Annotated in this window: 50 protein-coding genes and 1 pseudogene (2 of these 51 only partly in view); 39 read left to right on the top strand and 12 right to left on the bottom strand. The window is 64.4% G+C overall.

Going from position 1 to position 56,267, the window contains the following annotated elements:
- From AC0Z35_RS13310 to AC0Z35_RS13295, 4 genes are all read right to left on the bottom strand, one after another.
- A protein-coding gene (locus AC0Z35_RS13310) for an HlyD/EmrA/EmrK family protein (RefSeq protein ID WP_046803730.1) crosses the window boundary here: on the bottom strand, positions 1-1,064 show its 5' portion. It extends 130 nt beyond the left edge of the window; the window shows 1,064 of its 1,194 coding nt (coding positions 1-1,064); the start codon lies at positions 1,062-1,064; the stop codon falls past the left edge of the window.
- 22 nt (positions 1,065-1,086) lie between these two features.
- Positions 1,087-2,532 (bottom strand): efflux transporter outer membrane subunit, encoded by a 1,446-nt coding sequence (locus tag AC0Z35_RS13305; protein WP_485132120.1) that lies wholly within the window; start codon positions 2,530-2,532, stop codon positions 1,087-1,089.
- Positions 2,533-2,638: 106 nt separating this feature from the next.
- The gene (locus AC0Z35_RS13300; protein WP_082134389.1) at positions 2,639-3,145 is read right to left on the bottom strand and encodes a MarR family winged helix-turn-helix transcriptional regulator; all 507 of its coding nucleotides are present in this window, start codon (positions 3,143-3,145) and stop codon (positions 2,639-2,641) included.
- A 31-nt stretch (positions 3,146-3,176) separates the two neighbouring features.
- Entirely contained in the window at positions 3,177-4,064 is an 888-nt protein-coding gene (locus AC0Z35_RS13295) for a DMT family transporter (RefSeq protein ID WP_104145731.1), read from the bottom strand.
- A gap of 72 nt (positions 4,065-4,136) precedes the next feature.
- Between AC0Z35_RS13295 and AC0Z35_RS13290 the strand changes: the two genes are divergently transcribed.
- From AC0Z35_RS13290 to AC0Z35_RS13245, 10 genes and pseudogenes are all read left to right on the top strand, one after another.
- On the top strand, positions 4,137-5,120 hold the full coding sequence (locus AC0Z35_RS13290) for a DMT family transporter (protein ID WP_485132119.1): 984 nt from the start codon (positions 4,137-4,139) through the stop codon (positions 5,118-5,120).
- 51 nt (positions 5,121-5,171) lie between these two features.
- Positions 5,172-6,161 carry a quinone oxidoreductase family protein gene (locus AC0Z35_RS13285; RefSeq protein WP_046803725.1) on the top strand — a complete coding sequence of 330 codons (990 nt, stop codon included), beginning with the start codon at positions 5,172-5,174 and terminating at the stop codon, positions 6,159-6,161.
- Positions 6,162-6,368: 207 nt separating this feature from the next.
- A pseudogene (styD, locus tag AC0Z35_RS13280) lies at positions 6,369-7,879 on the top strand (phenylacetaldehyde dehydrogenase StyD).
- Positions 7,864-8,082, top strand: coding sequence for a hypothetical protein (locus tag AC0Z35_RS13275; protein ID WP_485132118.1), 219 nt, complete (start codon positions 7,864-7,866; stop codon positions 8,080-8,082). The pseudogene styD and the gene AC0Z35_RS13275 overlap by 16 nt, the downstream one beginning before the upstream one ends.
- 16 nt (positions 8,083-8,098) lie before the next feature.
- On the top strand, positions 8,099-9,292 hold the full coding sequence (locus tag AC0Z35_RS13270; RefSeq protein ID WP_485132117.1) for an amine dehydrogenase large subunit: 1,194 nt from the start codon (positions 8,099-8,101) through the stop codon (positions 9,290-9,292).
- The gene (locus AC0Z35_RS13265) at positions 9,289-9,840 is read left to right on the top strand and encodes a MauE/DoxX family redox-associated membrane protein (protein ID WP_219992027.1); all 552 of its coding nucleotides are present in this window, start codon (positions 9,289-9,291) and stop codon (positions 9,838-9,840) included. Before AC0Z35_RS13270 ends, AC0Z35_RS13265 begins: the two co-directional genes overlap by 4 nt.
- Positions 9,841-9,851: 11 nt before the next feature.
- Positions 9,852-10,490 carry a methylamine dehydrogenase accessory protein MauD gene (mauD, locus tag AC0Z35_RS13260; protein WP_485132116.1) on the top strand — a complete coding sequence of 213 codons (639 nt, stop codon included), beginning with the start codon at positions 9,852-9,854 and terminating at the stop codon, positions 10,488-10,490.
- Positions 10,474-11,007 (top strand): methylamine dehydrogenase light chain, encoded by a 534-nt coding sequence (locus AC0Z35_RS13255; protein WP_104145725.1) that lies wholly within the window; start codon positions 10,474-10,476, stop codon positions 11,005-11,007. The genes mauD and AC0Z35_RS13255 overlap by 17 nt, the downstream gene beginning before the upstream one ends.
- Before the next feature lie 35 nt (positions 11,008-11,042).
- Entirely contained in the window at positions 11,043-11,516 is a 474-nt protein-coding gene (locus AC0Z35_RS13250) for a c-type cytochrome (RefSeq protein WP_485133312.1), read from the top strand.
- A gap of 152 nt (positions 11,517-11,668) precedes the next feature.
- A complete protein-coding gene (locus tag AC0Z35_RS13245; RefSeq protein WP_485132114.1) occupies positions 11,669-12,622 on the top strand; it encodes an AraC-like ligand-binding domain-containing protein in 954 nt (317 codons plus the stop codon).
- Between the two features lie 55 nt (positions 12,623-12,677).
- Here AC0Z35_RS13245 and AC0Z35_RS13240 read toward each other — a convergent pair whose 3' ends face one another.
- Together AC0Z35_RS13240 and glnE are read right to left on the bottom strand one after the other, a co-directional pair.
- The gene (locus AC0Z35_RS13240) at positions 12,678-13,352 is read right to left on the bottom strand and encodes an epoxyqueuosine reductase QueH (RefSeq protein WP_006218530.1); all 675 of its coding nucleotides are present in this window, start codon (positions 13,350-13,352) and stop codon (positions 12,678-12,680) included.
- 108 nt (positions 13,353-13,460) lie between these two features.
- Entirely contained in the window at positions 13,461-16,280 is a 2,820-nt protein-coding gene (gene glnE / locus AC0Z35_RS13235) for a bifunctional [glutamate--ammonia ligase]-adenylyl-L-tyrosine phosphorylase/[glutamate--ammonia-ligase] adenylyltransferase (RefSeq protein WP_485132113.1), read from the bottom strand.
- Between the two features lie 108 nt (positions 16,281-16,388).
- On the opposite strand from glnE, the gene AC0Z35_RS13230 reads away from it, so the two are divergent.
- Positions 16,389-20,102, top strand: a complete 3,714-nt coding sequence (locus AC0Z35_RS13230; RefSeq protein ID WP_485132112.1) for a YhdP family protein — start codon at positions 16,389-16,391, stop codon at positions 20,100-20,102.
- 110 nt (positions 20,103-20,212) lie between these two features.
- Here the strand turns inward: AC0Z35_RS13230 and rho are convergent, their stop codons facing one another.
- Positions 20,213-21,472: a transcription termination factor Rho gene (gene rho / locus AC0Z35_RS13225; RefSeq protein WP_006218533.1), complete on the bottom strand. Its 1,260-nt coding sequence runs from the start codon at positions 21,470-21,472 to the stop codon at positions 20,213-20,215.
- 116 nt (positions 21,473-21,588) lie between these two features.
- Positions 21,589-21,915 (bottom strand): thioredoxin TrxA, encoded by a 327-nt coding sequence (trxA, locus tag AC0Z35_RS13220; protein WP_006218534.1) that lies wholly within the window; start codon positions 21,913-21,915, stop codon positions 21,589-21,591.
- Positions 21,916-22,243: 328 nt separating this feature from the next.
- On the opposite strand from trxA, the gene parE reads away from it, so the two are divergent.
- The 4 genes from parE to AC0Z35_RS13200 are packed head-to-tail and all read left to right on the top strand — an operon-like array spanning position 22,244 to position 28,430.
- The gene (gene parE, locus AC0Z35_RS13215; protein WP_046803714.1) at positions 22,244-24,205 is read left to right on the top strand and encodes a DNA topoisomerase IV subunit B; all 1,962 of its coding nucleotides are present in this window, start codon (positions 22,244-22,246) and stop codon (positions 24,203-24,205) included.
- A complete protein-coding gene (locus tag AC0Z35_RS13210; protein ID WP_485132111.1) occupies positions 24,205-24,813 on the top strand; it encodes a YcxB family protein in 609 nt (202 codons plus the stop codon). The genes parE and AC0Z35_RS13210 overlap by 1 nt, the downstream gene beginning before the upstream one ends.
- Positions 24,814-24,858: 45 nt before the next feature.
- Positions 24,859-27,189, top strand: a complete 2,331-nt coding sequence (gene parC / locus AC0Z35_RS13205; RefSeq protein ID WP_046803712.1) for a DNA topoisomerase IV subunit A — start codon at positions 24,859-24,861, stop codon at positions 27,187-27,189.
- 29 nt (positions 27,190-27,218) lie between these two features.
- Complete coding sequence (locus AC0Z35_RS13200) at positions 27,219-28,430, top strand: DUF418 domain-containing protein (RefSeq protein ID WP_485132110.1); 1,212 nt, start codon at positions 27,219-27,221, stop codon at positions 28,428-28,430.
- 13 nt (positions 28,431-28,443) lie between these two features.
- Here AC0Z35_RS13200 and AC0Z35_RS13195 read toward each other — a convergent pair whose 3' ends face one another.
- Together AC0Z35_RS13195 and AC0Z35_RS13190 are read right to left on the bottom strand one after the other, a co-directional pair.
- Entirely contained in the window at positions 28,444-29,790 is a 1,347-nt protein-coding gene (locus tag AC0Z35_RS13195; protein ID WP_485132109.1) for an aspartate aminotransferase family protein, read from the bottom strand.
- A 32-nt stretch (positions 29,791-29,822) separates the two neighbouring features.
- The gene (locus AC0Z35_RS13190) at positions 29,823-30,764 is read right to left on the bottom strand and encodes a MurR/RpiR family transcriptional regulator (RefSeq protein WP_485132108.1); all 942 of its coding nucleotides are present in this window, start codon (positions 30,762-30,764) and stop codon (positions 29,823-29,825) included.
- 288 nt (positions 30,765-31,052) lie between these two features.
- Between AC0Z35_RS13190 and AC0Z35_RS13185 the strand changes: the two genes are divergently transcribed.
- From AC0Z35_RS13185 to AC0Z35_RS13160, 6 genes are all read left to right on the top strand, one after another.
- Positions 31,053-31,604, top strand: a complete 552-nt coding sequence (locus AC0Z35_RS13185) for a MarR family winged helix-turn-helix transcriptional regulator (RefSeq protein WP_046803710.1) — start codon at positions 31,053-31,055, stop codon at positions 31,602-31,604.
- Entirely contained in the window at positions 31,601-32,161 is a 561-nt protein-coding gene (ectA, locus tag AC0Z35_RS13180; RefSeq protein ID WP_046803709.1) for a diaminobutyrate acetyltransferase, read from the top strand. Before AC0Z35_RS13185 ends, ectA begins: the two co-directional genes overlap by 4 nt.
- 128 nt (positions 32,162-32,289) lie before the next feature.
- A complete protein-coding gene (gene ectB, locus AC0Z35_RS13175; protein WP_104145719.1) occupies positions 32,290-33,597 on the top strand; it encodes a diaminobutyrate--2-oxoglutarate transaminase in 1,308 nt (435 codons plus the stop codon).
- Positions 33,594-33,998, top strand: coding sequence for an ectoine synthase (locus tag AC0Z35_RS13170; RefSeq protein WP_006218546.1), 405 nt, complete (start codon positions 33,594-33,596; stop codon positions 33,996-33,998). Before ectB ends, AC0Z35_RS13170 begins: the two co-directional genes overlap by 4 nt.
- 15 nt (positions 33,999-34,013) lie before the next feature.
- Positions 34,014-34,940: an ectoine hydroxylase gene (thpD, locus tag AC0Z35_RS13165; RefSeq protein ID WP_046803707.1), complete on the top strand. Its 927-nt coding sequence runs from the start codon at positions 34,014-34,016 to the stop codon at positions 34,938-34,940.
- A gap of 173 nt (positions 34,941-35,113) precedes the next feature.
- Positions 35,114-35,986, top strand: a complete 873-nt coding sequence (locus AC0Z35_RS13160) for an MOSC domain-containing protein (RefSeq protein ID WP_485132107.1) — start codon at positions 35,114-35,116, stop codon at positions 35,984-35,986.
- 52 nt (positions 35,987-36,038) lie between these two features.
- On the opposite strand, the gene sugE is transcribed toward AC0Z35_RS13160, so the two are convergent.
- Positions 36,039-36,356: a quaternary ammonium compound efflux SMR transporter SugE gene (gene sugE / locus AC0Z35_RS13155; RefSeq protein WP_046803706.1), complete on the bottom strand. Its 318-nt coding sequence runs from the start codon at positions 36,354-36,356 to the stop codon at positions 36,039-36,041.
- A gap of 212 nt (positions 36,357-36,568) precedes the next feature.
- Here sugE and panD point away from each other — a divergent pair, with 212 nt between their 5' ends.
- The 14 genes from panD (at position 36,569) to AC0Z35_RS13085 (ending at position 53,121) form a co-directional block, all read left to right on the top strand.
- Positions 36,569-36,937 (top strand): aspartate 1-decarboxylase, encoded by a 369-nt coding sequence (gene panD, locus AC0Z35_RS13150; RefSeq protein WP_039883066.1) that lies wholly within the window; start codon positions 36,569-36,571, stop codon positions 36,935-36,937.
- Between the two features lie 70 nt (positions 36,938-37,007).
- On the top strand, positions 37,008-38,054 hold the full coding sequence (locus AC0Z35_RS13145) for a CDP-6-deoxy-delta-3,4-glucoseen reductase (RefSeq protein ID WP_120157421.1): 1,047 nt from the start codon (positions 37,008-37,010) through the stop codon (positions 38,052-38,054).
- Positions 38,055-38,231: 177 nt separating this feature from the next.
- Complete coding sequence (locus AC0Z35_RS13140) at positions 38,232-39,488, top strand: D-amino acid dehydrogenase (protein ID WP_120154622.1); 1,257 nt, start codon at positions 38,232-38,234, stop codon at positions 39,486-39,488.
- 4 nt (positions 39,489-39,492) lie between these two features.
- Positions 39,493-40,833 carry an extracellular solute-binding protein gene (locus AC0Z35_RS13135; protein ID WP_314359988.1) on the top strand — a complete coding sequence of 447 codons (1,341 nt, stop codon included), beginning with the start codon at positions 39,493-39,495 and terminating at the stop codon, positions 40,831-40,833.
- A gap of 211 nt (positions 40,834-41,044) precedes the next feature.
- Positions 41,045-42,007, top strand: coding sequence for a TrbG/VirB9 family P-type conjugative transfer protein (locus AC0Z35_RS13130; protein WP_485132106.1), 963 nt, complete (start codon positions 41,045-41,047; stop codon positions 42,005-42,007).
- A complete protein-coding gene (locus AC0Z35_RS13125; RefSeq protein WP_485132105.1) occupies positions 42,004-43,593 on the top strand; it encodes a type II secretion system protein GspD in 1,590 nt (529 codons plus the stop codon). The genes AC0Z35_RS13130 and AC0Z35_RS13125 overlap by 4 nt, the downstream gene beginning before the upstream one ends.
- Before the next feature lie 6 nt (positions 43,594-43,599).
- Positions 43,600-45,015, top strand: coding sequence for a hypothetical protein (locus AC0Z35_RS13120; protein ID WP_485132104.1), 1,416 nt, complete (start codon positions 43,600-43,602; stop codon positions 45,013-45,015).
- Positions 45,002-45,466 carry a hypothetical protein gene (locus AC0Z35_RS13115; RefSeq protein WP_485132103.1) on the top strand — a complete coding sequence of 155 codons (465 nt, stop codon included), beginning with the start codon at positions 45,002-45,004 and terminating at the stop codon, positions 45,464-45,466. Before AC0Z35_RS13120 ends, AC0Z35_RS13115 begins: the two co-directional genes overlap by 14 nt.
- A complete protein-coding gene (locus tag AC0Z35_RS13110; protein WP_485132102.1) occupies positions 45,463-47,235 on the top strand; it encodes an ATPase, T2SS/T4P/T4SS family in 1,773 nt (590 codons plus the stop codon). Before AC0Z35_RS13115 ends, AC0Z35_RS13110 begins: the two co-directional genes overlap by 4 nt.
- Positions 47,236-47,285: 50 nt before the next feature.
- Entirely contained in the window at positions 47,286-48,368 is a 1,083-nt protein-coding gene (locus tag AC0Z35_RS13105; protein WP_046803700.1) for a hypothetical protein, read from the top strand.
- A gap of 77 nt (positions 48,369-48,445) precedes the next feature.
- Positions 48,446-49,063 carry a type 4 pilus major pilin gene (locus tag AC0Z35_RS13100; protein ID WP_120154634.1) on the top strand — a complete coding sequence of 206 codons (618 nt, stop codon included), beginning with the start codon at positions 48,446-48,448 and terminating at the stop codon, positions 49,061-49,063.
- Positions 49,060-50,148 carry a PulJ/GspJ family protein gene (locus tag AC0Z35_RS13095; protein WP_485132101.1) on the top strand — a complete coding sequence of 363 codons (1,089 nt, stop codon included), beginning with the start codon at positions 49,060-49,062 and terminating at the stop codon, positions 50,146-50,148. The genes AC0Z35_RS13100 and AC0Z35_RS13095 overlap by 4 nt, the downstream gene beginning before the upstream one ends.
- A gap of 79 nt (positions 50,149-50,227) precedes the next feature.
- A complete protein-coding gene (gene alaS, locus AC0Z35_RS13090; RefSeq protein WP_046803697.1) occupies positions 50,228-52,852 on the top strand; it encodes an alanine--tRNA ligase in 2,625 nt (874 codons plus the stop codon).
- The gene (locus AC0Z35_RS13085; RefSeq protein WP_046803696.1) at positions 52,852-53,121 is read left to right on the top strand and encodes a sulfurtransferase TusA family protein; all 270 of its coding nucleotides are present in this window, start codon (positions 52,852-52,854) and stop codon (positions 53,119-53,121) included. The genes alaS and AC0Z35_RS13085 overlap by 1 nt, the downstream gene beginning before the upstream one ends.
- A 150-nt stretch (positions 53,122-53,271) precedes the next feature.
- Here the strand turns inward: AC0Z35_RS13085 and AC0Z35_RS13080 are convergent, their stop codons facing one another.
- Positions 53,272-53,853, bottom strand: a complete 582-nt coding sequence (locus AC0Z35_RS13080; protein WP_104145710.1) for a hypothetical protein — start codon at positions 53,851-53,853, stop codon at positions 53,272-53,274.
- A 426-nt stretch (positions 53,854-54,279) separates the two neighbouring features.
- Between AC0Z35_RS13080 and rpsP the strand changes: the two genes are divergently transcribed.
- The 4 genes from rpsP to AC0Z35_RS13060 form a co-directional block, all read left to right on the top strand.
- On the top strand, positions 54,280-54,540 hold the full coding sequence (gene rpsP / locus AC0Z35_RS13075; protein ID WP_006218566.1) for a 30S ribosomal protein S16: 261 nt from the start codon (positions 54,280-54,282) through the stop codon (positions 54,538-54,540).
- An 84-nt stretch (positions 54,541-54,624) separates the two neighbouring features.
- Complete coding sequence (gene rimM / locus AC0Z35_RS13070; protein WP_046803694.1) at positions 54,625-55,242, top strand: ribosome maturation factor RimM; 618 nt, start codon at positions 54,625-54,627, stop codon at positions 55,240-55,242.
- Positions 55,242-56,090 (top strand): tRNA (guanosine(37)-N1)-methyltransferase TrmD, encoded by an 849-nt coding sequence (trmD, locus tag AC0Z35_RS13065; RefSeq protein WP_485132100.1) that lies wholly within the window; start codon positions 55,242-55,244, stop codon positions 56,088-56,090. Before rimM ends, trmD begins: the two co-directional genes overlap by 1 nt.
- 154 nt (positions 56,091-56,244) lie before the next feature.
- Positions 56,245-56,267, top strand: the 5' end (the start) of a protein-coding gene (locus tag AC0Z35_RS13060; RefSeq protein ID WP_046803692.1) for a helix-turn-helix domain-containing protein. Its footprint extends 682 nt past the window's final position; the window shows 23 of its 705 coding nt (coding positions 1-23); it begins with the start codon at positions 56,245-56,247; its stop codon lies beyond the right edge, outside the window.

Below are 56,267 nucleotides of genomic sequence, written 5' to 3'. Positions count from 1 at the left end.
TGGCCGACGTCCACTTCCACGTCCATCGACAGGCCGACGCGCAACGGGTGCGTCTTCAGGTCTTCGGGGTCGAGCAGGATGCGCACGGGCACGCGCTGCACGACCTTGATCCAGTTGCCCGTGGCGTTCTGCGCGGGCAAGAGCGCGAAGGCGCTGCCGGTGCCGGCATCCAGGCCGGCTACCTTGCCGTGATAAACGACCGAGCTGCCGTAAAGGTCGGCCACCATCTTGACCGGCTGGCCGATGCGCATCTTGCGCAGCTGGCCTTCCTTGAAGTTGGCTTCCACCCAGACCTGGTCCAGCGGCACCACGGTCATCAGCGCGGTGCCCGGGGCCACGCGCTGCCCCACTTGCGCGCTGCGGCGGGCGATGACGCCACCCACCGGCGCGGGCAGCACCGTACGCGACTGGGCCAGCCACGCGTTGCGCAAGCCCGCGGCGGCTTGCAGCACGTCGGGGTGATTGGCAACGGTCGTGCCTTGCGTCAGCGCCTGGTTGGTGGCCAGCTTGGCGCGCGAGGCGGCCAGCGCGGCGCGGGCCTGTGCCAGACCGGACTGCGCTGACTTCAGCGCGGCTTCGGCGTGCAGGATTTCTTCACCGCTGACGCCGCCCGACTTGGCCAGTTGCTGGCGGCGGGTGACGTCGCTTTGCGCGCGGGTCAGCTCGGCCTGGGCGCGCAGGATGTCGGCATTGCGCAGATCGACGTCGGCGGCCAGCGCATCGTTCTGCACGTAGTAGGTGCGAACCTGGCGCACCATCTGCGCCAGCTTGGCCTGCGCCTGTTGCAGGGCCACGTCGGTGTCGGCCGGGTCCAGGCGCACCAGCGGCTGGCCGGCGGCGACGGTTTCGGTATCGTCGGCCTCGATGGCGATCACGGTGCCGGGCACTTGCGGCGTAATCTGCACCAGGTTGCCGTGCACGTAGGCGTCGTCGGTGCTTTCAAAGTGGGCGCCAAACAGGAACCACCAGATGGCGTAGGCGATGGCGATAAGAATGAAGACGCCGGAGGCCAGCAGCAAGAGGCGTTTGCGGGCGGGATTGGCGGTGGGGGTGGCAGCGTTCATGACGTCTGAATCCGAGGATCGTTCACTGAATGGGGTTCGTGGCCGGGGCGGCCTGCGCGGCTTGCGCGGTGTCCGTGGGGGCGGGCGGGGTGTAGCCGCCGCCCAGCGCGTTGGCAAGATTGGCGTCAAGCTGGTAGGCGCGGATACGCAGATCGGTATCCATGCGCGCCTGTGTCAGCACGCCGGTTTGCGCGATCAGCACGGTGATGTAGTTGCCCAGCCCCGCCTTGTAGCGGTTAACGGCCAGGTCGTACGCGGCCTCGATGGCCTCGCGGGCCTGGCGCTGTTGGGTGCGTTCCTGTTCCAACAGGCGCAGCCCGTCCAGCGCGTCGGCCACTTGATGCACGGCGTCCAGCACGGCCTGGTTGTAGTCGGACACGGCAAGGTCCGCGTCGGCGCGGCGGCCGGCCAGGTTGGCGTTTAATTCGCCACCGTGGAAGATCGGCAACGTGACGGCCGGGCCGAAGCCGGCAGTGCGGGCGGCAGCGCCAAGCAGGTTGCCCGTGCCCAATGCCTGGAAGCCGGCGAATGCCGTCAAGTTGACGTTGGGATAGAACTCGGCCTTGGCGGTATCGATGGCGCTGCGCGCGGCTTCGGCGCGCCAGCGCGAGGCCACGACGTCGGGCCGGTGGCCCAGCAGGTCCAGGGGGATGGCCGTGGGCACGACGCCCGCGGGGGCGGTCAGGTCCACCGCAACCAGCGACTGCCCGCGCTGCGGGCCCGCGCCGGCCAGCGCCGCAACCTGATTGCGCAACTGCGCCAGCGTGGTTTCCGTCTGGGTCAGTTCAACCTTGCCGGCTGCCAACGAGGACTCAGCCTGCTTCACTTCCACCTGCGTGTCCAGCCCGGCGCTATAACGGCCCTGGGTCAGGGACAAGACGTCAGCGCGCTGCGCGATCACGCGCTTGAGCACGTCGCGTTGGGCAAAGGCGTTTTGCAGGTTCAGGTAGGCGCGTACGGTGGCGCTGGCGAGCATGTTGCGCGCGGCCTGGGCGTCGGCGGTGGCGGCTTCGCGCTCGGACACGGCCGACTTCAGGCGCGAACGGTTCTTGCCCCAGAAATCCAGTTCATAACTGAAATCGAGCGCCAGCCGGTTGTCGCTGACGACGGTGCCGCCCAGCGGGGCCGGGTAGATGTAGTCGGCCGACAGGTGTTCGCGATTCAGGGAGTAGTTTGCGTCCACGCGGGGCATCAGCGGGGCGCGGGCAGAGCTGACGGCGGCGTTGGCCTTGGCCAGTCGCGCTTGGGCAGCGCTCATTGAGGGGCTGTTGGCCAGCGCTTCGTCCATCAGGGCGTTGAGCTGGCTGTCGCCGTAGCGTTGCCACCATTGCGTGTTGGGCCAGGCCGTGTCGTGAGCCGTCAGCCCCAGTTTGGCCGCATCCAGCGCTACAACGGGTTCGGGCCCGGGTTCCATCAGTGCGCAGCCGCTAAGTGCCAGCACCAATACGGTAGAAAGAAGGCGTTTCATCCTGACTGTTTGCTGAAAGTAATTGATTAATCTGTATTTGCCTAGGCAAACATTATGCCAAATAAAAACCCCGGTTCCGGGGGCAAGCATTGGGGGACTGGCGGCGTCACCGTTCCGGCGCCGTGCCCGAGGCCGAGCCGTTGGCGATCATGCGACGCAGGAAATGCATCAGCTGCGTTACTTCATCGGCCGAAAAACCGCGCAGGTGATGATTGAGCGAACGGGCGATGTTGGGCGCGATTTCGCGGGCCTTGGCTTCGCCCAGTTCCGTCAATTCAATCTTCACGACACGGCGGTCCTGCTGGCTGCGGTTGCGCCGCAGCAGGCCTTTTGCCTCTAAGCGGTCAAGCGCGCGGGTCATGGCGCCGGTGTCCATGTCGTTCAGGCGGGCCAGTTCGGCCGGGGTGTCGGCGCGCCCCAGAAAGACCATGGCCAGCGGACGCCATTGCATCGCGGTCAGGTCAAGCGGGGCCATTTCCTGGTCCAGCATTCGGGTCAGCGAGTGATAGACCAGCTTGATGAGGTAGCCGGCGTTCTCTTCCCCCATGCAGCGGTGATCGCTGCGGTAATGGACGGGGGAATCGGCGGCGGGCGGGGCAGTTTCGGCATTCATGGGCCGAATTTTACTGCCTAGTCAGTTATTGTCAAGGCTGCGAATTCGGCGCGTTATGGGCCTCGGGCGCGCCCTTGCGCAGGCCCGACCAGACGATTGCGGCGACGATCAGGGCCGCGCCCGCCATCATGCGCGGCGTGGGTTCCTGGCTGAACAGCGCCCATGCAAAGGCAATGGCATAGACCGGTTCCAGCGCAATCACCAGCCCGGCCGTGCGTGCGTTAAGCCGCGTCAGGCTGGAGACAAACAGGTAGTGCGACAGCCCCGTGCAGAACACGCCCAGCAAGGCCAGCCAGAACCAGTCCACCGCCGGCAGCGCCGGCAGCTGGCCCACCGCAAACGGCACCATCACCAACGCCACGACGACGTTTTGCCAGCAGGCCACCTGCATCGGGTCCATGCCGGACGCAGAGCGGCGGTTGCTCAGGGCAAGCAGTGCAAACGTCAGGCCGGACAACAAGCCCCAGGCCAGGCCTATGGTGCCCTGGTCCGCCAGGTCGAAAGACGGGGTGACCAGGATGAGCCCGGCCGTGACCAGACCCAGCAACATCCATTCGCCGGCGCGGATGCGTTCGCGAAAAAGCAGGCCTTCGAATAGCGTGATGAAGGCCGGGAAGCTGGCGAAGCCCAGCGTGGCAATGGCGATGCCCCCAACCTTGACCGAAATGAAGAACGTGACCCAGTGCGCGGCCAGCAGCGCGCCGGCCAGCACCAGCACGAATAGTTGCGCGGGCGTCAGCACACCCAGCAGCGGCTTGCCGCGCAGCCGGGCAAAGACCCCCAGCGAAATTACCGCGAAGAGGGCGCGACCCAGCGTGATGACGGCGGCGCTGGCTTGTATCAACTCGCCGAAAACGCCGGTCAGGCCGAAAAGCACGGCGGCAATATGGATATTCGTTAGAGCGCGTTGTCGGGTCATGCCTGGGGTGTCGATGCCAAAAAGCGATGTTGGGGCGTGCAAATCGGCTTGCACTGAATCTAAAATCATCGCATGAATCGTATTGCCAAGCTTTTGCCGCTCTATAGCCCGTCCGGTCGCGCGGCCGGAATCCTCATGGCGATGCTTGGCGCGGTGCTGTTTTCCGCGAAGGCGATTGTCGTCAAGTTCACCTATCGCTATGGGATTGACGCCGTTACGTTGATCGCCTTTCGCATGCTGTTCGCGATGCCGTTCTTCGCGGCGGTGGCCTGGTATCAGTCGCGCCGCGCCGCGCGGGGCGAGATCGTCGTCATGACTCCGAAGGAGCGCGTGCAGGTCATCGTGCTGGGGCTGCTGGGCTATTACCTGTCCAGCTTCCTGGATTTTCTGGGGCTGCGCTATATCACCGCCAGCCTTGAACGCTTGATCCTGTTTCTGTCGCCATCGCTGGTGGTGCTGCTGTCCGCGTTCTGGTTCAAGCGCCCCATCGAGCGCCGGCAGTGGCTGGCCATGGTGCTGTCTTATACGGGCGTGGTGCTGGTGTTCGCCCACGACCTGTCCTTCGGTGCCGGCAACGAGGTGCTGTTAGGGTCTTTGTTCGTTTTTGGCTCGGCGGCAAGCTATTCTGTGTACCTGATTTGTTCGGGCGAACTGATCAAGCGGGTCGGGCCGACGCGCCTGGTGGCCTACGCCATGCTGGTGTCGTGCATCGCCTGCATCATCCAGTTTTTTGTGATCCACCCGCCGTCAATGTTGATCCAGCCGGCGGGTGTGTATGGATATTCCGTTATTCACGCCACCTTGAACACGGTGGTGCCGGTGTTCATGCTGATGTGGGCGGTATCGCTGATCGGCGCGCCGACGGCCTCGTTGCTGGGCATGATGGGGCCGGTGTCGGTGCTGTTCCTGGCGTCGTGGTTCCTGGACGAGCCCATCACGGTATGGCAGATGGCGGGCACGGCCTTGGTGTTGACCGGCGTATTCGCATTGATGGGCGGCGGCGCCGGCAAAGCGGCACCGGTCGCCCCGCGCGAGGCCCCGCTGCCGCCGCGTTGAAATCTGGTTTTCTTGGTTTATTCGCATCACTTTCATTTAAAGGAGGCCAGCATGGCCAGCAATCTCGTCAAGGCAATTCGTATCGAGCAACACGGTGGTCCCGAAGTCCTGAAGCTGGTTGACGTGGAAGTGCCGGCGCCGGCCGCCAATGAAGTCACGATCGAACAGCACGCCGCTGGCCTGAACTTCATCGACATTTATTTCCGCACGGGCCTGTACCCCCATCCGTTGCCGCATGGCCTGGGCTTTGAAGCCGCCGGCGTGGTTACCGCCGTGGGCGCTGACGTCAAGCACCTGAAAAAGGGCGACCGCGTCGCGTACGGCCAAAGCCCCATCGGCGCGTACGCGCAGGCGCGCAATGTGCCCGCCAACCAGGTCGTGAAGGTGCCCAAGGGCATCGGCTTTGACGAGGCCGCCGCGCTGATGCTCAAGGGCTTGACGGTGCAATACCTGTTCCGCCAGACCTATCGCCTGCAAGGCGGTGAAACCATTCTGTTCCACGCGGCCGCCGGCGGCGTGGGCCTGATCGCCTGCCAATGGGCCAAGGCCCTGGGCGTGAAGCTGATCGGCACCGTGTCCAGCCCGGAAAAGGCCGAACTGGCCCGCGCCAACGGCGCTTGGGAAACCATCGACTACTCGCGCGAAAACGTCGCCGAGCGCGTGCTGGAATTGACCAAGGGCAAGAAAGTGCCGGTTGTGTACGACGGCGTGGGCAAGGACACCTGGGAAACCTCGTTGGACTGCATCGAGCCGCGCGGCCTGATGGTCAGCTTCGGCAACGCGTCCGGTCCGGTCGCCGGCGTCAACCTGGCCGTGCTGAACCAGAAGGGCAGCCTGTACGTGACGCGTCCGTCGCTGGGCGTGCATGTGAACACGCTGGAAAAGCTGCAAGCTGCCTCGGAAGAAGTGTTTGACCTGGTCTTGAAGAAGAAGATCAAGGTGCGCATCGACCAGCGCTATTCGCTGGAGCAAGCGGGCGAAGCGCAGACCGCGCTGGCCTCGCGCAAGACCACCGGCGCCACCGTGCTGATGCTGGACTGATCCGCCAGAATCGGCTGCCGCCCCTGGGCCGGATCATGCCGTAGCCGGCTGAACCAGGGCCGGGCAAGACGCGCAATGCGCGGCTTGCCCGGCCCTTTTTGCTGCCGCGCGCCGTGCGCAGAATGACAAATTCCCATGCACGGCCCGACAAGCCTGCGCGCAATGCCGTTGCTATTCTGGCTCCACACTTTTTGTTGGAGCGTTCAGATGTCTTCAGCACGCAGCAGCGCCACCGACACCGCCGCCAGCGACCGCCCCGAACTGGCCGCCATCCGGGAATTCATGCTGATAGACGGGCAGCCGGTACACGAAGGGCAGGGCCAGTCGATCCCCGTGTACGACCCAGCCACCGGCCGCGTCATCGCCCACCAGCCCGATGCAGGACCCGCCCAGGTGGATCTGGCGGTGCAAGCGGCGCGGCGCGCCTTTACCTCGGGCCCGTGGCGCGACATGCTGCCCGCCGGGCGCGAACGGCTGCTGCTGAAGCTGGCCGACCTGCTTGAACAGCACGGTACGGAACTGGCCCGTCTGGAAACGTTGAACAACGGCAAGCTGCTGGGCATTGCGCAGGGGCTGGAAGTGGGCGCGGGGGCACAGTGGCTGCGCTACATGGCCGGATGGGCCACCAAGATCACGGGCGACACACTGTCGCTGTCGATTCCGTTTCCCCCGGCGTGCAGTACAGCGCCTACACGCTGGCGCAGCCGGTCGGGGTGGTCGGCGCCATCATTCCGTGGAATTTTCCCTTGTTGATGGCGGTGTGGAAGATCGCGCCCGCGCTGGCCACCGGCTGCACCGTTGTCCTCAAGCCCGCCGAAGAAACCCCGCTGACCGCGTTGCGGCTGGCCGAATTGGTGCTTCAGGCGGGCTTTCCACCGGGCGTCGTCAATGTCATCACTGGCCGTGGCGAGACCACCGGCGCGGCGCTGGTCGCGCATCCGGGGATCAACAAAATTGCCTTCACCGGCTCTACCGAGGTCGGCAAGCTGATCGGCCGAGCCGCCATGGACGACATGAAGCGCGTGTCGCTGGAACTTGGCGGCAAATCCCCCGTCATCGTGCTGGATGACTGCGACGTGGACCGCGCCGTGCAAGGCGCCGCCGCCGCCATCTTCTTCAACCAGGGTCAGGTATGCACGGCGGGTTCGCGCCTGTACGTGCAACGTGGCCTGTATGACAAGGTGGTGCAGGGGCTGGCCGACGTGGCCGCCGGCATGACGCTGGGGTCGGGCTTTGATCCCGCCACGCAGATCGGGCCGCTGATTTCGGCGCGCCACAAGCAGCGTGTCATGGACTACATCGGTATCGGCCGCGCCGAAGGCGGGCGGGTACTGGCCGGGGGCGTGGCAGGCGATGGCGATGGCTACTTCGTGCGTCCCACCGTGATCGCCGACGTACCGCAACAAGCGCGCATCACTCAGGAAGAAATCTTCGGGCCCGTCGTCGTGGCGCAATCGTTCGACACGCTGGATGACGCGGTGCGTCTGGCCAACGACAGCGCGTTCGGATTGGGCGCCAGCATCTGGAGCAACGACCTGACGCGCGTGCAGCGCCTGATCCCGCAAATCGATGCGGGCACGGTGTGGGTCAACACGCACAACATGCTGGACCCCAACATGCCGTTTGGCGGGTTCAAGCAATCGGGCGTCGGCCGCGAACATGGCAGGGCGGTGATTGAGATGTATCTGGAGAAGAAGTCGGTTTGCATCGCGTACTAGCACGCAGGATGCAGGACGCTTCGCCCGACGAAACCGTGGCGATCGCGCGCAGCCACCCACTGACGCTTGAGCTTACCCATCCGGTCAACGACGCCAACCAGATTCAAATGCAGTACATCCACGACCTCAAGGTCGAGAACGGGCCTGGGATGCACGGCGTGCAGCTGCGCTACGTCTACGCCTTCCAGGGAATCGGATCATGACACCAGGAGAATATCGATGATTGCGCTGCAAGCCAGATCACGGGCGTTGCGGGTGGGCCGATGGGCGCTGTGCGCCGCCTTGGTCAGCGCCACGGGCCTAGCCTGGGCCGACCTGCCCATAGAAGAGCTGAAGGGCGGCACCCGCTTGCCCCCGGCCAACGCGCACCGGCTATACGTCGTGGACGTGGCCTTCAACCATATGGTCGACAGCCGGATCCACGTCTACGACGGTGACACCGGAAAATTTCTCGGCCTGGTGCCCACATCGCTCAACGGCCACATGACGGTATCGGCCAACGGCCAGGACATCTACGTCATGACGTCCTATTACGAGCGGCTCAATCGCGGCAAGCGCACCGACGTCATCGAAGCGTGGGACGCCGAAACGTTGACGCCGAAGTACGAAGTGCCGATTCCGAACAAGCGGGCGCAAGCGCTGAACTATCGCAATTATCTGCGCCAGACCACGGACGGTGAACTGCTGTTGGCGCAGAACGCCACGCCGGCCACGTCAGTCACCGTGGTCGATCTGAAAACGCGTCAGTTCACCGACGAAATCACGGCGACGGCGGGGTGCTGGAGCGTCATCCCGTTGCCGTCCCGCCCGCGCAGCTTCACCACCCTCTGCGGTGATGGCGCGCTGCTAACCATCGACCTGGACGCCGCGGGCAAGCCCGCCGCCCAGCAGCGCAGCAAGCCGATGTTCGACGTGGAAAAAGACCCCGTCTTCACGCACACCGAGAACCTGGGCGACACCTTCTACTTCGTGTCTTTCAACGGCAACGTCTACACCGCCGATTTCAGCGGCAAGGATGTGCAATTTGGCGCGCCATGGTCTTTGCTGGATGCCACCGGCAAAGATCGCGGCTGGCGGCCCGGCGGCTACAACCTGCTGGCCGTCAACCGCGCGTTGAAGCGGCTGTACGTGGGCATGCATCCCAACGGAGCGGAAGGCACGCACAAGAATCCCGCTGCCGAGATCTGGGTCTACGACCTGGAATCCCGCAAGCGCATCGCGCGCGTGCCGGGCAAGGGCGCCGTGTCGATGTCCGTTTCGCAGGACGACCAGCCCCGCCTGTTCACCATCGACGGCAGCAACGTCAGCGTGTTCGACGCCGCGCCGACGGCGCCGGTTTTCAAGACCACCATTCAGGCTGCGGGTGAAACCGCGGTGCAGGTCGAGCCGCAACCCGTCCGGAGCACGCCATGAATGATCCCGTGCTGTTCTACGGCGCCAGCGCCGCGCTGGCATGCGTGCTGCTGTTGGGCGCGCTTGAAAAGATCAAGGACCTGACGGCGTTCACAGCGGCCGTATCCGGTTACGACCTGCTGCCGGCCGGCCTTGTGGGCGTGTTTGCACGAGGCTACGTGCTTGCCGAGATCGCGGCGGGCGCATTGCTGCTGATCCCGGGGCGCCAGCCGCTTGGCGCCGCGCTGGCCTTGGGCGTGCTGGCCGTGGCAACCCTGGCGCTGGCGATCAACCTGGCGCGCGGGCACCGGGATATCGATTGCGGATGTTCGGGGCCGGTTGCCAAGGCGCCGGGTGCGCCGCATGGCGGCCTGACAGGGTGGCTGGTGCTGCGCAACGGCGCGCTGGCGCTATGGACGCTGCCGGCGTTGGCATCGCTGTCGGGTCATGCGCGCGGCCTGCAATGGGCGGACGCCGCCGCCGTGTTCGGCCTGGCGATGACCGCCGTGGGCCTGTACTTCACCGCCAATCACCTATTGGCCTCGCATCTCAAGCTACGGAACCTTTGAAGGAGTTTCATATGGATGCCTTGATCATTTCCAATTTCCTGTTGTGGGGCGTCGTGCTGTGCCTGGTGCTGGTCATCCTGGCCCTGTCGCGCCAGATCGGCGTGCTGTATGAACGCGTGGCGCCGATGGGGGCGCTGACGATGGACAAGGGCCCCGCCGTGGGCGAACCCGCGCCGCACTTTGCCTTGCCCGATCTGCTGGGCCGCCGCATCACCATCGGTGAACGCGGCCAACACAGCCAGCTGCTGTTCTTTCTGTCGCCCACCTGCCCGGTGTGCAAGAAGCTGCTGCCCATCCTGAAATCGGTGGCCGCCACGGAAAACGCGTGGTTGCGCATCGTGCTGGCCAGCGATGGCGAGATGCCCGAGCATCTTGCGTTCTACAAGCAGGCTGGCCTGGAAAGATTCCCCTACGTGCTGTCCACCGAACTGGGTATGAAGTTCCAGGTCAGCAAGCTGCCTTACGCGGTGCTGCTCGATGAAACCGGCACCCTGCGCGCCAAGGGGCTGATCAACTCCCGCGAGCAACTTGAAAGCCTGTTCACGGCCAAGGAACTTGGCGTGGCGTCGGTACAGGAATTCCTGGCCGCGGGCACGCTGGACGAAACCCAGATTTCCCGCAAGGAGAGCCGCAATGCACTGGCTGGATAAATTGGGAGAGCGCGCCACGCGTTCGGTCGCGCACGCCACGTCGCGGCGCAGCGTGTTGAATCGCATCGGCAAGCTGCTGGTCGGCACCGCGTTTCTGGTGCCGGTGCTGCCGGTGGCCCGCTCGGCGCCTGCCGCCGCGAAGAAGCCGCAAACCGACGCCACGGCTTGCGACTACTGGCGCTATTGCGCGGTGGACGGGTTTTTATGTTCGTGCTGCGGCGGCAGCATGACATCGTGTCCGCCCGGCACCTCGCCGTCCGCCGTGTCGTGGGTGGGCACCTGCCATAACCCGCTGGACGGCAAGGACTATCTGATCAGCTACAACGACTGCTGCGGCAAGACGGCTTGCGGCAAGTGCATGTGCGCGGCCGCCGAGCGCGAGCGCCCGGGCTATCAGATGTTCCTGCACAACGACGTGAACTGGTGCATGTCGAACGAGTCCTCGATCTTTCACTGCACAACGTCGGTGATCGTGGGCATGGCCAAACCGCAGCCGAAGGCGCCGGCCAAACCATGAGGCTGGGCGGCGACGCGCGCATGCGACGGCGGTGCTTGGCAACGGCCTTCGTCCTGCTCTTGGCGGGGCAGGCGGCGGCCCAGGGCGATACCGCCCCGACCGACCGCCTGCGGCAGGCTGCCAGGGCCGACTACGTCCTGCAATGCGCGGGTTGCCATCGCGGGGATGGTCGCGGCAGCAACCCGCACGGCGTTCCCGATTTTCGGCAGTCGGTGGGAGCGTTCGTGCACTTGCCCGCCGGACGCGAATATCTGGTCCGGGTGCCGGGCGCCGCGCATTCGCAGCTGAGTCATGCCGAGCTTGCCGACGTGCTGAATTGGGTGCTGACCGAATTCAGCCCGGCCCAGTTGCCGGCGGATTTTGTTCCCTATGACGAAGCGGAAGTGGCCGCGGCCCGGCCGCGCCGTTATGACGATGTGGTGCCCGTTCGGCATGAATTGGCCAAGGCGTTGGCGGCAATAGGCTTCACCTTGTCTGATTATTCTTACGGTAATGACAGAAAGCCCTAGTCCGGACAATTTTTAGGGGTTGTCACCGATACTCGCCCGCCAGGCGTGGTGCTAGAAAGAGGCAGCATCCATCCACCGAACGCTGTAGCTGTGCCACGGGGCTAGCCGATCCAGGCACAAAAGGCACGCCGTTTCCAGACGCCGGAGTCGCCATGTCATCGTCCTTGTTGCGCAGCACGCCCAGCCATTTTCTGGATTGCGCCAGCTGGCAGGAAAGCATCAGCAGCACCTTCGTACCGTTGGAAGTATCGGCGGTATCTTCCGCGCGCTTTCGCAATAGCGTGGCGGTGGATTCGCTGGGTTGGATGCACGTTAGCGAATTGCGCAGCAGCGCGCAGCGCGTGCGCCGCAGCAAGCTGCTGGCGGGCCAGTCCGAGCAGGCGGGCTACAAAGTCACGCTGCAACTGTCGGGCCGCAGCGAAATTCGCCAATCCAGTCGCAGCGCCTTGCTGACGCCGGGGGAATGGAGCATCTACGACACGACGCGTCCCTACGAGGTTGACGTTGACGAGGGTGCGCATTTCCTGGTGATGCAGGTGCCGGGCAAGCATGCCGAGACCTGGCAGCCGCACATGCACAACGCGGTGGCGCGCAGCTTCAGCGCACGGCAAGGCTGCGGCCGCATGGCGATGGATCTGCTGCGGGTGGCGCTGAACGAGCACGCCCATCTGTCAGAAAGCGCCGCGCGCGACGCCGCCAACGCGGTGCTGCAAATGATGGGGTTGGATATCAGCGAGCGGACGGGAGGGCAGCTCGAACAAGACCAGATCGGGGTCAAGCAGGCGCAATTGCGGCGCGTGCAGCAGCACATCATGGAAAATCTGCACGATCCAAATCTGTCGCCGGGCTCGACCGCTGCGGTGTTTCGGATGTCGCGCCGCTATCTGTACAACCTGTTTGCGCTGGCATCGACGACGCCGGCCGAATTCATTCTTGGCACCCGGCTGGAACGCAGCCGCGACGTGCTGCGCGATGCCACGCAGTCGGCGCGGCAGATCGGTGATATCGCGTATCGCTTTGGATTTTCAGATGCGGCGCGCTTCAGTCACGCTTTCCGCAAGCGCTTCGGTGCGTCGCCGTCAGAATATCGGCGGCAAGGGCGTTGACGGGCTGAGCCGACGGTAGAAGGCAGGGGCCGACAGCGCAAGTGTCGGCCGGTATTTACAGTTGCTCTTCGTTGATCAGGTCTTCTTTGCCGTAGAACTTCACGCCGATGTGAATGCGGTCGCGACCTTGCGCGCGGCGATGGCGGTTGGTGTCGCGCAGCGAATACACGCAGCCGCAATATTCCTGCTGATAGAAGTTTTCGCGCTTGCTGATTTCGATCATGCGGGCCGAACCGCCGCCTTTGCGCCAGTTGTAGGTCCAGTAGATCAGATCGTCGTAGCGGGCGGCAGCGCGTTCGCCGCAGCCGTTGATCTGGTTCATGTCTTTCCAGCGCGAAATGCCCAACGAGCTGGTGATGGTGTCAAAGCCGTGCTCGTGCGCGTACAGGGCAGTGCGTTCAAAGCGCATGTCGAAGCAGGCGGTGCAGCGTTCGCCGCGCTCGGGAGCGTCTTCCATGCCCTTGACGCGGTCGAACCAGTTGTCCATGTCGTAGTCGGCGTCGATGAATTCGATGCCGTGCTGCTCGGCAAAGCGGATGTTTTCCTGCTTGCGGATCTCGTACTCTTTTACCGGATGAATGTTCGGGTTATAGAAGTAGATCGCGTAGTCGATGCCGGAAGCCGTCATGGCTTCCATGACCTCGCCAGAACAGGGCGCGCAGCACGAGTGCATCAGCACTTTGCTCCGGCCGGCGGGAAGGTCAAGCTTGGGGCGGACGAGTTCGGACATGGCGTGCAAGGGAAAAAGACGAAAAACGCCTTATTTTACCGCGAGTTGCCGCGCCCGGGCCGGCGCTTGGGCGATGACCCGGGCCACCACTCGGCCCAAGGTCACGTGTCACCCAAGCTGTGCCCCTGGCTGTGACGCCGGCTGTGCCCCCGGCTGCGGCCCCATCACCGAATCCCACAGCTCGCGCACCGCCGTGCGTTCGTCCACCAGCTGATCCGGGCCCACCCGCGCCTTTTCCACGCCCTGCATGCGCAGCTGATGCTGCACGCGGCGCAAGGTGCGGTAGGCGTCGGCGGCGCGTGCCGCGAGCTCGGGCGCGATCAGCCCGGCTTCGCCCGCCAGGCGCAACAGCGTGATGTTGCCCAGGTTCTTCACAAACACAGGGTGCGTGCCCGCATAGCAAAGCACCAGGTACTGCGTCACGAATTCCACGTCGACCATGCCGCCGCGGTCGTGTTTCAAATCAAACTGCTGGCTGGTGTTGGGATGGCCGGCGTTGATCTTTTCGCGCATGGCCAGCACTTCGTTGCGCAGGGCGGCGGGGTCGCGCGGCTGCACCAGGATCGCCTCGCGGATGGCTTCGAAACGGGCGCCCACGTTGGTATCCCCAGCCGCAAAGCGCGCGCGGGTCAGCGCCTGGTGTTCCCAGGCCCAGGCATGCTTGTGCTGGTATTGCTCGAACGCTTCCACGGATACGGCTAGCAGCCCGGCGTCGCCATCGGGCCGCAAGCGCAGGTCCACTTCATACAGCCGGCCCGACGAAGTCATCGTCGACAGCCACGACGTCATGCGACGGCCCAGCTTGGCGTAGACCTCGGCGGCGTCCTCGCGCGCATCGTCGAACAGAAACACCAGGTCCAGATCGGACGCGTAGCCCAGTTCCTTGCCGCCCAGCTTGCCGTACGCGATGACGGCGAATCGGGGCGGCTCGCCTTCCAGCTTGTTCACCAGCGGCCAGGCGCGGCGAATGGTCTCGGTCAGCAGCAGGTCGGCCAGCGCCGACAATTGGTCGGCCAGCTTTTCAACCGTGAGTTCGCCTTCCAGATCCTGCGCCAGCAGCTGGAAGCTGGCCTGGCGCTGTACGTCGCGCATCAGGTTCATCTGACGCTCGATGTCCGGCGAGCCATCTGGCAGTCGGCAAGCATCCAGGTCGGCGGTCAACTGCCGCGCGATCTGCGCGAAGTCCAGCGGTTGGAACAAGGTGCGCCAGTCGATCAGGCTGTCCAGCAACAAGGGGTGCTGCGTCAGATACTGCGCGGCCCACGGGCTGGCCGCCACCATGCGCGCCACGCGCGCCAGGGTGTCGGGGTATTCGGCCAACAGCGCCAGGTAGGCGCTGCGCTGGGCAATTTTCTCGATCAGGTCAAACAGGCGGACAGCGGCGTTCAAGGGCGCCGGAGTCTGCCGCGCGGCGCGCAGCGCGGCGGGCAGCAGGGCTTCCATGCGGCGGCGGCTGCTTTCGGGCAGGCTGCGTACGCGATGGCTGCCCAGCAGGGTCTCGGTACGCCGCAACAGGTCTTGGGCCTCGTCGCCGAAAGCCTGGCGGATCTGCTCGGCCAATTCGCATTCGTTGTCAGGCTCTTCGGCGTCGTCAGCGGCCTCGCCCGACGTGCCGGTGTCCTCGGCATCGCCCATGCCCACCATGCGGAACACGTTGCGGAACGTTTGCGAGACGAATTTGCGGTGCGCGGCCAGCGTGCTTTCAAAATCGTCATGGTTCATGCCCAGCGCGGCGGCCAGCGCAGCTCGCTGTTCGGCGTCGCCGGGCAACAGATGCGTCTGTTCGTCTTCGCGATACTGCAAGGCGTGTTCGGTGCGGCGCAGGTAGCGATAGGCCTCTTCAAGGCGGCGCGCGTCGTCCTCCGGCACCAGCCCGGCCACGCGCTCGGCGTGCAGCGCTTCCAGAAGGCCGCGTTTTTGCAGGGCGGGCATGCGACCGCCGCGTATCAGTTGTGCCAACTGCACCACGAATTCGATCTCGCGGATGCCGCCGTCACCCAGCTTGATATTGTTGGCGCTGTCGATGCCGTTGCGCGCCATGGCGCGACGTTGCCAGTCTTGGCGGATACGTTCGCGCAGCGCGCGCAGCGCGGCCAGCGCATCAAAGTCAAAATACTTGCGATAGACGAACGGCACCCGCAGGCTTTCCAACTGGCGGGCCTGGGCGGCGCTGTCGCTGCCTTCAAACGCCTGGGCGGGCATGAGGCGCGCCTTCAACCAGGCATAACGTTCCCATTCGCGGCCCTGGCCGATCAAGTAGTGCTCCAGCGCGTCCAGACTCCAGGCCAGCGGGCCGGCGTCGCCGTCGGGTCGCAGGCGCAGGTCCGTGCGAAATACCTGGCCGTTCGCATCCACTTCCGAAATCACCGGCATCATGCGCCGGGTGAGCCTACCGTAGAACTCGTGGTGGCTGATGCGGCGCGGGCCGTCGGTTTCGCCTTCTTCGCCATACAGCATGATCAGGTCGATGTCCGAGGACACGTTCAGCTCGCACCCGCCCAGCTTGCCCATGCCGACGATCAGCATTTCCTGGGGCTTGCCGGTGGCCGGGTCGCGCGGCACCCCGTGCACGGCCGCCAGGTCGGTGGCCACGCTGCGGTAGGCTTGCGCCACCGCGATGTCCGCCAGTGTGGTCATTGCGCCGACCACTTCTTCCAGATCGGCCTGGCCGGACAAGTCCCGCACGATCAATACGCTGAATACGCGTTCGCGTAATTTGCGCAGCACCATGCGGCAGGTGTCCACGGGCAGGATGTCCGGCGCGTCGGGGCCCGCCAGTTCGGCCTGCCATTGCGCCATGCGAGCGGCCGTGACGGGCTGCTGCACGGCCTCTGCAAGCCAGGCGGCCAGGTCGGGATGGGCGTCCAGTCGGCGGCGCAAATGACCGGACCAGGCAAGGGCGGGGGCAAGCAAAGAGGGCGAGGACATGGCGTGGAGGCGGCAGACGAATGGACGCGTTTCAGGTATAAGTGGGGACGATACCGCAAGACATATTCTCCTGCCCACCGATCCGTGTCTGTTTCAAAAAAAGCCCCCGTGCCGCGCACGCGTAGCGTGCTCTGCTGCCTGTTCTGGGCCGCGCTGATCATCTATGGCGTGGTGGCGGTCGGCTTTCTGAGCGTGCGCTATTGGGTATTGCCCCGTGTGGGCGAATGGCGTCCACAGATCGAAGCGTACGCCAGCGAAGCACTGGGTGCGCGCGTCACCATCGGGGACATCAAGGCCGAGTGGCAGGGCCTGAACCCCCGGTTGGACCTGACCTCGGTTCAAGTCGTGGACGACAGCGCCACGCCAGTTCTGTCCCTGCCTTCCGTATCCGCCGTGCTGGCGTGGCGCAGCGTGCTGACTTTGTCGCCCCGCCTAGTGCGCTTGCAGGTGCGCAAGCCTGAATTGACCCTGCGCCGCGATCCCGATAATCATCTGTGGGTGGCTGGCCAGAACATCGATCTGAATGCCAGCGATCATCGGTCCGACCTGGACCACCCCGCATTGCGCTGGCTGGTGCGCCAGCGCGAATTGGCCATCAATGACGCGACCATCATCTGGCAAGACGATTTACGCCGCGCGCCCGCGCTGCCGTTGACCGGCGTTGACTTCGTCATGCGCAACGGCAGCCTGTCGCATCGCTTCGTGCTGCGCGCCTCGGCCGGTGATGCGTTGGCGCGCAAGGTCGAACTGCGTGGCGAATTCAATCGCAGCCTGTTCGCGGCGAATTCGGCCAATCCCGCCAACTGGAGCGGCCAGCTTTATACAGAGCTTGATGACGTCGAACCGCAGGCGTGGGCGCCGTGGGTACCGGCCCCCGTCATCTCGGGACGTATCGCCGCCCGTGCGTGGCTGCAACTTGAACGCGGCAAGTTCACTGACCTGACGACCGACGTGGCGGTACGCGGCGTGGACTGGGCGGCCGCCAAGGACGGTACGGCGGTACGCGGCGCATCGGCGCAATTTCGTTTGCAGGGGCTGCTCGGGGATTTTTTCCAGGTGGACGGGGTGCCGTTGGCGCGTAGCCCGGGGGCCGCCGATGTATCGCTGAAGGGCGCGGCGCAGCACCTGCAAGTGACGCTTCCGGGCGTGTTCCAGGAGCCGACCCTGATCGCGCGTGAATTAGCCGTGGATGCGCAGGTGAAAGGGCCGGATGCCAAGAACTGGTTTGTCGATGTGGCCCGATTGCATGTGGTGAACGACGATCTGGACGTGCGCTTGCAGGGCCAGTGGAAGCGCGAAGGCAAGACGGCGGCGGGCAGCGTCGACATGCGCGGCACGATGGTGCGTGGCGCCATGTCGGCCATCCATCGCTACCTGCCGCTAGAAGTCAACGCCGACGCCCGCGAATGGCTGGCGGGGGGCTTGCCCGCAGGCGAAATGCGGTCGGCCTCCATCTTGCTCAAGGGCGATCTGGACGATTTTCCATTCGCCGCGCCGAACGCCGTGGGCGAATTCGTCATCGCCGGCGCGTACGCCGGCGCCAAGGTCGATTACGCGCCGCCCGGTCAGCGACGCAAGGGCTGGCCCATGTTGGAGAACCTGTCCGGCAATTTCCGTATCGACAAGGTCAGCCTGACGCTGGATAGCGCCGGGGGCGCCACTGCGAGCACCGGGCCGGGGCAGACGCTGAATATGGGGGCGGTGACAGCCACGATCCCCAACATGGACCAGGGCGCGGAATTGTTGCTCAACGGCGAGACGTACGGTCCGGTGTCGGCCTATTTGGCGATGGCGGCCAATTCCCCGCTTGGCGGGTTGCTGGACGGGGCGCTGGACGAGGCGCGCGGCACCGGCGACTGGCGGGTGCCGCTGAAACTTAAGGTGCCGTTGTTGAACACCGACGACACGCAGGTGCAGGGTCACATCCTGTTCTCGGACAACAGCTTTACCTTTATGCCGGAAATGCCCTTGCTCAAGGAGATGCACGGCGATCTGGAATTCTCTGAAAAAGGGGTGCAGACCAAAGAGCTGCGCGCGCAGTTCCTGGGCGGGCCCGTAAAGATTTTCGGCACCCTGGCGCAGAACTCGGACGCACTTCAGTTTGAAGGGACACTGACGGCGGGCGGATTGACGCAACTGGGCAATATGCCCTCGATGTCGCGCTTTTCGGGCAAGACGGCCTACAAGGGGCGGCTGGGCTACCAGAAGGGCGGGTCGGTCGAGATCTCGATGGAATCGAATCTCTCGGGCATGGCCATCGACATGCCGGCGCCGGTGGGCAAAGCGGCTTCGTCATCGCAATTACTGAAATTGCAGTGGGGCGCGGCCCAGGACCGCGGCACGAAAGACCGCCGCTGGCTGACGGCCAGCCTGGGCGAAAACGTCAACGCGCTGTTCGAGCGCGACCCGGCCGACGCGTCTCCGTCTTACTTTGCCCGCGGCGCGTTAGGCATCGGCCGGCCCGCCAGCCTGCCGGATCGCGGAATGAGCCTGAACGCCAGCTTGCCCGAACTGGACATGGACGGCTGGGAAGCCGTAGTGAACGGCTTCGATACGCCGTCGGGCAAAAGCGGTGGAAAAAAAGCCGCTGCGAAGCCGGTCTTTCCGCCGCCCGAACGCATCAGCCTTGCCACCGGCATGTTGCGCGCCAGCGGCTACACGCTTAATGACCTGACGCTGTATGCCATGCGTCCCGGGCCGTCTCAATGGCGGGTGGACATCCAGTCGCGCCAGGCTACCGGGTCATTGGAATGGCAGGAGGCCTCGGGCGCGATTGCGGGCCAGATCAAGGCGCGGATGAAGCACCTGGCGTTCGGTGGCGAGGGCGACTCCAACGAAGCCGATAAGGCCCTGGCGTCAGGCAACGATTTATCCGATATTCCCGCCATCGACCTGCAAGCCAAGGAGTTCTTTCTATATGGCAAGAACGTGGGCGAGCTTCAGGTGGTGGGCACGAACCTGGAACGCGGGCGCCAGTGGCGGCTGGACAAACTGACGATCACCAACGATGCCGCCAATCTGAACGCCACCGGCACGTGGCGGCTGGAAGGGCCGGATCGCGGCTTGAGCGTGGACGCCAACGCCAACTTCGTGGACTTGGGCAAGTTCATGAACCGCATCGGCTTTGAGAACGTCGTCTCCGCAGGCTCGGGCACGGCGCAGGGCAAGGCAACCTGGCGCAATCTGCCGTGGACGCACAACGTGGCGGACGTGTCGGGCGAGGTCGATATCAGCCTGGACAAGGGCCGATTCATGCATGTGAACTCCCGTACGGCGCGGCTGTTGGAGCTGTTGTCGCTGCAATCGCTGCAACGGCTGGCGCGGTTGGACATCAACCCGACCAACCTGCTGCGCGACGGATTTCCGTTCGATACCATCCGGGGCCGCGTGAAGATGGCCGATGGGAAAATGTCCACCGAAGGCTACAAGATCAACGGGCCCGTGGCGGCAATTGTCCTGGCGGGCGGCGTCAACATCATCAGCGAACGCTGGGACTTGAAGGCGGTGGTCATCCCCAATCTGGACGCCAGCGGGGCAGCCATAGTGACGGCACTGGCCGTGAACCCACTGATTGGCCTGGGCGCTTTTGTCACGCAATGGCTGCTGAAGCAACCCCTGGCGCGCGCGATGACGATGGAATATTCCGTGACGGGTAATTGGGACGATCCGCAGATCGAGCCCATCGAGGCGTCGGGCAAGTCGGGCGAAAAGTCGGGCGATAAGTCGGGCGATAAGCCGGCAGATAAGCCGGCAGACAAGCAGACGCCGCGTCCCTTCACGGCCCCCGCGCGTGGCGCCATGCCGGAATTCATCGAGCATTAGAGCCGGGCCAGGTAACCAGGCCCATAAAAAAACCGCCTGTATGCAATGCAGGCGGTTTTTCTTTGATGCGAGGCGTCGGCTTACCGAACGTCGGCTTACCGAACGTGGGCTTACTTCTTCTTCATCATGTCGAAGAATTCGGCGTTGGTCTTGGTGGCGCGCATCTTGTCCAGGATGAACTCCATGGATTGCACTTCGTCCATGTCGTGGATGAACTTGCGCAGCACCCACACCTTTTGCAGCAGGTCGGGGGCAATCAGCAGTTCTTCGCGGCGCGTGCCCGACTTGTTCAGGTTGATGGACGGGTAGACGCGCTTTTCAGCCAGACGACGTTCAAGGTGGACTTCGGAGTTACCCGTGCCCTTGAATTCTTCGTAGATGACTTCGTCCATGCGGCTGCCGGTTTCGATCAGCGCCGTACCCAGGATGGTCAGCGAACCGCCTTCTTCCAGGTTACGGGCCGCGCCGAAGAAGCGCTTGGGGCGTTGCAGGGCGTTGGCGTCCACACCGCCGGTCAGCACCTTGCCGGAGGCCGGCACAACGGTGTTGTAGGCGCGGGCCAGACGGGTGATCGAGTCCAGCAGGATCACGACGTCTTTCTTCATTTCGACCAGGCGCTTGGCCTTTTCGATGACCATTTCAGCCACTTGCACGTGGCGCGTGGCGGGTTCGTCGAAGGTCGACGCCACCACTTCGCCGCGCACCGTGCGCTGCATTTCGGTCACTTCTTCCGGGCGCTCGTCCACCAGCAGGACGATCATGACGGCGTCGGGGTAGTTGGTGGTGATGGCATGCGCGATGTGCTGCATCATCACCGTCTTGCCGGACTTGGGGCTGGCGACGATCAAACCGCGCTGGCCCATGCCGATCGGGGCGAACACATCCAGGATGCGGCCCGTCAGGTTTTCTTCGCTCTTGATGTCCCGTTCCAGGCGCATCGTGCGGTTCGGGTGCAGCGGCGTCAGGTTCTCGAACATGATGCGATGCTTGATCGCTTCGGGCGCCACGCCGTTGACCTTGTCCACCTTGACCAGCGCAAAGTAGCGTTCGCCGTCTTTCGGCGTGCGCACTTCACCTTCGATGGAATCGCCGGTGTGCAGGTTGAAACGGCGGATCTGCGAGGGCGAGATGTAGATGTCGTCCGTGCTGGCCAGATACGAGGTCTCGGGCGAGCGCAGGAAACCGAAGCCGTCAGGCAGGACTTCCAGAACGCCGTCGCCGAAGATCTGCTCGCCTTGCTTGGCGCGCCGTTTCATGATGGCGAACATCAATTCCTGCTTGCGCAGGCGGTTGGCGTTCTCGATTTCCAGGCCAGCGGCCATTTCGAGCAGCTGCGAAACGTGCAGCGCCTTCAGTTCGTTGAGGTGCATCGCGGTGAATGTGGGGGAAAAGTAAAGGAGGGTTCTGGCGGCGCGCCACGGACGGGCTCGCGCGGTATTGAATGAGCGCCGCCTCCAGGGCGGCGCCTTCGTTCACAGCACGCGGTTTACAACGCGCCGTCCAGGAATGCGGTGAGTTGCGACTTCGACAGCGCGCCAACTTTGGTGGCGGCGGCTTGGCCGTCTTTAAAGAGCATAAGGGTGGGGATGCCACGGATGCCGTACTTGGTGGCGGTGCCCTGGTTTTCGTCCACGTTCAGCTTCGCGATCGTCAGGCGACCTGCGTACTCGGTGGCGACTTCTTCCAGGATCGGGGCAATCATCTTGCAGGGGCCACACCAGGCAGCCCAGTAGTCCACCAGCACCGGCTGGCCGGATTTCAACACATCGGCATCGAAGCTTGCGTCACTGACGTTCTTGATTTGGTCGCTCATGATGGTGATTCTCGGTTCGGCAGCAAAAGGCGCGTAAAAAGGGACGCGCCTTGCCGTTGTTCTTGTATGTGGAATGGGCTAAAGCATACCACTGTCAATAACAACAGGCATACCACTGTTAATAACAACAGGGTTTGCTGGTTTTGTGTAGGATGTTGCGGCGCAGTCGTTTGCGATTCGGGCCATCAAGCCCTGACGCGCCGGCTGTGACTGTCATCATCCTACCGAATTCGGAGTTGGTCAGGTCGTGCGCAACCCACCGGGAGCCGCGCAGAATCTAGGCTTATCCGTAAAATGTCGGTTTTTTTCCACAGATGTTGGGGATAACTTGGCCACTCCACGTTACACCGAGGCGTCCATTCGCGTCCTGAAGGGGCTGGAGCCCGTGCGCCAGCGCCCGGGCATGTACACCCGCACCGAAAACCCCCTGCACGTTGTGCAGGAGGTCATAGATAACGCCGCAGACGAGGCCTTGGCCGGCTACGGCAAACAGATACAGGTCACGCTGCACAGTGATGGCAGCGTGTCCGTCGAGGATGACGGCCGGGGCATCCCCGTCGGCCTGCATCCCGAAGAAGGCGCGCCCGTCGTCGAATTGGTCTTCACCCGCCTGCACGCGGGCGGCAAGTTCGACAAGGCGGGCGGCGGCGCCTATGCCTTTTCGGGCGGCCTGCACGGGGTGGGCGTTTCCGTCACCAACGCGCTGGCGACCCGGCTTGAAGTCGTGGTCTGGCGCGACGGCGCGGTCAACCGCCTGGTCTTCAAGGGCGGCGACGTTGCCGAACCCCTGGCGCCGTACGACCAGGGCGGCCGCAAGAAGTCGGGCACCCGCGTGCGCGTTTGGCCCGACGCCAAATACTTCGACAGCCCCAATATTCCGCTGGGCGAACTGACGCACCTGCTGCGCAGCAAGGCCGTGCTGCTACCTGGCGTGAAAGTCACGCTGGTCAACGAGAAAAGCGGCGACACCAAGACGTGGCAATACCAGGATGGCCTGCGCGGCTACCTGGCCGAAGCGCTGACCGGCGCCGAACTGATGGTGCCGTTCTTCGAAGGCCAGCAGTACGCCGGGGCCGACCACGAGAACTTCGCCGAAGGCGAGGGCGCCCAGTGGGTCGTGGCCTGGACCGAAGACGGCAACGCCGTGCGCGAGTCCTACGTCAACCTGATCCCGACGCCGGCCGGCGGCACGCACGAATCCGGCCTTCGCGAAGGCCTGTTCGGCGCCGTGAAGGGCTTTGCCGAATTGCACAGCCTATTGCCCAAGGGCGTGAAGCTGCTGCCCGAAGACGTGTTCGCCCGCGCCAGCTTTGTCTTGTCGGCCAAAGTGCTGGACCCGCAGTTCCAGGGCCAGATCAAGGAACGGCTGAATAGCCGCGATGCTGTGCGTCTGGTGGGCGGCTTTGCCAAGAGCGCGCTGGATCTCTGGCTGCACAGCAACGTCGAATACGGCAAGAAGCTGGCCGAACTGGCAATTCGCCAGGCGCAGGCGCGCCAGCGCTCGGCCCAGAAGGTCGAAAAGCGCAAGAGCTCCGGTGTGGCCGTGCTGCCCGGCAAGCTGACCGATTGCGAATCCAGCGATGCCAGCCGCACCGAAGTGTTCCTGGTCGAGGGCGACTCCGCGGGCGGGTCCGCCAAGATGGGGCGCGACAAAGAATTCCAGGCCATCCTGCCGCTGCGCGGCAAGGTGCTCAATTCCTGGGAAGTGGACCGCGACCGGCTTTTTGCCAATAACGAAATCCACGACATCTCGGTGGCGATCGGCGTAGACCCCCACGGCCCCAACGACACGCCGGACCTGTCCGGCCTGCGTTATGGCCGCATCTGCATCCTGTCGGACGCAGACGTCGACGGCTCGCATATCCAGGTCTTGCTGCTGACGCTTTTCTACAAGCACTTTCCGAAGCTGGTCGAAGCCGGCAACGTGTTCGTGGCCAAGCCGCCTCTGTTCCGGCTGGATGTGCCGGCGCAGGGCAAGCGCCCCGCCCGCAAGATCTACTGTCTGGACGAAGGCGAGCTTGAAGCCGCGCAAGACAAGCTGCGCAAGGAAGGCGTGCGCGAAGGCGCCTGGTCCGTCAGCCGCTTCAAGGGCCTGGGCGAAATGAACCCGGAACAACTGTGGGAAACCACCATGAATCCGGACACGCGCCGCCTGCTGCCCGTGGGCTACGGCGATCAAACCCCCGAAGACACCACCCGCATGTTCGACATGCTGATGGGCAAGGGTGAATCCTCGCAGCGCCGCGCCTGGATCGAGGAAAAGGGCAACCTGGCAGAGCTGGACATCTGATGACGTCCACCTTGCCCGACCCCGCTTCCGACTCCGCCCGCATGACCGTCGACATGACGGCTGACGACTACGCAGAGTTCGCCGCCTATGTATACCGGCGGCCCGAACTGCGCCGGCGTCGGTATCGTTCGCACCTGCGCTTTGGCGTGCTGATGATCGTGGCGCTTTTTGCCTATCTGGTCTGGCAGACCTGGGACGGCAAGGGGCCCAACTGGTCGCAGATGCTGCCCGTGTATTTCGAAGGGCTGGCGGTCGGCCTGGGCATTTTGGTGCTGTTGGCGCTGGCGTATGAATTCGTCCTGCCACCGCTGGTCCGGATGAACACGCGCCGCATGCTCAAGAAGCAGCCCGACGACCTTTTCCTGGGACGGCATCAGCTGGACTTTGGCCCCGACGGCATTCTAGATACCACCGGCAGCGCTTCCGGCCGGATGGAATGGTCGGATATCCGTCGCGTCGAGGAAACGCCGCAGCACCTGTACGTCATTCTGGGCACCTTGCAAGGCGTGATCATTCCCAAGCGCGGCCAGGACGCCGCCACGCTGGCAGCGGTGCGCGCCCAACTGCGCGCGCATGTCGCCGACACCCAGCTGGCCCCCTCCGCGTAAGGGCGCATTGACGCCGTTTCGATGAAATTGTCTACCTGAATAACCATGACCGACAGCAATCAACCCGGCCTGTTCGACCCCACCCCGCCCGATGGCGACGGCGATGCCAATGCCGCCATCACGCTGGCGCGCTACGCGGAGCAGGCTTATCTGGACTACGCGGTGTCCGTGGTGCGCGGCCGCGCCTTGCCCGACGTGGGCGACGGGCAAAAGCCCGTGCAACGCCGCATCCTGTTCGCCATGCAGGCGATGGGGCTGGCCGCCGGCGCCAAGCCGGTGAAGTCCGCGCGCGTGGTGGGCGACGTGCTGGGCAAGTACCACCCGCACGGCGACCAGGCGGCCTATGACGCCATGGTGCGCATGGCGCAGGACTTCTCGCTGCGATATCCGCTGATCGACGGCCAGGGCAACTTCGGTTCGCGCGACGGCGACAACGCCGCCGCCATGCGATACACCGAGGCGCGCCTGACGCCGATCGCCAAGCTGCTGCTTGATGAGCTGGATGAAGGCACGGTCGACTTCGTGCCCAACTACGACGGCAGCCAGCAAGAACCGCAAATGCTGCCCGCGCGGCTGCCCATGATGCTGCTGAACGGCGCATCCGGCATTGCCGTGGGCATGGCCACCGAGGTGCCGCCGCACAACCTGCGCGAGGTGGCGCAGGCCTGCGTGGCGCTGATCAAGCATCCGCAATTGCCGGACGCCGAATTGCACGCCATGATTCCCGGCCCCGACTTTGCCGGTGGCGGCCAGATCATCACGCCGGCCGCCGATATCGCGCAGATCTACGGCGCGGGCCGGGGGTCCCTGAAGGTGCGTGCGCGCTGGCAGTTCGAAGAAATGGCGCGCGGCCAATGGCAGCTGGTCATCACCGAATTGCCCCCGGGCACCTCGGGCCAGAAGGTGCTGGAAGAGATCGAGGAAATCACCAATCCCAAGGTCAAGTCCGGCAAGAAGAGCCTGACGCCCGAGCAGACCCAGGCCAAGGCCGTGATGCTGAACCTGCTGGACGCCGTGCGTGACGAGTCCGGCAAGGATGCGGCGGTGCGTCTGGTCTTCGAACCCAAGACTTCGCGCGTGGACCGTGACGAATTCGTCAACACGCTGCTGGCGCAGACCAGCATGGAAAGCAGCTCGTCGATCAACCTGGTGTGTATCGGCACCGACGGCCGGCCGCGCCAGAAGGGCCTGCGCGACATCCTGGTCGAATGGGTGGCGTTCCGCACCAACACCGTGGTGCGCCGCACGCGTTTCCGCCTGGACAAGGTCACCGACCGCATCCACGTGCTGGAAGGCCGCATGCTGGTCTACCTGAACGTGGACGAAGTCATCCAGACGATCCGCGAATCCGACGAGCCGCGCGCGGCGCTGATGGAACGCTTCAAGCTGTCCGAGCGCCAGGCCGAAGACATTCTGGAAATGCGCTTGCGCCAGCTGGCTCGCCTTGAAGGCTTCAAGATCGAGCAGGAACTGGCCGACAAGCGCAAGGACCAGATTTCGTTGCAGGAACTGCTGGACAATCCGACGACGCTCAAGCGCCTGCTGATCAAGGAAATCGAGGCCGACGCCAAGCAGTATGGCGACGACCGCCGCACGTTGATCGAAACGGCCGAACGCGCCGTGCTCGAAACCAAGGTGCTGGACGAACCGGTGACGGTGATCGTGTCGCAAAAGGGCTGGCTGCGTGCACGTCAGGGCCACGGCCACGATGCCGCGCAGTTCACCTTCAAGCAGGGCGACGACCTGTACGGCGCCTTCGAATGCCGCACCACCGACACGCTGATCGCCATGGGCGACAACGGTCGGGTGTATTCGGTGCCGGTCGCGGGCCTGCCCTCGGCGCGGGGTGACGGCCAGCCGGTCACGACGATGATCGATCTGGAATCCGGCACGCGCATCGTGCACACGATCGCGGCCGCGCCCGAATCGCGTTGGCTGTTGGCTACGCGCGGCGGCTATGGCTTTGCGGCCAAGCTGTCCGACATGGTCAGCCGCCAGCGCGCCGGCAAGCAGTTCATCACGCTGGAAACCGGCGATGAAATGCTGCGCCCGGTGCCCTTGTTCGACGGCGCCACGCAACTGGCGCTGCTGTCGGCCAAGGGCAAGTTCCTGGTGTTTGGGTTGGACGAATGCAAGTCCTTGTCGGGCGGGGGCCGTGGCACCATCCTGATGGGTCTGGACGCGTCGGACAAGCTGGACCAGACCGTGCCGATTGGCGCTCGCGGCCTGCGCGCCACGGGCATCTATCGCAACAAGCTGACCGAAGACATCCTGGTGGGTGACGCGCTGGCGCCGTATGTGGGCAAGCGCGCGCGCAAGGGCCGTCAGCTGGACGTGCGCCCCAAGCAGCCGGTCTTGTCGCCCGTGCTGGGGTAAGGCCACAGGCCATGCCGGGGCGCGCGCCCATGACTCACGCCGCCGCGCATGCCATGCCCGCCAGCCGCCTGGCGCACGTGGATGCGCTGCGCGGCTTTGCGCTTTTCGGCATCCTGGTCGTGAACATCGGCGTTTTCTCGTCGCCGTTCTACGGCGCGGGCATGGCCGATCCGACCTACTCCCGCCCGCTGGACTTGGTGGTGCGCTGGCTGATTGCCTGCCTGTTCGAAACCAAGTTCTACCTGCTGTTTTCCTTTCTGTTCGGCTACAGCTTCACGTTGCAGATGGCGGCGGCTGAACGCAGCCAGGCGGCCTTCGCCCCGCGCTTTGTGCGTCGGCTGGCTGGACTGGCCGTGCTGGGCGCACTGCACGCCGTGCTGTTCTACCAAGGCGACATCCTGCTGACCTACGCCTTGTTAGGCCTGGGCTTGCTGGCGTGCCGCCGGATCGCACCCCGGCATGCGCTGCACACCGCGCTGTGGCTGATCGTGCTGGCCGCAACGGCGTGGGGGGTGCTGGGCCTGCTCAGTTTCCTGGACCCCGTGCCCGCCGGCTACGAGGCGCAGTACTGGGCCGACGCGCTGGCGTCCATCGAGGCGTATCGCGGCACGATTGGCACAACCATCTCGCAGCACATCAAGGAATTGACGACCTCGGTGTGGTTCATGGTGTTGTTCGTGCAAGGGCCGTTCGTCTTCGCGATGTTCCTCGCCGGTTACGCGCTGGGCCGGCGCCAAGCGCTGGCCGACCCGTGGCGGCAACCGCGCGTGCTGTGGCTGCTGTGCGCGTTCGGCTTGCTGCCCGGCCTGGCGGGGTCGGCGTTGTATGCGACCTCGTCCCTGCCGTTTGCCGGTGCCGCCTGGGAATTGCCCGGGCTGGCGGCGGACTTGCTGACGGCGCCGCTGTTAAGCATGTCGTACGCCGCCGCGTTTCTGCTGGCGTTCCGTACCCGCGCGTTGGGCGGTTTGGCGGCGTGGCTGGCGCCGGCAGGGCGGATGGCGTTAAGCAACTACCTGATGCAGTCGGTCATTTGCGCGTTCCTGTTCACCGGTTGGGGGCTGCGCCTGTTTGCGTCGGTGTCGCCGCTGGCAACCGTGGGCATCGCGGTCGCCATATTCGCCGCGCAGCTGCCGTGGTCCGCATGGTGGTTAAAGCATCACGCATACGGCCCCGTGGAGTGGTTTTTGCGCGCGCTGACCATCGGGGCGTTACCGCCTTGGCGGCGCGCGCGAGCGGGCTGATCGGCATACCGGATCACACGTCGCGGCGGACCGCGTTCAGCGCCGTGTCGATGGCGCCAACCAGTCGTTCGGTCAGTTGGTCCAGCTCGTCATCGGAAATGATGAACGGCGGGGCCAGCAACACGTGGTCGCCCTGGCGCCCGTCGATGGTGCCGCCCATCGGGTACACCATCAGCCCCTGCGCCATGGCTTCGCGCTTGATGCGCGCGTGTAGCGCCAACGCGGGGTCGAAGGTCTGCTTGGTGGCGCGGTCTTGCACCAGCTCAATCCCCATGAACAGGCCTCGGCCACGGATGTCGCCCACCTGCGGATGCCGGCCCAGCGCCTGCTCCAGCCGCCGTCGCAGACCCGCGCCTTGTTCGCGCACGCGTTGCAGCAGGTTGTCGCGGCGGATCACGTCTTGTACGGCAAGCGAGGCCGCGCAGGCGATGGCGTGGCCCAGATAGGTGTGCCCATGTTGGAAGAAGCCGCTGCCTTGCTGCATGGCGTCCACGATGCGCTGCTGGGCCATCACGGCGCCAATGGGCTGATAGCCGCCACCCAGGCCCTTGGCGATGGTGATGAGGTCGGGCACGATGCCTTCCTGTTCCACCGCGTACAGCGTGCCCGTGCGGCCCATGCCGCACATCACTTCGTCGGCAATCAGCAGCACGCCGTGGCGGTCGCAGACCTCGCGCACGCGCTTGAAGTAGCCGGGCACGGCGGTGACGGCGCCGCTGGTCGCACCCACCACCGGCTCGGCCACGAACGCCATTACGGTGTCGGGGCCCAGCTTCTCAAAGGTCTGTTCCAGTTCCCGCGCCAGGCGTTCGCCGTACTGCTCGGCGCTTTCGCCGCTTTGCTGGTCGCGATACGCGTAGCAGGGCGACACGTGCTCCACGTCTATCAGCAGCGGCGCGAATTGCGCGCGGCGCCACGCGTTGCCGCCTACCGCCAGCGCGCCCAGCGTGTTGCCGTGGTAGCTCTGGCGGCGCGCCACGATATGGCGCCGTTGCGGTTGGCCGATTTCCACAAAGTACTGCCGCGCCATCTTCAGCGCGGCCTCGACCGCCTCGGACCCGCCCGACACGAAGTACGCGTGCGAAATGCCCTGCGGCGCGTCCTCCACCAACCGTGCGGCCAGCTGTTCGGCGACGTCGGTCGTGAAGAAGCTGGTGTGGGCATAGGCCAGCGCGTCGATCTGGGCGTGCATGGCGGCCTGGACGTCGGGATGGTTATGCCCAAGACAGGACACGGCGGCGCCGCCGGAACCGTCCAGGTACGCGCGGCCGGCGCTGTCGTGGATCCACACGCCTTGGCCTTTGACGGCGACAGGGGGCGTCTGGCGTAGGGAACGATGCAGAACGTGGGAGTGGCTCATGGCAATCCGTTTGGCAAAGGTGAGGGTTGAAGTCAGCCGGGGCGGCGGGACGTTGGGGCGGTCCAATAGACGTTGTCGGCGCGCAGGCGCTGTTCCACTTCGGTCAGGCGGTTCAGGACGTCCGCGCCGCCGCGAGCCGTCAACCTGGCGATCAGATGTTCGGCCAAGCCGAGCAAGCCGGCGGTGGTGTGAAAGAACGAGCCGGGGCCTCGGCGGGCCGGGTTCGCCTGCACGCCGTCGCGGTCGGGCGGGGCGAAGCGCAGCGTGTGGCGTGCGTCCACGGCCAGCGGCGACAAGGGGTCGTCGGTCAGGGCGATCAGCGCCACGCCCCGCTGCGCCGCTTGGCGTGCCAGTTGCACGGTGGCGGTGGGGTAGGGCGCTTGCGAGATCACGATGAGCGCGTCGCCAGCGACCAGGCCGTCGGCCTGTTCGGCTGGCGCCCCGCCCAGGCCGTCGATCAGCACGCTGTTACGGCGCACCAACTGATAGGCGTAGCGCATCTGGAACGCGATGCCGAAAGCGGAACGCGTACCCAGAAAACCCACCTGCCGGGCGTTCAGCAAAGTCTGGACGGCAGCGTCGAATGCGGACGCCTGGTTCAGGGCGCACACTGACGTCACCGCCTGGACCTGGTAGTCGGTCAAGGCGTCGTGGCCCGGCGTGGCGGCATCGCCGGCCGCTGCTTGCAGCGCGGCGGCGCGATCACGCAGGCCCGGCTGGGCTTGCCCGCTATTGCCGGCAAGCGCTTGTTGGAAAGGCTGTCTAAATGCTTCGTAGCTGGAGTAGCCCAGCGCCCGCGCCAGCCGCAGCATGGTGGCCGGCGCCACGCCCAGCGCCTGGGCTTGACGCCGCATCGACCACAACCCCACTTGCGCCGGATGCGCCGCCACCCAATGCGCCGCGCGTTGCAGCTCCGGTGGCAGTCCTTCGATTTTTTGCTGCAAGGTCGGGATGAGGTCAGGGGGCAATGACATGTGGGTAAGGCCGGGATGTACCGATTAAAAACAAATGATATATCCGCGGATTTAAATAAAACAATTGTTTTTTTTCTCGGCATTTCCCGTGCGGCGATGCGGTTCGAGCCCACGCGGCGGCGCCTTGAGCACGCCACTTGCTCCTCTCGCAAGTCCGGGAAATTTGCTTATATCTTCTGCAAATCCGTGTTCATTTATTTACATCGTGCGCGGGTTTTTTGTTTGACGTGAATACATCGGGCGCATATCATTCGTGTAGAAATGAATTTGACCGAACCTTTCTCTTCCATGACCAGCCCCGCGAACACTGATCCCTCCCAGCAGTACGACCTGCGCATTTTGCGAGCCCTGCGCCGCATCACGCGTTCGATCGCATTGCACTCGCGACAGTTGTCCGCGGTCAGCCATATCACTGCTCCGCAGTTGATGTGTCTGCGCACGGTAATGGCCAATGGCCCGATGACGGCCACGGCCATCAGCCGTGAAATGCATGTCAGCCCCAGTACGGTGGTTGGCATCCTGGACCGCCTGGAAGACAAGGGTTTGATCCGCCGTGAACGCGGCCGCGAAGATCGCCGCATTGTTTTCGTTACTGCCACGGACGCCGGCCGCGAATTGGCCCAAGGCGCCCCGTCTCCCCTGCAAAAGCATCTGGCCGACGCATTGAACGCGTTGCCCGAGCTTGAGCAAGCCACCATCACGCTATCGCTGGAACGCATCGTGGCGCTGATGGAGCAGGAAGGCCAGGCAGTCGCAGCGGAACCGCACGGCGATGTATCGTCGCCCATCCTTGAAGTGCCCACGGGCGGGGCACCCCCAGAATCGGGAATCGTTGCATGAAGAAAAACGAACTGGACACCCCCCATCTCTCAAGTGCCGTGGCGCCGGCGGTTCGCGCGCAGACCCATACGATGCGTCTGCCCACCCGCAAAGACGGCGCCGCCATTCACCAGCTCATTTCCGAGTGCCCGCCGCTCGACCTGAATTCCCTCTACGCCTACTTGCTCCTTGGTGAGCATTTCAGCGACACCTGCGTCATCGCCGAAAGTGCCGGCGGACGTATCGACGGTTTTATCTCCGCTTATGTGATCCCGACCCGCCCCGACGTGTTGTTCGTCTGGCAGGTTGCGGTGCACACCCGCGCACGCGGCCATCGGTTGGGCCGCGCCATGCTTCGCGAACTCTTGCAGCGCAAGGGGCTCGAGCATGTTCGATATCTTGAAACCACGGTGGGGCCTGACAACCAGGCATCGCGCCGCAGCTTTACCGGCCTGGCCGGCGAGCTTGGCGCCCACGTTTCCGAACAGCCGTTCTTCGACCGGCAATTGTTTGGCGGCGCGGACCATGACGACGAGATGTTGTTGAGGATAGGCCCGTTCGCATTGCCTGCCCCGTAGGGCAGCGCAACCCCAGCGGACTTATCGAAATTACCGGGATGGCAATGCCTGTCCGAATGCGTTCACCGCATCCGGAGGGATCGTGCCGTCTATTCAACTTATGAGATGAAAAAGGGAGGATTGATCATATGGACCTGAAAATCTTTGACCGGATGGAATCCGAAGTGCGGGGCTACATTCGGTCGTTCCCCGTGATATTCAGCCAGGCCCGAGGCTCGACGCTGATCGACGAAGACGGCACCGAGTACATCGATTTCTTCAGCGGCGCAGGCACGCTGAACTACGGCCACAACAATCCTGTTCTCAAGGAAAAACTGCTGGAGTATGTGCAGGCGGACGGCGTCGTCCACGGCCTGGACATGGCGACCAGCGCGAAGAAGCGTTTCCTGGAGACGGTGGATCGCGTGCTGCTCAAGCCGCGCAACTGGCAATACACGCTGCAATTCACCGGCCCCACCGGCACCAATGCCGTGGAAGCCGCGCTGAAGATCGCGCGCCAGGTCAAGGGCCGTTCGAATGTGATTTCGTTCACGCATGGCTTTCACGGCGTCAGCGGCGGTTCGCTGGCCGTGACGGCCAACATGAAGTTCCGCGAAGCGTCCGGCTATGCGCTGGGCAACACCACGTTCATGCCCTATGACGGCTACTTCGGTCCCGACGTGGACACGATGGCCTACCTGGAACGCATGCTGGAAGATCCCAGCAGCGGCATGGACAAGCCCGCCGCCGTCATTGTTGAAACCGTGCAGGGCGAAGGCGGCGTCAACGTTGCCACGCTACGCTGGCTGAAAGAGCTGGAAAAGCTGTGCAAGCGCCACGACATGCTGCTGATCGTGGACGACATCCAGGTGGGCTGCGGCCGTACCGGCACCTTCTTCAGCTTTGAAGCCGCCGGCATTCGCCCGGACATCATCACGCTGTCCAAGTCGCTGTCTGGTTTCGGCCTGCCGATGTCCTTGGTGCTGATGAAGCCCGAGCTGGATATCTGGAAGCCGGGCGCCCACAGCGGCACGTTCCGCGGCAACAACCTGGCGTTCGTCACCGCCACGCAGGCCTTGGAAACCTATTGGGCCAACACCGCCTTCACGGCCGACATCCAGCGCAAGGAACGCACGGTGCGTGACTGGCTGGAAAACCTGGTCCACAGCTATCCCAACGCGGGCCTGTCGGTGCGCGGCCGTGGCCTGATCCAGGGCCTGGTATGCAACACCACGCCCGCGCTGGCCAATCGCATCGCGCAGCAGGCATTCAAGAAGGGCGTCGTCATCGAGACCTCGGGCGCGCATGACGAAGTGCTCAAGCTGCTGCCGGCGCTGACGATTGAAGAAGATTTGTTGAGCAAGGGCCTGGACATCATCGAGGCCAGCGTGGCCGACGCGCTGGCAGAAGAAGGCCAGTCCGCCCGCATTCTTAAATTTGGAGGAAAACGTCAATGATCGTACGCAATGTCAAAGATGTGATCGGCACCGCCGACGAAGTCCGTACCGACACCTGGGTCAGCCGCCGCGTGCTGCTCAAGAAGGACGGCATGGGCTTTTCCTTCCACGAGACCACCATCTTTCCCGGCGGCCGCACGCACATCCACTACAAGAACCATCTTGAAGCGGTGTGGTGCATTGAAGGCGACGGTTCCATCGAGACCATCGCCGACGGCAAGAAGTATGACCTGGGCCCCGGCGTGGTCTACGCGCTGAACGAACACGACGAGCACTGGCTGTGCGGCGGCAAAGAGCCGCTGCGCGTCATCTGCGTCTTCAACCCCCCGCTGACCGGCCAGGAAGTGCACGACAAAGAAGGCGTCTACGCCTTGCCTGAAGCCGAAGCCAAAGCGGCTTGATACAAGGAGGTTCGCATGATCTCACCTGCAAAGGATCCGTACGCCTCCCGTACGGACCGGGGCTCCGCCATCATTGCCCGCCAGGACCCGGTGGTCTATGGCGACGGCAAGTACGCCAACGCCTTGTCCGGCGAACAGGTCGGGCAGTATGAGCGCGACGGCTTTCTCTTGTTGGAAAACCTGTTTTCCGAAGAAGAGATCCGCGCGCTGTCCGCCGAGGTCGAGCGCATGACGCGCGACCCGTCGATCATCCGGCGTGAGGAATCCATCACTGAACCCGGCAGCAATGCCGTGCGCTCCATCTTCATGGTGCATGTGTTGAACCCCGTGCTGTCGCGCCTGGTGCGCGACCCGCGCCTGGTCAACGTGGCGCGGCAGATCCTGGGCTCCGAGGTATACATTCACCAGTCGCGCGCCAACATGAAGCCCGGCTTCAAGGGCAAAGAGTTCTACTGGCACTCGGACTTCGAGACGTGGCACGTGGAAGACGGCATGCCGTCGATGCGCGCGCTGAGCTGCTCGGTGCTGCTGACCGACAACAACGAGTGCAACGGCCCGTTGATGCTGGTGCCCGGCTCGCACCGCCAGTTCATCTCGTGCGTGGGCGAAACCCCGAACGAGCACTACAAGCAATCGCTGAAAAAGCAGGAATACGGGGTGCCGGACCCGGTCAGCCTGCAATTGCTGGTAGAGCAGGGCGGCATCCGCTCGATGACCGCCAAGGCGGGTTCGGTGGTGTTTTTCGACTGCAACACCATGCACGGCTCGAACAGCAATATCTCGCCGTGGCCGCGCGCCAATGTCTTCATGGTCTACAACAGCATGGAGAACACCTTGAACCCGCCCAAGTACGGCCTGACGCCGCGCCCCGAACATATCGCGACGCGCAAGGGCTTTAAGGCGGTGACGCCGCTGGATACGCTGAAGCTGGTGGGCGGCTGATCCACCGCGTTCAGCCCGCCGCGTCGGACCTTGGCGGGTTGTACCTCCCACACCGAACCCGGGCCTTGCCCGGGTTTTTTCATGCGCGGTGCGGCGCCTGAAATTCGACCGATGCCGGCGTCCGCTCTCTGCTATTCTTGCGCGGATTCCCCTCACGCCAAAGCGATGCCGCCATGTCCGCCCGTATCCTGAGCTTGCACATTTACCCGATCAAATCTTGCGCCGGCATCGATCTGGCGGAGTCGCCCATCGACCGGGCCGGCCTGGCTTACGACCGTCGCTGGATGCTGATCGGCGCCGATGGGCAGTTCATGACGCAGCGCCAATGGCCGGCGATGGCCCTGATCCGCACGGCGCTGACCGCCGATGCGCTTCGCATCAGCGCGCCCGGCATGCCCGATCTGGACGTGCCCCTGGATGAATCCGGCATCGAGCCCGGCGCGCAAACCGTGGCGGTCTGGGCCGACACGATAGCGGCGCGCCACGAAAGCGCCGCCACGGGCCAATGGTTTTCTGAATTCCTGAAAACGCCGTGCCGCTTGCTGAAGGTGGACAGCGCTGCCGCGCGCAACGCCAAGCCCGACTGGGTATCGCGCTGGGTGGATGCGCATCCCGATCTGGCGGACGCCTTCGTGGGCAAACACCACTTCGGCTTTGCCGATGGTTTCCCGCTGCTGATCGCCAACCAGGCCTCGCTGGATGACCTGAACGCGCGCCTGCAAGCCAAGGGCGTGGCGCCGGTGCCCATGGACCGTTTCCGGCCCAACATCGTGGTCGAGGGCGAATGGGAACCCTTCGAGGAAGACCATACCGCCATGATCACGGCAGCGGGCGTTCGGATGGCGTTCGTCAAGCCGTGCACCCGTTGCTCGATTCCCGACATCGACCAGCGCACCGCCCAGCAGCACGACGAGCCCGGCCGTACGCTGGCGGGCTATCGCAATCTGGATATCGGGGTGGTGTTCGGCCAGAACGCCATTCTGGACGCGCCGGCCGGCGCGCGCTTGAAAGTCGGCGACGCGGTCGAGATCGAACTGGATTTCTGACCGGTCGTCGGGCAGGGGGTGTCTTCGGTCACGCCGAAGACACCTGTGCGGATTACGCCGAAGACAACTTCAGGCCGATCAGACCCAGCACAATCAGGGCCACGCTGACGATGCGCATCCAGCTCGTGGACTCGCCGAACAGCACGATACCGGCCACGAAGGCGCCCACGGTGCCGATGCCCACCCACACGGCGTAGGCGGTGCCCAGCGGCAACGTTTTCATGGCGACAGCCAGCAGCCACACGCTGATGGCCATGCCGCCCGCAGTAATCAGGGACGGCCAGAGGCGGGTGAAGCCATGGGTGTATTTCAGGCCCACGGCCCAGACGATTTCAAACAGGCCCGCTAGCACCAGGATGATCCAGGTCATTGACGACTCCTTCTGTTGCGCTGCCGGCGTTGCGCCGGCAATAAGGGGTCGTCCCCGGATAAAAAAAACACCGGTCGTTTGACCGTGCGCAGCAACGGGCCGTCCCGCTGCGGCAAAAATTATAGAATACCGGCTTCCAACGGCAAAACCGGATGCCGGGCATCACTTAAGCAACACGTCGCGGACCGGACCGCGAACCAGGAATTTCCATCATGCAACGCATCATGCTGCGGGCAAAGCTACATCGCGTCACGGTCACCGAAGCCGACCTTCACTACGAAGGCTCATGCGGCATCGACGAAGATCTGCTGGACGCTGCCGGCATGCGCGAGTTCGAACGCATCGAACTCTACAACGTCACCAATGGCGAACGCTTCGACACCTACATCATCAAGGCGGCCCGCGGCAGCGGCGCCATCTCGCTGAACGGCGCGGCCGCGCGCCGGGCCCAGGTGGGCGATCTGTTGATCATCTGCACCTACGGGCCGATGTCCGAAGAAGACTCCGCCAAGCACAAGCCGCAGGTCGTGCTGGTGGACGACGCGAATCGCGTCAAGGAAATTCGCAAGTTCCCGGCCTGAGGCCGGGCCGGGCAACGCGCCATTTCGGCCTGGCCGGATGGCGCTTTCGTCAACCCTGAACCATTTCATCATGAGCTTCCAGGTCATCATCCAACCCAGCAAGCATCAATTCCCGGTTGAGCCCGGCCAGACCGTGCTCGACGGCGCCTTGGCCGCCGGCATCGTGCTGCCCTACAGCTGTCGCAACGGCGCGTGCTCCACCTGCAAGGGCAAAGTGGTGTCCGGGGAGTTCGACGCCGGGCAATATCCTGCCCAGATCCTGTCGCCGGAAGAACTGGCCAACGGCTACACGCTGTTTTGCCAGGCCCGGCCCGCGTCCGACATGGTGGTTGAATCCACCGAAGTCCGGCTGGCCAGCGACATCCAGATTCGCAAGCTGCCGTCGCGCGTGCAGACGCTGGAACGCGTGGCGCCCGATGTCACCGTGCTTAAGTTGCAACTGCCTGCTTCCGAGCAGTTCCGCTATTACGCGGGGCAGTACATCGAAGTCATCCTGAAAGACGGGCGTCGTCGCAGCTACTCGATGGCTGGTGCGCCGCATACCGGCAGCCCGCTTGAACTGCACATCCGGCACATGCCGGGCGGGCTTTTCACGGACCATGTATTCGGCGCCGGCACTACGCAGATGAAGGAACGCGAGATCCTGCGGCTGGAAGGGCCGTTCGGCTCTTTCTTCCTGCGCGAAGACAGCGACAAGCCCATCGTGCTGCTGGCTAGCGGCACGGGCTTTGCGCCTGTGAAGGCCATCGTCGAGCACATGATCCACAAGAGCATTGCGCGCCCGGTCACGCTGTACTGGGGCGGCCGCCGTCCCCAAGACTTGTACATGGACGCACTGGCGCAGTCCTGGTCTGGCCTGCTGCCGAACTTCAAGTACGTACCGGTGGTGTCCAATGCGCTGCCCGAAGACGGCTGGTCGGGGCGCACCGGCTTCGTCCATGAAGCCGTCATGCAAGACATCGCGGACCTGTCCGGCCATCAAGTCTATGCCTGCGGCACGCCGCTGATGGTGGATGCCGCGCGTCGCGAATTCAGCGTGCAGAACGGGCTGCCGCCGGAAGAGTTCTACGCGGATGCCTTCACGTCCGAGGCCGACCTGGCGAAAGCCGCGTCGTAAATCGGACCACGGGAATCATCGGGGGGGAATTCACAGGCTGAAAAGCTTCGTGACTTCCGCCCCTTTTTTATACGTAGGCGAAGGCAAATCGGCGGGGTAAACTGCCTTCGCAGCGGCTTGCCAAAGGGGCGGACATCGGGTCCGTAGCCGACTTGGCATGCAAGGAGCAATGCGGGCATGAAAGTAGCGGTATTGGGTAGCGGCATTATCGGAATCTCCAGCGCCTGGTGGCTGAACCAGGCCGGCCACGACGTTGTGGTCATTGATCGCTGCACCGGTCCCGCCCAGGAAACCAGCCTTGCCAATGGCGCGCAGATTTCGGTTTCCTATGCCGAACCCTGGGCCAATCCGCAGGCGCCGCTCAAGCTGCTCAAATGGATGTTCCAGGACAACGCGCCCTTGCTGTTCCGGCCGCAGCTGGACTGGCGTCAATGGATGTGGGGCCTGGCCTTCCTGCGTGAGTGCCTGCCCGGCCGGCTGGCTCCGAATATTCGGGCCATGGTGCGCATGGCCGAGTACAGCCGCGCCACGCTGCGCAGCATGCGCGCGGAACTGGGCATCGAATACGACCACCTTGAACGCGGCATCCTGAACTTCTACCGCGATCCCCACGAATTCGAAAACTCGCAACGGGCCGCCGGCCTGATGCGCGATTTCGGCGTCGAGCGCCGCGTGGTCACGGCAGACGAGGTCATCGCCATCGAACCGGCCCTGGCCCCGCACCGCCAGACCATCGTGGGCGGTGATTACACGCCTGAAGACGAAAGCGGCGACGTCCACTTGTTCTCGGTCGCGCTGGCCGAACGCTGCGCCCGCGCCGGCGTCGAATTTCGCTACAACACGCGAGTCACGCGTTTGCTGACGCAAGGCGGCGCCGTGCACGGCATGGAAATCATTGAACCCGATGGCCGCTACGGCACCCTCTCGGCAGACGCGTATGTCGTGGCGATGGGCAGCTTCAGCCCCAATCTGCTGCGTCCCTTGGGCATCCCGTGCAACGTGTATCCCGCCAAGGGCTACTCGGCGACCTTCCCGGTGCTCAAGCCGGAAGCCACGCCTACGGTCAGCCTGACCGACAGCAGCCATAAAATTGTGTTTTCGCGCCTGGGCGACCGTCTTCGCATGGCCGGCACCGCCGAGCTTTCGGGATATTCGCGCAGTCTGAACACCGGCCGTTGTGAAGCCATGACGCGCCTGGCGCAAGAACTTTTTCCCGACGCGCTCGATTTCGAACGCGTCAGTTATTGGTCGGGCCTGCGCCCGTCCACTCCCTCGAACGTGCCCATCATCGGCCGTAGCCGCATCCCCAACCTGTATATCAACACGGGTCACGGGACGCTCGGCTGGACGATGGGCGTTGGCTCGGGCCGGGCTTTGGCCGATCTGCTCAGCGGACGGCGGCCGGAACCGGAATTTCCTTTTCTTGGTCTGTGAACCTATGAAGAATCTGCAATTGGCGGGCGTTGCCCGCGCGATGTTCGCCAGCCGGCGTGCATGGGTCTTCGGCGCCGCGATGGCGCTGGCGGGGGTGGCTAACGCCGCACCCGTGGAAATCCAGGTCTGGCACACACTGTCGGACGCCAACAAGGCCGAGTTCGAAAAACTGGCCAAGCAGTACAACAAAGAGCAGGACCAGGTCAGCGTCAAGCTGCGTGGTTTCGCCTCGCAAGAGGCGCTGGAACAGGAAGCCGCATCGGCCGCCAAGGCCAAGAAGGCGCCCAACCTGGTCCAGCTGACGGATAACCATTCACCGGAAGTCGTGGCGCAGCACAAAGCCATCATGCCGATGTACGAACTGCTGGCCAAGTACCCGATCAAGGACCTGAACTGGTTCGTGCCGGCCACCAGCAGCTTCACGCGCGACAGCAAGGGCCGCCTGCTGGCGTTCCCGTGGATGGCCGAAGTGCCGGTGATGTTCTACAACACCGCCGCCTACAAGAAGGCCGGGCTTGATCCCAACAACCCCGCGCGCACCTGGAACGGCCTGCAAGCCGAACTGCTGAAGCTGCGCGACGTGGCCGACATCGATTGCCCCTACGCGTCCAGCGACCAGGTCACCGTGCACCTGGAGAACCTGGCCCCGATCAACGGTCAGCAATTCACCAGCAACAACAACGGCCTGGACGCGATCACGAAGAAAAGCGCCGCGCCCGCGATGCAGTTCGACACGCTCTACATGCGCCACATCTCCCTGATGGTCAGCTGGAAGCGTTCGTTGCTGTTCATGGCGCACACGGGCGACGCGTCGGCCGACAAGTTGTTCGCCAAGGGTGAATGCGCGGTGCTGACCGCCAATTCCGGCGCATTCGGCACGTTCCTGAACACCAAGTCGTTGTCGTTCGGCGTGGCGCCGGTGCCGTACTACGACCAGGCCACCAAGGCTGCCGGCCAACCGTTTGTCAGCGGCTCGGCTTTGTGGGCGCTGGAAGGCCGCCCGCAATCCGAAGAAAAGGCAACGGCTCAGTTCCTGGCCTGGCTGTCCAAGCCGGTCGTGGCCGCCGAATGGCATCAGCGCACGGGCTTCCTGCCCCTGACCGAAGCCGCGTTCCGCGCGTCTGACGTGTCGTTCTACAAGAGCATCCCGGGCGCACAGGCCGTGATCGCGTCGATGAGCAACCGTCCGGCCAGCAACAGCCGCGGCTTCCGCATGGCCAACTACGCGCGCATCGAACCCGTTCTGAACCAGCAACTGAACGACGCTTTCGAAGGTAAGGTTCCGCCCGTGTCGGCATTGAACAATGCGGCTTCGCAGGCGCGCAGCATCGCCGCGCAGCGTTAAGCGACAGGCCCGGGCAGCGCTGAAGCTGCCTGCCGCCACCGCAAAAACCCGGTCTTTCAGACCGGGTTTTTTTTCGTCTTCGGCACGCCTGTCCGGGAGGGGTGGATTAATCCATCCATGCGTACATGCCAGTCTGGCGGCCCGCTTTGCCCTCGTCCACCATGCCGTTCATGCGTACCGATTCCGGTGCGCCTTCAGCTTGCGGTGAGGCATGGTTCGAATCATTTTCCTGGTGGCAGGCGTGTCCTGCCTGGGGGCTTGCACTGGCTGGCCCGCCAATGATGGCGCCGGTGTGGGGTGGCAGGCTGCCGGGTCCGCTGCGCACGCGTTTCGTTTTGATTGGCGCTTGTCCGGCGACCCGGCGGTTGCGCCCATGCAGGTGTTCGACGACGGCAAGGACGTCTGGCTGCAATTCGCGCCGGGGCAACCTTTGCCCGCCATCTTTGGGGTGCGCGCCAATGTCGAACACGCGCTGCCCTATACGCGGCGCGACCCTTATGCGGTGGTGACGGGGGCGTGGGAGGCGCTGCGGTTTCGCGGCGGGCGCTTGATGGCGCGCGCTGAACGCGAAGCCCGACGCGACACCGAACGCGCAGCCGATGTTGCGGCCGCGCCAGGCGCACCGGTTTCGATGTCGGCAGAAGCCGCCGTCGCCGTCCCGCTTGCGGGCGTAGGGCAACTGGCGGGTAAAGGGCCATTGGGCACGCGCGATGCGCCTGTGCTGGCGGCTTCTTTGCCCGGCGATTCCAAGGCAGACATTTCAACGGCGGGCGCTTTAACGGCAGCTGTTTCAAGCGGAGCCGCTTCAACGTCAGACACTTCAATTTCAGGCGTATCCCTATCCGCCATTCCAAGCCCAAATGCGGCTGCCGCCGTCAGCAGGTATCGGGCAGCACCCCCGGACACTACGCTGCGCGCCGTGCTGGCGCGGTGGGCCGGTGATTCGGGCTGGACCTTTCGCCCGCAACACTGGGCTGTCGACGTGGACATTCCCCTGTCCGCCTCGGCCGATTTTTCCGGCGATTTCAAATCCGCTGTCCGCGAATTGCTGAGCGCCACCGAGCTGGCCGACAAGCCCTTGCAGCCTTGCTTCTACGGCAACCAGGTCCTGCGGGTGGTGCCGCTGGCCCAATCGTGTTCGCGGGCCGCGCCTGCGCAAGGGGGTGGGGCATGAACCGGCTTCAATGGTTTGGGGTGGCTGCGACTTGCGCGCTAGCTGGCTGCGCGGCAACGGAGCAGGTGGCGCACTTGAATCGGGCGGCAAACGAACGGCTTGATGTTGTCTCCGGCCATCACCGCGCGTTCGCCCAGGGCTTGTCCGACCGCCAGGCGCGCATCGCCGCGCAGGAAGTGGCGGCGCCGTGGGTGGCCGGCACGCCGCAACCCTTGGCGCGAGACGTGTCGCTGCCGCCCGCGTTGCGCGAGAACGTGCCCACCACGTTGATGCTTGCGGACGACGCCGATCTTTTCGGATTGGCGCAACGCCTGGGCGCTGCCACCGGCATCCCGGTGCGGGTGCAACCCGAAGCGTTGCTGCCGCTGGAGCAATTTCTTCCGCGTCTGGCCGTAACGGGCGGCTTGTCCGTGCCGGCGCCGTACCGCATGGAAGTCCGGGACGGCCCCTTGCCGCTTGCCGACTTGCTGGACGCGTTGGCCGCGCGCTTTTCGGTGCATTGGCGATACGTGCGCAACGCGCTGGAGTTCTACCGCACCGAGACGCGCGTGTTCGACGTGCGCGCGCTGTCGTTGGCAAGCGCGGTCGATGTGCGCCTGGGCAGGTCCGGCAACGCAGACGGCGAGGGCTTCGAAAGCACCTCCAGCACCACGTTGGCGGCCAAGGAACACAACGCGCTGGCCGTGCTGCGGGCCAGCATCGCGCCGTTTCTAACGCGGTCGGGCCTGATTGCCGATGCGGTGGACGGCGCATCGTCCCTCGTCGTCACTGACACTCCCGACGCGTTGGAGCGCATCGCGGTCTTCCTCGAACGCGAAAACAAAGCCATGACGCGTCGCATACGCCTTGTCTTCGAAGAAATCACCGTCATCGTCAAGCAATCGGCCTCAGGTGGCCTGGACTGGAACGCGCTATACGCGGCGGCGGGCGCTTCCGCGCGCTACGCCATGCCGGCCGTGGCGGCTGTGGGAGCAAGCACGCTTGACGTGTCGGCGGGGCGGGGCGCCTGGCAAGGGTCGCAAGCGCTGGTGTCTGCGCTGAGCACAATGGGCGCGATCGTCCGGCACAACAAGGTTCCTGTCTTGACGCTTAACCGGCGCCCGGTCACTCATGCCATTCGCACCACGTTTTCCTACATCGATCGCGTACAAAGCACCGCGGTGCCGGGCACCACGGCGGGGGGCGCCAACGGCACGTTGCCGGCCGTGTCCATCACGCAAAAAGAAGAAACGGTGGGCTCGTTCCTGACCCTGGTTCCTGATATCCAGCATGACGGCCAGATCTTGCTGTCCGTGGCGTATGACAACGCGGTGGCGCAACCACTGAAGACCATCACCTTTGGCGAGCGCGGCAATCAGGTCCAGGTGCAGCAGATCACGATTGACGGCAATGGCACGGTTCAGCAAATAGAGCTGCGGCCGGGGCAACCCGTGATTTTGTCCGGCTTCGACCGCAGTACCGACCAGCATGCAGGCCAGCGCCTGGCCCCGGGGCTACCGCTGATCACCGGCGGGCACGACAGCGCCGAGCAGGCGCGCGAGACGACGTTGATGCTCGTCACCGCCCAAGTAGAAGAGGGGTACTAAGCCGCCATGAAACGAGCCCCCGACCCGTTGTTGCTTGACTGCCCCGGCGCCGGCCATCGCCTGGCGTTCGGCCTGCGATGGCTGGTATTGATCGGCTCCGACACGCAGGCCCTTGCGCGCGCGCGTGGGCGCCGGTTGCGCGCCACGCACGTCGTCGTAGGCGGTTCGCCTGCAACGATGGCGGGGTACGGGCGCCTGCGCGGAATGCGGCGTGCACGCGCTGGTGAATGGTGGCGCAATCGCGTAGGCAAACACGTAGACGGCCACGTAGGCAATCGGGCAGCGGACGCCGCGCCTGGTCGCGCGGCCCGCCGTCCTGCAAGGCCCTTCGTCCTGGCTGCCGCGCAGCTTTACGCGCTGCGGTTTCCGTCCGGCGGACACTGCCTCATCGCGCTTCCTGATGGTCGGTACTGGCTGGTCGCGGCTCAGGACGGTGTGGTGCTGTCCCAGGCGGATCGTGTGTTTGTGTCTCACGATGACGCGTTGCAGGCGCAAGCGCGGTTACAAGAACAACGCCCTGGCTTACCGGCGCACGATCCCGACTCCATCTGGGCTTGCCTGATCAGCGCGGTGGATTCGGGCGCCCGCCTCGCGCCTTTGCCATCGCGCTGGGCGGGCGTGCCGTTTGCACTGCGTCTGTTCCTGCTGTGCGTCGCCATGGCGGCCCTTGCGCCGCCGGTTTGGCGGTCTGTTGTCCCTTATGTTCTGTCCCATTGGGCGGCAGCGCCTGCTCAGGATTCCGCGCCACCCGATCCGCAAAGCGCCCATCAGGCTATGTTGGGCGCCCTGACCGCGCATGGGCCGAACGATGTCGCGCGGCTGCTACGCAGTGTGGGACTGTTGCCCATCCAGGTTCAGGGCTGGGCGCTACGCCGCGCGCAGTGCGATGCCGGCCAGGGCGTTTGGCGTTGTGCGGCGGTCTATGCGCGCGCGCACCGTTTCGCGACGAATCAACGCTTGTACGCGCGGCTGCCCGCTGGCTGGCAGGTCTCATTCAAGCCCTTGGACGAAGCCACGTTAGCGTGGCGCGTGGCATCCGAACCTATTCCTCTGACTGCCTTGGCGCTGCCTAGCGGCTTGCATGTCGACACCGAACTGGTGGCCGCATTGCAGCGCTTGCAGCCTGCATTCGCGTCAGTGTCGCTGGCGTCGGCGGTGGCATTGCCGCTGTCGTTGTCGAACGCATCGGTCGTTGGCGCCCAAGTCCCCCCGTCGCAGACCCTCCCGGTATTGCGACGGCGCGCGCTGCGTCTCCAAGGTCCGTTGCGGTCGATCGGCCTTATCCCTGCCGCGCTTACCCCCGCGCTTACGCCCGCGCGTTGGTCTCGTCTTGTGGTGGGCGTCCAAGCACAGGCCAAGCCCACCTTGGTGGCCAGCACGCTGATTGCCGAACTGCAAGGAGATCTCTATGAACAAGACTAAACCGGGACTTGTCGCCATTGCGTTCGTGGCGCTATGCGGCGGCGGGGCCTCACATGCAACAACGCCGCCGCTTGAAGACGCCCGGCCCTGGCCGGAGGTTGAAACGGTGCAGACCTTGTTGCGTGCCGACGCGGCTGCCGCGCTGGCCGATTGCCGTGTGCCCGGCATCTGCCCGTCGGGCCGCGCGACGGCACAGCCCGACGAGCCCACCGCCCGGCAGGTAGACGCCATCCGCGTGGCGGCCATTTACGGATCTACCCGCCGCCTTAACGTCGACGTCGTTATCAACGGCGCGCTACTGCGCTATCGGGCCGGCCACCAAGCCCCGGTCGCCGGCGCCTACTCTGCGCGTGCTTATCGACTGCTGGCCGTCGAAGGCGCCTGCGTGCATTTGCGCCGCGACGATCTTGACCACACCGTTTGCGTCGATATCGGAGCAGCAACGCCATGAGCCCGCGCGTTATTCCAAGCCCCTGGCAGCCGCCTCCATTGTTGGGCACCCTCGATGACATCGCGCGGCTGACCCCCGCGCTTGTGCGGGCGCTGGCCCGCGAGTTCGACCTGGCCTCGTTGGCCGGCAGGCTGTGCCCGGTTTTGCTGGACAGTGGCGAGGTGGCCATCTTCGCGGTCAAGGAATATGTTCACGGCGATGCCATCGACGAGTTGCAGCGCATGGTGGCTGCGGCCGGCTACCGCCTGGCCGTGCCCCTGCGTTACCAGTTGCCCGCGCCCTTGCTCCTGATGATTGCGCGGGGCCAATTGACAGCGTCCGGCGTGGGCGGATCGGGCGCCGGTCCTCAGGCGGATCGCGCATCTGCCCTGGCCGCGCTGTTCCTGGACATTGTTCGCTGGGGCGTCTTGCAGGGCGCCAGCGATGTGCATATCAACGTCAATAGACGGAACGAGACCTGCGACATCCGCTACACGATCAACGGCGACTACGTGTCCACGGACCGGTTCGCCGGGTTGTCGAACGACACGCTGCTGGAGGTGCTGGCGGTGGCCTGGATGGACGTGCGCGGCGGCAATGGCGCCGTCTTCGACCCCGCGCTTGAACAGCAAGGGCGATTGGCCTTTGTGGTCGATGGCATTCCGATCGTGTTGCGATGGGCCTCTCTGGCCGCCGATGCCGGGCCGTCGGTGTGCTTGCGCATCCTGCGCCTGGACGCCACGGCCGACGGCAACCTCCAGACCCTGGGCTACCCGCCCGGGCAAATCGCCACCTTGCTACGCGCCCGTGACCGCGAGGGCGGCGCCATTGTGCTGGCCGGCGTGGTCGGGTCGGGCAAGTCCACGACCATCGCGACCTTGATGCGCGGTATCGACCCCACGCGCAAGGTCATAACGTTGGAGGACCCGGTGGAATACATCATCGCCAATGCGTTGCAAAACACCTTGGGTGGTGCGTTGGCGGAATCCGCCTGGGCGTCATTCGATGCCAAGTTGAAGACCATCAAGCGCTCGGCCATGAATGATCTGCTGATCGGTGAAATCCGTGACGTCAATACGGGCCGCGCGTTCATGGACCTTGCCAGTTCGGGCATCAGCCTTTACGCCACGACCCATGCGGGCGCGGCCGCCATGATTCCCGAACGCCTTGCTTCGGATGCCATCGGGGTGTCGCGAGATTTCCTGGCCACGCCGGGCATTTTGAAATTACTGGTCTATCAGACGCTGTTGCCGCGTTTGTGTCCGGCGTGCGCGTTGCCGGTGGACAGCCTCTGGCGGGCAGCTGATGCCGTTGGGGGCGTCGAAGGCGCCTACGCGGCGTACGACGCGGCGGGTTGGCGGGCGTGGGTGCACGCACTTCAGATCACCTATCAGTTGGATGCCGGCCAGCTACGGGTCAGGAACGCGGACGGATGCCCGGCGTGCCGACGCCCACAGTTGTCGCAGCTGAACGGCACGTCGGGTCGCTGTGTAGCGGCCGAAATGATCGAGCCCGAGCGCCTGGACGGATTTCTGGACCGCGTGCGCGCCCGTGATAACGCCGGGCTGGACAAGCTGGTGCGCGAGGCGGGTTTTCAGTCGGGCACGGAGCCGGAGGCGGCTGGGCAAGACTGGCGGGAATCCGCCACGCGAGGGGCACGGGCGCTGCACTGTGCACTGCTTAAGGTCAGCACTGGCGAGGTAGACCCGCGCGCGCTGTTGCGGCGTTTCGATGTCCCGATGGGGGCGCCGGCGGCGGCTGTGTGTCAAACCCCGCGAGGCGCCTCATGAACCGACCGCAAACACTTGCTCGCGGGTGGCCGCGAATCACAGGGCAGGGCATGTCGCCATGGTTCGACGCACTAAGGTTTCGGCCTCATCGCGCGGATTATTACGCGTATCTGGCCGATCTTATCGAGGGCACGCAGGGGCGTAAAAGTCTGCGCGACATCTTCGAGGACGATGCGCGCCGCTATGGCCCGCGAACAGTGCGTGGCCGCTTGTCCCGACATTGGGCGTCTTCCTATCAGGAGGAAGGGGGCGATCTTGGTGTCGCATGGTCTGGCACCTTGCCGCTGGACGAATGTCGTCTTGTCAGTTGTGTGCAGGAAGAGGGCGGTGACCTTGCCGCTGCGTTGCGCGATCTTGCCGGGGCCGTCCGCTTGGCGGGGCAAGCGTGGCTGGCCGTCGCCTCTGCCGCTGCCGCGGGAGTGGTCGCGGCCACGGTCGCCTTTGCGTTGCTATGCGCCATTCCGTACTTCACCGTGCCGCGCCTGCAATCGGTCTTCCAGCTGGTGCCGCCGGAAGACTACGGCCGCTTGACGCGCAACCTGTTCGGGCTGGCGGGCGCGCTGGATCAGTGGCTGTTGCTATGGCTGGTGCTGAGCCTGGGCATCGCCTTGCTAAGCCTCTGGTCCTTGCCCAACCTGACCGGCGGTGCCAGAGCCGCTTTGGACCGATGGCTGTTATGGCGCTTGTATCGCGACTTTCAGGCGATTCGCTTTCTGTGCCTGTTGTCTGTGCTGATCCGGCAACGCGGGTCCGCGGACACCCGGCTTCGTCGTGCGCTGTCGGTGCAGGCGGGGGGCGCGTCACCTTGGCTGCACACGCATCTGCAAGCCATGTTGGACCACATTGATGCGGGCGATAGCGGGCCGGACATCTTCGCCACCGGCATGCTGGACCAGGAAACCTGGTGGTACATGGCCGACATGATGGATGCGTTGGGGCTTGAAGCGGGCTTGGCGCGAGTACGCCAGCGTGTCGAAGCTCGCCTGCTGGCGCGCGTGCGCAGACAGGCGACCGCATTGCGTTGGTCGCTGCTTGTCGCCTCGCTGGCAACGGTATTGGGCATCACGCTTTGGCACTACGGCGTCATTGACGAGTTGCGGCGCGCCCTTACGAATTTTTATGCAAGTCAGTAGCGCGGGGCAGGACTGTACCGAACCACCACTCGCGCACATTTCATTTATCCACGGAGGCAGCGATGCAGCGAATACCCATGAACAGTAAAAACCGGCGTCGATGCCGCATAACGCGGCAGCGGGGCTTTTCCTTGATGGAGGTGTCCATCGTGACCGCCATCGTGTTGTTGATCGCCATCGTCGGGATTCCGGCGATAGGCGCCTATGTCATCGAAAACAAGGTGCCCAAGGTCGGGGAGGAAATTCAGCGTTTCATTGCCAGCATGAAAATCAATGCCCAGGGTGGTGGCGTGACGCCGTACGAGGGGCTGGACACCGGCGCGCTGGCGAATGCGCTGCGCGACTCCAGCGTGCTGGCTGTCGTGGGCAGTGGGGCGTCGGCACGGGTGGTGCACGGTCTGGGCGGCAGCGGAACGGGCCGCAACGGTGTGGTCGAGGTGGCGGCCGCCGCGTCCGGCGGGGGCGGGCTGGGGTCGGCATTCGTCGTCACCCTGACTAACGTCAGCCATGCTGCGTGCCCAGCGCTGGCCTCGGTGTTGCAACGGGTCTCGGAAGCTATCTCCATAGGCGGCGGCACGGGCGCAAAAGTCGTGAAAGACGCGCTGGCCGTTCCCGACGTGCCGTATCGCGCCGCCTTGGCGCAGGCGCAATGCAGCCAGGGTGAAGTCAACACCTTCACTTTCACCGCAAGATGACGCCGCCGCTCTTTGGCAAGGGCGCGCGCGGGTCGCCGCGCGCATGCCGGCCCCAAGGCGGGTTCTCGCTGGTCGGTCTGGCGGTGGCGCTGGCATTGACGTCCATGATTGCGATCTGGGCGTCAAACCAGCTCGTCCAGCGGATCGAAGACGCGGCGGCGCGCTCCACGGGCGTGTGGCTGATGCAGGTCAGACAGGCGATGGCGCAAACGCTTCAGCGCCATTTCGACGCCTTATCCAAGGGCGGCCCTTTGGTGGGCGAGGGCGGAGCCCCGTTGTTCGCGGACCCGTTTGCACCCACCGTGGCGGAATTGCGCACGCAGGCATATTTGCCCGCTGATTTTCCGGTGCGCACGGCGATGGGATTCGGCGTGCGGGTTCATATCGTGAGACACGACGCGTGCCCCGGCCCGCGCTGCCGGCTTGATGCCCTGATCTACACCGACACGCCCGTGCTGAAAAAGGGAACGCATACGCCGGACCTGGTCGGCATCTCCACGATCATCGACGCTGCGCAAGGGTATGCGGGCGCGGTGTGGCCCGAGGCGCCCGGGCGGGTGCGGGGGCCGGCCTTCAGTTTTCCCAACCCCTTGGCCAACGCCCCGCCCTATGCGGCGGGCACGGTGGCGCTCTGGGCGGGCATCGGCGGACAAGCCGAGACCAGCGTCCAGCCCGTCATGCCGGACCTGAAGCCGTACGTAAAAATTGGCGATGCGCGGGACCCCAGCTTGGCGGGGTCGCTCACCGCGGCATCCTCGATCATCGCAGGCGGGTATCTTTCCGTGGGCGCCCGCGCCACGGCCGGCCACCCCTGCAACGTTGGGGTCGGCACCGTGGCGTCATCCCACGAAAGTGAATTGTTGACGTGCCAGTCTGGGGTTTGGCAGCGTGCATCAAGCGGTTTTGGTGGCGCCTACAGCCTCAATCATCCGCGCGGGTGCAGGCATTACACCGGCGTGTCGACGGCCAATCCCGTGACAGGGCAGTGTTCCTGTCCCCCGGGCTTTGCCGGGGTCATCGTGTCCGCGGGCGGAAAATGGACGGAAACGGAAGGGTGGACGACGGGATATGTGTGTGTCAGATAGGGCAGCCGGACCGGCCTTTTCCGCGCTTTCGCGCTAACCCTCTATAATCAAAGATTCGCCTAAATCTGCGTCATCCACGATGAAATCCTCCGAGATTCGCCGCCAGTTTCTGCAATTCTTCAAGTCGAAGGGGCACACCATTGTCCCGTCGTCCTCGCTCGTTCCCGGCAACGATCCGACCCTGCTTTTCACCAATTCGGGCATGGTCCAGTTCAAGGACGTGTTCACGGGCAAGGAATCGCGGTCGTACACGCGCGCCACGTCCTCGCAGCGCAGCGTGCGCGCGGGCGGCAAGCATAACGATCTGGAGAACGTGGGCTACACCGCCCGGCACCATACGTTCTTCGAAATGCTGGGTAACTTCAGCTTTGGCGACTACTTCAAGCGCGACGCCATCCAGTACGCCTGGGAGCTGCTGACGCAGGTCTACAAGCTGCCGGCCGAAAAGCTCTGGGTCACCGTCTATCAGGAAGACGATGAGGCCTACGACATCTGGGCCAATGAAGTGGGCGTGCCGCCCGAGCGCATCGTGCGCATCGGCGACAACAAGGGCGCGCGCTACGCGTCGGACAACTTCTGGCAGATGGCCGACACCGGGCCCTGCGGCCCTTGCTCGGAAATCTTCTTCGACCACGGCCCGGACGTCTGGGGCGGTCCTCCCGGATCGCCCGAAGAAGACGGCGACCGCTACATCGAAATCTGGAACCTGGTTTTCATGCAGTTCGAGCGCGACGCCGAAGGCAATATGCCGCGTCTGCCGCGCCCCTGTGTCGATACCGGCATGGGGCTGGAGCGCATCGCCGCCGTTTTGCAAGGCGTGCATTCCAACTATGAAATCGACCTGTTCCAAAAGCTGATCCACGCCGCCGCGCGCGAAACGGGCGTGCAGGACCTCGAGAACAACTCCCTGAAGGTCATCGCGGACCACATCCGTGCCTGCTCGTTCCTGATCGTCGACGGCGTGATCCCCAGCAACGAAGGTCGGGGCTACGTGCTGCGCCGCATCGTGCGTCGCGCCTTGCGCCACGGCTACAAGCTGGGCCAGACCAAGCCGTTCTTCCACCGCCTGGTGCCTGATCTGGTCGCCGAAATGGGTGAAGCCTATCCGGAATTGGCCAACATGGCCGACCGCGTGGCGCAGGTGCTCAAGCAGGAAGAAGAGCGTTTCGGCGAAACGCTGGAACACGGTATGCGCATCCTGGACACGGCCTTGGCCAATGTGCCCAAGGGTGGCGTGCTGGACGGCACGACGCTGTTCACCCTGTACGACACCTACGGCTTTCCCGTCGACCTGACCGCCGACATCTGCCGCGAACGCGAAGTCGAAGTCGACATGGCGGGTTTTGAAGTGTCGATGGAACGCCAGCGGGATCAGGCGCGCGCCGCCGGCAAGTTCAAGATGGCCGAAGGCCTGAGCTACGAAGGCGCCGAAACGCGCTTCGAAGGCTACGAAAAGCTGGAGCTCGACAACGTCAAGGTCACGGCCCTGTACGTGGACGGCACGCAGGTCCAGCAGGTGCAGGCTGGCCAGAATGCCGTCGTGGTGCTGGACGCCACGCCGTTCTACGCTGAGTCCGGCGGCCAGGTCGGCGATACCGGCTTGCTGGAAGCCGACGGCGTACGATTTGCCGTCGCCGACACCCTGAAGATTCAAAACGGTGTGTTCGGTCACCACGGAGTGCTGGAAGCGGGTTCGTTGTCGGTAGGCACGACGCTGCTGGCGCGCGTGGACGCCGTGCGCCGCGCGCGTACCGTGCGCAACCACTCGGCCACCCACTTGATGCACAAGGCCTTGCGCCAGGTGCTGGGCGCGCACGTGCAGCAGCGCGGTTCGCTGGTCGATGCCGACAAGACCCGCTTCGACTTCGCACAAGATGCGCCGATGACCGCCGAGCAGATCGCGCGCGTCGAAGCCATCGTCAACGCTGAAGTGTTGGCCAACCATCCCACCGTTGCCCAGGTCATGGCATACGATGACGCCGTCAAGGGCGGCGCCATGGCGCTGTTCGGCGAGAAATACGGCGATACGGTGCGCGTGCTGGATATCGGCTTCTCGCGCGAGCTCTGCGGTGGCACACACGTCAGCCGCACCGGCGACATCGGTCTGTTCAAGATCGTGTCCGAAGGGGGCGTGGCGGCGGGTGTGCGCCGTATCGAAGCCATTACCGGCGACAACGCGCTGGCCTGGGTGCAGAACCAGAACGCCTTGCTGACTCAGATCGCCGGCATGCTGCGCAGCACGCCGGCCGACGTGCCGGCGCGTATCGCGCAGGTGCAGGATCAGATCAAGGCGCTTGAGAAAGACCTGGAGCAGTCCCGCAACAAGCTGGCCGCCAGCGCCGGCAACGACCTGGCGACCAGCGCCGCTGTCGACGTCAAGGGCATCAAGGTCCTGGCCGCCAGCATTGGTGACGTGGATCCGAAGGCCCTGCGTGGCATGGTCGACAACCTGAAAGACCGCCTGAAGCCGGCTGTCGTGCTGCTTGCCACCGGCTCGGCCGACGGCAAGATCAGCGTGGTGGGCGGCGTCACCGCCGATCTGACCGACCGCATCAAGGCGGGCGACCTGGTTGGCTTCGTTGCCAGCCAGGTGGGGGGCAAGGGCGGCGGACGTCCGGACATGGCCATGGGCGGCGGAACCGACCTGGCCGCCTTGCCGGCCGCCATCGCCGGTGTGCAAAAGTGGGTGGACGAGCGTCTCTGATGAGCAGCGCGGATACCGGTGTCGACGCCGGCGCGCAAGCGCCGGCTTTCGAGCACGAGATCGATGCCAGCGGCCTGACCTGCCCGCTGCCCATCCTGCGCGCCAAGAAGGCGTTGGCGCAGATGGCCAGCGGCGAAGTTCTGCGAGTTGTCACCACCGACCGCAATGCAATCCGAGACTTTCAGGCGTTTGCCCGTCAAACCGGCAATACGCTGGTCGCGCAGCACGAGGCCGAGGGGCGCGGCGTGCATTACTTGCGCCGCCGATAGCCGGCGCAGCCGTTTATTCCCGGATTGCGCCGCGCAGAAGCGCCATTAGGTCCGCAGTCCGCTCTCCGCTATCCGCTACCCGCTATCCGATACGCACCCGCAAAAAGGCCCGCTTGCATCAAGCGGGCCTTTTCTTTGCCGGTGCTCGGTTTATTTGTGGATGGCCGCGGCCACGGCTTGGGTAATCGTGAAATCCACCAAGTCGCCTTCCTTGAGCTGTTGCAGGCGCGCTTGCAAGGCGGGGTCTTTGACCTGGATCGTGCGCATGCCGCCCTGCGGCCCCTTCAGCGTGACCAGGTTGGCGCTTTTGTTGATGTGCCAGATCTCGGCGGTGATGGTGGTTTGGCGGCCCACTGCGCCGCCCGGCTTGGCGCCGTCGGCGCTGCGTGTCGCCGCCGTTTCAGTCTTGACTTCGGGGGCGCCCGAACCCGCTGGGCGCACATCCACCCCCACGGATTCGTAGTAGTCCAAGGTCAGCATGTCGCCCGGTTTGATCTGCTGGAAGTTGCGGACCTCGGGGCCGGCGACGACCTCGACCGTATTGCCGTTGTTGCCTTGCAAGGTAATGGCGCGCGTGGCCGGGTCCACGGCGGTGACCTTGCCCGTAGCGGTGGTCATCGCCGCGCCGACGATGCGGGCAGAAGCGGTGATGGGCATCGCCAGCGTGCCTAGCAATAGGCCCGTCAAGGCCAGGCGTGCGACGGGTTTGAAGACGGATGTCGGGTTCTTCATGGTGTGGCACCCTCCGAGAGAGGAAGTGTGGGGGAAAAAACACGAACGAACAGGCGTAACGATGCCGGAAGGAGTAAATCCGTCGTCAGGATGAAGATTGGAAAACAGGGGAAATGCCGCGCCGAAGGGGCACAGCGAAAGGCAGGCAAACGGGGGGTCTGGCGTAGGACGACATAAATCCGATCTCTCCAACCGGTTATTTCTTCAAACGCACTAAGGTGATTCGCAGGAAATGCGGGCGAAAGCGCGGCCAGGCGGCTACACTTTGGCCTGCGGCGGGCTTCGGCCCGTTTTGTAGAATACCCGGATGCGGTGTTTTACGATACAAATTGCGCCGCCCCGACTGATTCAGCACCTGCATTTGCCAGCTGGCTTGTTTAAGTGCTAGAATTTCCCGTTTTTCACAACTAATTCAAGGGATTACCTATGGTGGTGATTCGCCTGGCCCGCGGTGGGTCCAAGAAGCGTCCGTTTTACAACCTGGTGGCCACCGATTCGCGTAACCGTCGCGACGGCCGCTTCATCGAGCGCGTGGGTTTCTACAACCCCGTAGCTAGCGAAGGCACGGAAAACCTGCGCATTGCGCTGGATCGCGTGCAGTACTGGACCGGCAATGGCGCCCAACTGTCGCCCGCCGTCGAGCGTCTGGTCAAGGACTACTCGGCTAAGGTTTCCGCCGCAGCTTAATTGCCTGCGTCGTACAACCGAACCGTTAGTTCAGCTGTAAAGCTACCATTCTTAGCTGTTTCATAATTACCAAGAGCACGATACATGTCTGATGCCGCAACCTCTAACGCGGCGCCTACGGATTTGATCGAGCTGGGCCGCATCACTGCAGCCTACGGTGTGAAAGGCTGGGTTAAGGTGCAGCCTCATTCGGCCAATGCCGAAGTGCTGCTCTCAGCATCTCAATGGTGGTTGACTCGCCCTGTGCCTGAATTGGCGCGGGGCGCTGTCGCGTCTGCGCCTGTCGCAATCAAGGTATTGCAATCCCGTTCACAGGGCGCCACAGTGGTGGCCCAGCTGGCGGGTATTGCGGACCGCGATCAGGCCGAAGCCTTGCGCGGATATTCCGTCCAGGCGCCGCGCGGTTCTTTTCCCGCGCCCAAAGAAGACGAATACTACTGGGTCGACCTCATCGGCTGCGCGCTGTATACCAGCGCCGACGGTGAACCCACGCTGATTGGTGTGGTGGACGAAGTCCTTGATAACGGCGCTCATGCCGTTTTGAAGGTCTTGTGCCAGAAGGTTGGAGCCGAAGGGCCCGAACCTATTCTGAACGCCAAGGGCCGACCCGCCGAAATGCTCGTTCCGTTCGTACGCGCGCACATCCACGCCGTCGATCTGGCTGCTCGCCGCATTGACAGCGACTGGCCGGCGGATCTTTGATGCGATTCGACGTCATTACGCTCTTTCCCGAAATGTTCGGGGTGGTGCGCGATTTAGGTGTCACCGGCCGGGCGCATGCCCAGGGCCGGTGGTCCCTTCATGCGTGGAATCCTCGCGATTTCACGCAGGACGTCCATCGCACGGTGGACGACCGCCCCTACGGCGGCGGCCCCGGAATGGTGATGATGGCAGCGCCACTGGAAGCTGCCGTCAACGCCGCCCAGGAGGCGCGCGCCGCGCAAGGTCTGGGCTGTGCCCCCGTGGCGCTACTGGCTCCGGTCGGCCAGCGCTATAACCAGGCGGGCGCCGAAACCCTGGCTGCCAGCGACGGCATCATCTTGATTTGCGGCCGCTACGAAGGCGTTGACCAGCGCTTCATTGAACGTTGCGTTACGCACGAGATTTCGCTGGGCGACTTTGTTCTGTCCGGCGGCGAAATAGCCGCGCTTGCCGTCATCGACGCCGCTGTGCGGCTGTTGCCTGGTGTGCTGAACGACGGCGATTCCGCATTGCAGGACTCGTTCAACGACACCTTGTCCGGTCTGCTGGACAGCCCCCATTACACGCGCCCGGAAGTCTACGAGGGCGAATCCGTGCCCGCGCCGCTACTAAGCGGCCATCACGCGAACATCGCCCGCTGGCGGCGAGAGCGTTCGCTGGCATTGACGGCCTCGCGCCGCCCGGAGCTGATTGAATCCGCGCGCGCCAAGGGCTGGCTGAACAAGGCAGACGAGCGCTACCTGGCCGAGCTGGCCGGCACGTACGACCCCACAGCCGATGCACCCAAGCGCCGGCGCAGGTCCGCCGCATCTCCCTCCAAAAAATCCGAAGCGCCCGACGCGTCCTGAGCATTTCGCTTCCGCGTCCCGGCGTGTTGCCGCGAACTTCTGCTGCTCCTGTCCGCTCTCCGGCACCCTCCCGCAACCGCTAGGGATGTTCCTAGGTTGTGAGCTTTTCGCGTGCTCCTTAGTATTGAAAATTACACCACCGTGAAATTTTCACATGAGCAGATCCGAGCCTGGCGG

The sequence above is a fragment of the Achromobacter sp. 1L-A-4-B-C2 genome (assembly GCF_057291955.1).
This window is presented reverse-complemented; position numbering and strand designations above follow the sequence as displayed.

What these genes read in the sequence shown, in the direction of transcription:
- AC0Z35_RS13305 (WP_485132120.1), bottom strand. Translation starts at nt 2,532, where the DNA reads ATGAAACGCCTTCTTTCTACCGTATTGGTGCTGGCACTTAGCGGCTGC.
- AC0Z35_RS13300 (WP_082134389.1), bottom strand. Translation starts at nt 3,145, where the DNA reads ATGAATGCCGAAACTGCCCCGCCCGCCGCCGATTCCCCCGTCCATTAC.
- AC0Z35_RS13295 (WP_104145731.1), bottom strand. Translation starts at nt 4,064, where the DNA reads ATGACCCGACAACGCGCTCTAACGAATATCCATATTGCCGCCGTGCTT.
- AC0Z35_RS13290 (WP_485132119.1), top strand. Translation starts at nt 4,137, where the DNA reads ATGAATCGTATTGCCAAGCTTTTGCCGCTCTATAGCCCGTCCGGTCGC.
- AC0Z35_RS13285 (WP_046803725.1), top strand. Translation starts at nt 5,172, where the DNA reads ATGGCCAGCAATCTCGTCAAGGCAATTCGTATCGAGCAACACGGTGGT.
- AC0Z35_RS13270 (WP_485132117.1), top strand. Translation starts at nt 8,099, where the DNA reads ATGATTGCGCTGCAAGCCAGATCACGGGCGTTGCGGGTGGGCCGATGG.
- AC0Z35_RS13265 (WP_219992027.1), top strand. Translation starts at nt 9,289, where the DNA reads ATGAATGATCCCGTGCTGTTCTACGGCGCCAGCGCCGCGCTGGCATGC.
- mauD (WP_485132116.1), top strand. Translation starts at nt 9,852, where the DNA reads ATGGATGCCTTGATCATTTCCAATTTCCTGTTGTGGGGCGTCGTGCTG.
- AC0Z35_RS13255 (WP_104145725.1), top strand. Translation starts at nt 10,474, where the DNA reads ATGCACTGGCTGGATAAATTGGGAGAGCGCGCCACGCGTTCGGTCGCG.
- AC0Z35_RS13245 (WP_485132114.1), top strand. Translation starts at nt 11,669, where the DNA reads ATGTCATCGTCCTTGTTGCGCAGCACGCCCAGCCATTTTCTGGATTGC.
- AC0Z35_RS13240 (WP_006218530.1), bottom strand. Translation starts at nt 13,352, where the DNA reads ATGTCCGAACTCGTCCGCCCCAAGCTTGACCTTCCCGCCGGCCGGAGC.
- glnE (WP_485132113.1), bottom strand. Translation starts at nt 16,280, where the DNA reads ATGTCCTCGCCCTCTTTGCTTGCCCCCGCCCTTGCCTGGTCCGGTCAT.
- rho (WP_006218533.1), bottom strand. Translation starts at nt 21,472, where the DNA reads ATGCACCTCAACGAACTGAAGGCGCTGCACGTTTCGCAGCTGCTCGAA.
- trxA (WP_006218534.1), bottom strand. Translation starts at nt 21,915, where the DNA reads ATGAGCGACCAAATCAAGAACGTCAGTGACGCAAGCTTCGATGCCGAT.
- AC0Z35_RS13210 (WP_485132111.1), top strand. Translation starts at nt 24,205, where the DNA reads ATGACGTCCACCTTGCCCGACCCCGCTTCCGACTCCGCCCGCATGACC.
- parC (WP_046803712.1), top strand. Translation starts at nt 24,859, where the DNA reads ATGACCGACAGCAATCAACCCGGCCTGTTCGACCCCACCCCGCCCGAT.
- AC0Z35_RS13200 (WP_485132110.1), top strand. Translation starts at nt 27,219, where the DNA reads ATGACTCACGCCGCCGCGCATGCCATGCCCGCCAGCCGCCTGGCGCAC.
- AC0Z35_RS13195 (WP_485132109.1), bottom strand. Translation starts at nt 29,790, where the DNA reads ATGAGCCACTCCCACGTTCTGCATCGTTCCCTACGCCAGACGCCCCCT.
- AC0Z35_RS13190 (WP_485132108.1), bottom strand. Translation starts at nt 30,764, where the DNA reads ATGTCATTGCCCCCTGACCTCATCCCGACCTTGCAGCAAAAAATCGAA.
- AC0Z35_RS13185 (WP_046803710.1), top strand. Translation starts at nt 31,053, where the DNA reads ATGACCAGCCCCGCGAACACTGATCCCTCCCAGCAGTACGACCTGCGC.
- ectA (WP_046803709.1), top strand. Translation starts at nt 31,601, where the DNA reads ATGAAGAAAAACGAACTGGACACCCCCCATCTCTCAAGTGCCGTGGCG.
- ectB (WP_104145719.1), top strand. Translation starts at nt 32,290, where the DNA reads ATGGACCTGAAAATCTTTGACCGGATGGAATCCGAAGTGCGGGGCTAC.
- AC0Z35_RS13170 (WP_006218546.1), top strand. Translation starts at nt 33,594, where the DNA reads ATGATCGTACGCAATGTCAAAGATGTGATCGGCACCGCCGACGAAGTC.
- thpD (WP_046803707.1), top strand. Translation starts at nt 34,014, where the DNA reads ATGATCTCACCTGCAAAGGATCCGTACGCCTCCCGTACGGACCGGGGC.
- AC0Z35_RS13160 (WP_485132107.1), top strand. Translation starts at nt 35,114, where the DNA reads ATGTCCGCCCGTATCCTGAGCTTGCACATTTACCCGATCAAATCTTGC.
- sugE (WP_046803706.1), bottom strand. Translation starts at nt 36,356, where the DNA reads ATGACCTGGATCATCCTGGTGCTAGCGGGCCTGTTTGAAATCGTCTGG.
- panD (WP_039883066.1), top strand. Translation starts at nt 36,569, where the DNA reads ATGCAACGCATCATGCTGCGGGCAAAGCTACATCGCGTCACGGTCACC.
- AC0Z35_RS13145 (WP_120157421.1), top strand. Translation starts at nt 37,008, where the DNA reads ATGAGCTTCCAGGTCATCATCCAACCCAGCAAGCATCAATTCCCGGTT.
- AC0Z35_RS13140 (WP_120154622.1), top strand. Translation starts at nt 38,232, where the DNA reads ATGAAAGTAGCGGTATTGGGTAGCGGCATTATCGGAATCTCCAGCGCC.
- AC0Z35_RS13135 (WP_314359988.1), top strand. Translation starts at nt 39,493, where the DNA reads ATGAAGAATCTGCAATTGGCGGGCGTTGCCCGCGCGATGTTCGCCAGC.
- AC0Z35_RS13130 (WP_485132106.1), top strand. Translation starts at nt 41,045, where the DNA reads ATGGTTCGAATCATTTTCCTGGTGGCAGGCGTGTCCTGCCTGGGGGCT.
- AC0Z35_RS13125 (WP_485132105.1), top strand. Translation starts at nt 42,004, where the DNA reads ATGAACCGGCTTCAATGGTTTGGGGTGGCTGCGACTTGCGCGCTAGCT.
- AC0Z35_RS13120 (WP_485132104.1), top strand. Translation starts at nt 43,600, where the DNA reads ATGAAACGAGCCCCCGACCCGTTGTTGCTTGACTGCCCCGGCGCCGGC.
- AC0Z35_RS13115 (WP_485132103.1), top strand. Translation starts at nt 45,002, where the DNA reads ATGAACAAGACTAAACCGGGACTTGTCGCCATTGCGTTCGTGGCGCTA.
- AC0Z35_RS13110 (WP_485132102.1), top strand. Translation starts at nt 45,463, where the DNA reads ATGAGCCCGCGCGTTATTCCAAGCCCCTGGCAGCCGCCTCCATTGTTG.
- AC0Z35_RS13105 (WP_046803700.1), top strand. Translation starts at nt 47,286, where the DNA reads ATGTCGCCATGGTTCGACGCACTAAGGTTTCGGCCTCATCGCGCGGAT.
- AC0Z35_RS13100 (WP_120154634.1), top strand. Translation starts at nt 48,446, where the DNA reads ATGAACAGTAAAAACCGGCGTCGATGCCGCATAACGCGGCAGCGGGGC.
- AC0Z35_RS13095 (WP_485132101.1), top strand. Translation starts at nt 49,060, where the DNA reads ATGACGCCGCCGCTCTTTGGCAAGGGCGCGCGCGGGTCGCCGCGCGCA.
- alaS (WP_046803697.1), top strand. Translation starts at nt 50,228, where the DNA reads ATGAAATCCTCCGAGATTCGCCGCCAGTTTCTGCAATTCTTCAAGTCG.
- AC0Z35_RS13085 (WP_046803696.1), top strand. Translation starts at nt 52,852, where the DNA reads ATGAGCAGCGCGGATACCGGTGTCGACGCCGGCGCGCAAGCGCCGGCT.
- AC0Z35_RS13080 (WP_104145710.1), bottom strand. Translation starts at nt 53,853, where the DNA reads ATGAAGAACCCGACATCCGTCTTCAAACCCGTCGCACGCCTGGCCTTG.
- rpsP (WP_006218566.1), top strand. Translation starts at nt 54,280, where the DNA reads ATGGTGGTGATTCGCCTGGCCCGCGGTGGGTCCAAGAAGCGTCCGTTT.
- rimM (WP_046803694.1), top strand. Translation starts at nt 54,625, where the DNA reads ATGTCTGATGCCGCAACCTCTAACGCGGCGCCTACGGATTTGATCGAG.
- trmD (WP_485132100.1), top strand. Translation starts at nt 55,242, where the DNA reads ATGCGATTCGACGTCATTACGCTCTTTCCCGAAATGTTCGGGGTGGTG.